The sequence below is a fragment of the Glycomyces halotolerans genome (assembly GCF_054779575.1).
On record NZ_BAAGXZ010000009.1, the window covers coordinates 1 to 57671 of the forward strand.

The window sequence follows — 57671 nt, forward strand, 5'->3', positions numbered from 1 at the left end:
CGCCGCCCGCTCGCGCCAGCGCCGCCAAGGCGACCAGCCGCCGCCACCGGACCGCCGCGACCCCCCGAAGCAGCGGCGCACAGCCCCGGCACGCGACTCCCGCAGGACCGAGCCGGTCACCGCCCCGGCCGCATCCCCTCGGAGGCGGCCCGCACGGCCGGTGACCGTCCGAGCCGTCCGCGACCTGCCGCGCGTCGGCAACTCCGGTCGCAGGCTGCGCGCCGCGGCGGCCGTGGCGATCGCCATGCTGCTCGTCTCCGGAGGCCGCCTGGTCCAGCTCCAGGTCACGGACTCGGCCGCATACGCCGCCGACGCGCTCGAGCAGCGCCTGGTCACCGAGCCGATCACCGCCGAGCGCGGCGCGATCCTCGACCGCGACGGCAATCGACTGGCCTATTCGATCGAGGCGAACTTCATCGCCGTCGACCCCACGCGCATCGAGGCCGACGCGGCCGAGCTGGCCGCGCAGCTCGGTCCGCTGCTCGGCCGCCGACCCTCGGACCTCGAACCGATCATCGCCACCGAGAGCACCCCGCAGGGCGACCCGATCCAGTTCGCCTACCTCCAGCGCGGCGTCGACCTCGCCACGGGCGACAAGATCGCCGCGATCGGCGACGCCGGAATCATCGTCGGCGACGACGAGCGCCGCGTCGTGCCCGGACACGACCTGGCGGCCAACGTCATCGGCTTCACCGGCGGTGACAGCGGCGAGGGGCTGGCCGGCGTCGAGGCCGTCTACGACGACTGGCTCCGCGGCACCGACGGCGAGGTCTCCTACGAGCGCGGCCGCTCCGGCCAGCCGATCCCCGGCGCCTTCTACCGCGAGGAGGCGGCGGTCCCCGGCAAGGACATCCAGCTCACCATCGAGGCCGACCTCCAGTACCAGGTGCAGAAGATCCTCGAGGAGACGGTGACCGAGCACGACGCCCAGTTCGGATCGGCGATGGTCATGGAGGTCGGCACCGGCGAGATGCTCGCGATGGCCTCCACCCCCACCTACGACGCGGCCAATCCCTTCGACGTCGACGACGAGGAGGCCTACCGCGACTACGGCACGCAGGCCACAGTGGACCCCGGTTCGGTCCACAAGGCCATCGTCTTCGCCGCGGCCCTCGAGGAGGGCTGCATCACCGCCGACGGCACCATGTCGGTGGCGCAGTCGATCAACAAAGGCGGCCAGAACTACACCGACACCTACCAGCACGGCGGCGCGGTACTGAGCCTGGCCGGCATCGTCGCCCAGTCGTCCAACGTGGGCACCATCCAGCTCGCCGACTGCCTCGGACCGGAGAAGCTGTACGAGTACCAGCGGGCCTTCGGGCTCGGCGAGCCGACCGGCGTCGGCGTCGCCGGCGAGGCCTCGGGCCTGCTCAACCCGCCCGAGAACTGGTGGGGCACCTCGCACGGGTCGATCCCGATCGGCCACGAGATCACCACCAGCATCATCCAGATGGCCGCCGTCTACGGCGCCATCGCCAACGACGGCGTCTACGTGCAGCCGAACCTCGTCCAGCACAAGATCGACGAGGACGGCGGCATCGTCGAGAACGGCACCGACCCCGAGACGAGCAGGGTCGTCTCGGAGCAGACCGCCGCCGACCTCCACTACCTGCTGCAGGCGCCGATCGTCGACGACACCGGCACCGGCAAGAACGCCGCCCTGGAGAACTACCACCTGGCCGGCAAGACCGGCACCGGCAAACTGGTGGTCGACGGCGAGTACGCCGACGGCACCGTGGCGTCCTTCGTGGGCTTCGCGCCCGCCGAGGATCCGCAGTACGTCGTGGCCGTCAGCGTGTACGTCCCCGACGGCGGGGGAGGAGGCGGCACCACCGGCGACGCGTTCAAGCAGATCAACGAGTTCACGTTGAGCTACTTCGGGGTTCGGCCCGCGACCGAGCCCGCCCCCCGGTTCGACGTGTGGGGGTGAGCTGAGCCCGGCACATATGGTTACGGGAATTGCGGACCGGTGTCTGGCGTTAGCATCGAAGGCGTCTAGAGAAGGAGCCGATTGCTTTGAACGTTGACCCTTGGGCACTGTGCGACGTCCTCGCGGACCCTCCCGAGGCGCGAGGTGCGGTCCTGCTGCACTTCCTCGACGGGTTCATGGACGCGGGCTCTGCCGGGCGCGGCGTCGTCGACTACCTCTTCGACGAATTCGAGCACACGCCCGTGGCGTCGTTCGACGTCGACCAGCTCATCGACTACCGTTCGCGGCGGCCGAACCTGACCTTCGCCCTCGACCGCTGGTCGGACTTCGAGGCGCCGCAACTGGTCGTGTACCTCATGCGCGACCGCTCGGAGCGGCCGTTCCTGCTCCTGACCGGTCCGGAACCGGACTTCGCCTGGGAGCGTTTCGTCGACGCGGTCGAAGACCTCATCGACCACTGGAGCGTTCCGCTGACCGTCGGCTTCCAGGGCATCCCGATGGGGGTGCCGCACACCCGCGACCTCGGCATGACCGTCCACGCGACCCGCCCCGAGCTGGTGTTCGACAACCGGCCGGTGTTCAACGAGGTCACGGTGCCCGGCAATGCCGCGGGCCTGCTGGAGTACCGCCTCGGCGAGTCGGGACGGGACGCGCTCGGGCTGTCGGTGCACGTGCCGCACTACGTGATGCAGATGAGCTACCCGGCGGCGACGATCCGCCTGCTCGAGGGCCTTCGCGAGGCCACCGGCCTGGATCTGCCCTCGGACCCGGCCCTGGAGGACGACCGCGTGCGCGTCGACGCCGACATCGCCGACCAGGTGGCCGAATCGCAGGAGGTGGCCGAAGTCGTGAAATCGCTGGAGGACCAGTACGACTCGTTCACCGAGGCGGCCGAGGCCGACGAGATGCTCCAGGACGGCCGGATGCCGACCGCCGACGAACTCGGCGCCGCGTTCGAGCACTTCCTGGCGGAGCGCCAGCGACGCGATGACGAATGAGTCCGGGCTCGCGGAGCGCCGGAGGCTCGATGACGAGTGAACCGATGCGACGCTCGGCGCCGTGAACGAAAGGAACGGGCCCGACCTCATAGCAGGTCGGGCCCGTTCTCGTCGCCTTCGGTCAGCCGGCGTGCTTGGCCTTCGACGCCGCGCGGCCGCGCTCCTTCTGGTCCAGGACGACCTTGCGGATCCGGACCGCCTCGGGCGTGACCTCGACGCACTCGCCGTCGCGGCAGAACTCCAGCGACTGCTCGAGCGACAGCGCGCGCGGCGGCACCACGTTCTCGGTGGTGTCGGCGGCCGCGGCGCGCATGTTGGTGAGCTTCTTCTCCTTGGTGATGTTCACGTCCATGTCGTCGGCCCGGGAGTTCTCGCCGACGATCATGCCCTCGTAGACCTCGGTGCCGGGGCCGACGAACAGGACGCCGCGCTCCTGGAGGTTGATCATCGCGAAGGCGGTGACCTGCCCGGCCCGGTCGGCCACCAGCGAGCCGTTGTTGCGGGTCCGCAGCTCGCCGAACCACGTCTCATGGGTCTCGAAGATCGAGTGGGCGATGCCGGTGCCGCGCGTCTGGGTCAGGAACTCGGTGCGGAAGCCGATGAGGCCGCGGGAGGGCACCAGCCACTCCATGCGCACCCAGCCGGAGCCGTGGTTCGTCATCGTCTCCATGCGGCCCTTGCGGGCGGCCATGAGCTGCGTGATCGCGCCGAGGTGCTCCTCGGGGGAGTCGATGGTCATCCGCTCGACCGGCTCGTAGGTCTTGCCGTCGACGATCTTGGTGACCACCTCGGGCTTGCCCACGGTCAGTTCGAATCCCTCGCGGCGCATCTGCTCGACCAGGATCGCCAGCGCGAGCTCGCCGCGGCCCTGGACCTCCCAGGTGTCGGGCCGCTCGGTCGGCAGCACCCGCAGCGAGACGTTGCCGACCAGTTCGCGGTCGAGCCGGTCCTTGACCAGGCGGGCGGTGACCTTGTGGCCCTTGCCGCCCCTGCCGACCAGCGGGGAGTTGTTGGTGCCGATCGTCATCGAGATCGCCGGCTCGTCGACGGTGATCAACGGCAGCGCCTCGGGGCGCTCGGGATCGGCGAGGGTCTCGCCGATCATGATGTCGGGGATGCCGGCGATGGCGCAGATGTCGCCGGGACCGGCCTTCTCGGCGGGCTTGCGGGTGAGCGCCTCGGTCATCATCAGCTCGGTGATGCGGACCCTCTGGATCGAACCGTCGCGGCGCATCCACGCCACGGTCTGGCCCTTGCGCAGCTCGCCTTCGGCGATGCGGCACAGCGCGATGCGGCCCAGGAAGTTGTCGGCGTCGAGGTTGGTCACGTGCGCCTGGAGCGGCGCGCCGGGCTCGTACTCGGGGGCGGGCACGTGGTCGAGGATGGTGTCGAAGAACGGCTTGAGGTTCTCCGAGTCGGCCGGGACGGTGCCGTCGGCGGGCTGGTTCAGCGAGGCGACGCCGTCGCGGGCGCAGGCGTAGACGATCGGGAACTCGATCTGCTCCTCGTCGGCGTCGAGGTCGAGGAAGAGGTCGTAGGTCTCGTTGACCACCTCGTCGATGCGGGCGTCGGGCCGGTCGGTCTTGTTGATGCACAGGATGACCGGGAGGCGGGCTTCGAGGGCCTTGCGCAGCACGAACCTGGTCTGCGGGAGGGGGCCCTCCGAGGCGTCGACGAGGAGGACGACGGCGTCGACCATCGACAGCCCGCGCTCGACCTCGCCGCCGAAGTCGGCGTGGCCGGGCGTGTCGATGATGTTGATGACCATCGGGGAGCCGTCGGCCGGATCGGTGTAGTGGACGGCGGTGTTCTTCGCGAGGATCGTGATGCCCTTCTCGCGCTCGAGGTCCATCGAGTCCATGACGCGGTCGTCCACGTCGGCGCCTTCCCGGAACGCCCCGGCCTGCTTGAGCATGGCGTCGACGAGGGTGGTCTTCCCGTGGTCGACGTGGGCGACGATGGCGATGTTTCGCAGATCAGAGCGTAGAGACACGGCGACAATTGTCTCCTATGCGGCGGACGGAATCGCGCCCAGGAGACGTGACAGCCAACACCGTTGAGTAAACCTCATGTTCAGCGATTTCAAGACAGCAAACGGGATGATTCGTACGATTCGACGGTATGAGCGCGACACGACTTCGAATCAGGCTCACCATGGCCATGGCGCTCGCCGCCGGACTCATGCTCACCGGCGTCCCGCCCGCACAGGCCATGCTCACCAACGCCACCGTCCACACCTCCGGAGGACCGCTCAACGTCCGCTCCGGACCGGCCACCGACCAGGACAAGGTCGACACCCTCGAGAACGGCTCCGCCCCCGCCGTCCACTGCAAGGTCCGCGGCCAGCACATCGAAGGACACGTGCGCGCCTCCACCACCTGGCTGCGCATCGGCAGAGACCGCTGGATCAGCAACGCCTACATCCGCTGGGCCGGCGGCGAAGTCGACCTCCCCTGGTGCGCCGCCGCCGGCGCGCGCCCCACCGCCGCCCAGGTCGCCACCTCCGGCGGCGACCTCAACGTCCGCGCCGGGGCCACCACCGCGTCCCAGCGGATCGAAACCCTGGACAACGGCGCGCCCGTCAGCGTCAAATGCCAGATCTGGGGCCAGCGCATCGACGGCCGGATCGCCGAGACCAGCGTCTGGTACCGCCTCGACACCCGCCGCCACGTCACCGCCGCCTACATCGAATGGACCGACGGCGAGCCCTGGCTGCCCTGGTGCGGCCAAGACGCGCCCGGCGTCCCCAGCGGCGACAACCGCGCCTTCATCGACGCCCACGCCCCCGCCGCCGAAGCCGGCCGCGACGCCACCGGCGTGCCCGCATCGGTCACCCTCGCCCAGGCGATCCTCGAGAGCGGCTGGGGCAAGAGCGCGCTGGCGCGCGAAGACCACAACCTCTTCGGCATGAAGTGCTTCGGCTCACCCGGCGACCTGGCCATCGGCTGCCGCGACTACAGCACCTTCGAATGCAGCCCCATCGGCGGATGCTTCGACATGAACGCCACCTTCCGCGCCTACGACAACGTCGGCGACTCCTTCCGGGACCACGGCGAACTGCTCTCGGGCTGGTCGCGCTACGCCAAGGCCATGACCCACCGCGACGACCCCGACCGGTTCGCCCGCGAGATCCACCGGGCCGGGTACGCCACCGACCCGAAGTACTCCGACAAGCTCATCGGCATCATGCAGCAGTACGACCTCTACCGATATGACGCGTGACAACTGAGGCACGCCTCACAGCCGCCACTCGGTTCGCAGGTCCGGAGCGGGTACTGTCGTTGGGAGGCCCGAGCCGCACGCCGGGCTCCCCAGACCTGTCGGACCCGAAGGTTAGATTCCCACGGTGGCCAACGAGCAGCTTCAATCCGAGACCCAGCGAACCCGCGCGGCCCTGTCTTCAGGCAACATCGTCGTGCGCGGCGCCCGCGAGCACAACCTCAAAGACGTCGACCTCGACCTGCCGCGGGACTCCCTCATCGTCTTCACCGGCCTGTCCGGCTCCGGCAAGTCCTCGCTGGCGTTCGACACCGTCTTCGCCGAAGGCCAGCGCCGCTACGTCGAATCGCTCTCGGCATACGCCCGCCAGTTCCTCGGCCAGATGGACAAACCCGACGTCGACTTCATCGAAGGCCTCTCGCCCGCGGTCTCGATCGACCAGAAGTCCACCTCCCGCAACCCGCGCTCCACCGTCGGCACCATCACCGAGATCTACGACTACCTGCGCCTGCTGTACGCCCGCATCGGCGTGCCCCACTGCCCCCAGTGCGGCGAGCCGATCGTCAGCCAGTCGCCCCAGCAGATCACCGACCAGATCATGGCCCTGCCCGAAGGCACCCGGTTCCAGGTCCTCGCCCCCGTCGTGCGCCGCCGCAAAGGCGAGTTCGTCGACCTCTTCAGCGACCTCCAGCAGCAGGGCTACGCCCGCGCCCGAGTCGACGGCACCGTCTACCCCCTCGCCGACGTCCCCGCGCTCAAGAAGCAGGAGAAGCACGACATCGAGGTCGTCGTCGACCGCCTCGTCGTCAAGCCCTCGGCGATCCAGCGCGTCACCGACTCGGTCGAGTCGGCCCTGGCGCTGGCCGACGGGGTCGTCGAACTCGACTTCGTCGACCTGCCCGAGGACGACCCCGGCCGCAAGCGCCGCTTCTCCGAGAAGCTGGCCTGCCCCAACGACCACCCGCTGACGCTCGACGAGCTGGAACCGCGCACCTTCTCCTTCAACGCCCCCTTCGGCGCCTGCCCGGTCTGCCACGGCCTCGGCATGCGCAAGGAGGTCGACCCGGAGCTGGCCATCCGGGACCAGGAGGCCACCATCCGCGAAGGCGCGCTCGCGCCCTGGTCGTCGGTCGGCATGGGCGACTACTTCCTGTACCAGATCGTCGCGCTCGGCGAGGCGGTCGGCTTCGACGTCGACACGCCGTGGGCCGACCTGCCCGCGCGGGCCCAGAAGGCCGTCCTGTTCGGCTACGGCGAGACCCTCCAGGTCTCCTACCGCAACAAGCGCGGGCAGCGGCGCTCCTACGAGACCCGCTTCGAAGGCGTGGTGCCGTGGGTCGAGCGCCGCCACCACGAGACCGACTCGGAGTGGACGCGCGAGAAGTACGAGCAGTTCATGCGCGAGATCCCGTGCTCGGCGTGCGACGGCGCCCGCCTGAAGCCGGAGGTCCTGGCCGTCACCGTCGAGGGCAAGTCGATCTTCGACGTCTGCAGCCTCTCGATCGTCGAATGCTCGGCGTTCTTCGCGAAGCTGGCGCCGTCTGCCCGCGACTCGATGATCGCCGCTCCGATCGTCAAGGAGGTCACCGCCAGGCTCCAGTTCCTGCTCGACGTGGGCCTGGACTACCTGACGCTGGCGCGCTCGGCCGGGAGCCTCTCGGGCGGCGAGGCCCAGCGGATCCGCCTGGCGACCCAGATCGGCGCCGGCCTCGTCGGCGTCCTCTACGTGCTCGACGAGCCCTCCATCGGGCTGCACCAGCGCGACAACAACCGGCTCATCGGCACCCTCGAGCGCCTGCGCGACCTCGGCAACACGCTCATCGTCGTCGAGCACGACGAGGACACCATCCGCGTGGCCGACCACGTCGTCGACATCGGGCCGGGCGCCGGCGAGCACGGCGGCTCGGTCATCTACTCCGGGCCGGTCAAAGGACTGGCCGACGCTCCCGGTTCCATCACCGGCGACTACGTGTCCGGCCGCCGCCGGATCGAGGTGCCCGCGCGGCGCCGCGCTCCCTCGCCGGACCGTGAACTGGTCGTCAAGGGCGCCAGGGAGAACAACCTCAAGAACGTCGACGTGGCCTTCCCGATGGGCTGCATGGTGGCCGTCACGGGCGTGTCCGGCTCCGGCAAGTCCACACTGGTCAACGAGATCCTCTACAACACGCTCGCCGCCGAGATCAACGGCGCCAAGATCGTCGCCGGCCGGCACCGCACCATCAGCGGCGTCGACGGGGTCGACAAGGTCGTCGGCGTGGACCAGTCGCCGATCGGGCGCACCCCGCGCTCGAACCCGGCCACCTACACCGGCGTGTTCGACAAGGTCCGCAAGCTCTTCGCCGGCACGCCGGAGGCGAAGGTCCGCGGCTGGGGCCCGGGCCGGTTCTCCTTCAACGTCAAGGGCGGCCGCTGCGAGGCCTGCAGCGGCGACGGCACCCTCAAGATCGAGATGAACTTCCTGCCGGACGTGTACGTGCCCTGCGAGGAGTGCGGGGGAGCGCGGTACAACCGCGACACGCTCAAGGTCCACTACAAGGGCAAGACCATCTCCGACGTGCTCGACATGCCGATCGAGGAGGCCGCGGACTTCTTCGAGCCGATCCAGTCGATCCACCGGCACCTCAAGACCCTCGTCGACGTGGGTCTGGGCTATGTGCGCCTCGGCCAGCCGGCCCCGACCCTGTCGGGCGGCGAGGCCCAGCGCGTCAAGCTCGCCTCGGAGCTGCAGAAGCGCTCGACCGGCAGGACCGTCTACATCCTCGACGAGCCGACCACCGGCCTGCACTTCGAGGACGTCCGCAAGCTCCTCGGCGTGCTCGACGGCCTGGTCGACAAGGGCAACACCGTCATCACCATCGAGCACAACCTCGAGGTGATCAAGTGCTCGGACTGGGTCATCGACCTCGGTCCCGAGGGCGGCGACAAAGGCGGCACGCTGGTCGCGGCCGGATCGCCCGAGCAGGTCGCCGAGATCGAGGCCAGCCACACCGGCCGGTACCTGCGGCCGCTGCTCGGCCTCAGCGGCAACGGCACCGCCGAGTTCACCGCCCCCAAGACCGGAGGCGCTCCGGCGGCCCGCCGCGCCAAGACCGGCGGCGCCCGCAAGGCCCGACGCTAGCGCACTCCCTATAGGATATATCCTATAGGATATAGGGGATCGCTGTGGCGGCCCGGACGTGTCGTTGTCGGCGGGGCGGGCGCGGGCGTGCGAGCATCTGGCGCATGCTCATCACCGGCGCCGCCGCCGCGGCGTTCCTGGCCAGTCCCGGACTCGGCTGGTGCATCGCCCTGGCCGCCTCGCGTCGCCCCGATCCCCGCGCGGTCGCCGCCGTCAGCCTCGCCGTCGCGATGCTGATCCTCTGGCGCGCCGCCGACCCCCTCCACGCGTTCGCGCTCTCGGCGGTCGCGGCCGCCGGCATCGTCGCGGCCTGGGTCGACGCCTACCGGCGGCGCCTGCCGGACGCGGTGGTGCTGCCGGCGTACCCCGTCGTCGCCGCCCTCCTGCTCGCCACCGCCGAGCCCGACTCCGTCCTGCGCGCCGGGCTCTGCGCCGGCGCCGCCGTCGCCGTGTTCCTCGCCGCGCACCTGGCCGGCCAGCTCGGCTTCGGCGACGTCAAACTCGCCGGCCTCCTCGGGCTCGTCCTCGGCTGGAGCTCCTGGCAGACCGCCGTGCTGGCCCTCCTCGCCGCCGTCGTCATCGGCGGCGTCCAAGGCGCGGCCGTCCTCGCCTTGCGCGGCAAAGACCTCCCGTTCGGACCGGCCATGCTGCTCGGCGCCGCCGCGGCGCTCGCCGCCGCCCCAGAAATATGGGCATTATTCGCTAATGACGATATAAAGAATTAAGGCCGTGAATCGGCTCAAAATCCTTGAATCTAGGTAAAGATCGCATATAGTCCTGAGTGGTCCTGTTATCCGGACCGACCAACCACATCAATTCAAGGGAGCCTTCATGCTTCGTAAAGCTCTTGGTGGCGCCGCTCTGGCCGGCGCCGCAGGGATGCTCGCTGCGGGTATCGCCTCGCCCGCCGCGGCTGAGGACATCAGCCCGGAGGCCGGCGGCGTCAACGTGCTGTCGAACATCTGCCTCGGCAACTGGAACGGCAGCCTGGTCGACGTGCTCGGTGCGGGCAACACCGACATCCACAACATCTGCAACGGGTGGGACCAGAACGCCGACGGCGTCAACCTCGCCTCGAACATCTGCGCCGTGAACTGGGACTGGCAGGGCGGCCTGCTGTCGGCCGGTCACGTCGGCAACCTCGACGACTACACGCTCTGCGACTGGACGGCCGAGGAACTGATCGCCAAGTAGAGCGCACGGCAACCGCCGAGCCGCCGGGAGGCCAGACCGGCGGCGGGCAAGCGAGCGGGGGCGGCCACAATCATTGGGGCCGCCCCCTTGAACGGGTGCTCCGGCGATGCCGAGACGCCGCGACGCCGGAGCACCCTCCGCCTGGTCTACCGCTGGCCGAGGTCAGCTATCCGGCCGTGCAGGAGACCGAAGCCGGCTCTAGTGCGGCGCGGACCTCGTCCTTGGCGCCGAGGAAGCCGAACGTGTACTCCTTCCCCGGCTGCAGCGGGTAGCCGCCGCCGAGCTCGGTCGCGGTCACCACGTGGCCCTCCTGGACCACGTCGGCGCTCCACGACCGGTCGATCGTCTGCCCGCTCGGCATCGCCCAGCGGACGGTCAGATTCTTCAGCGGCTCGTCACCGGTGTTCTTGACGATCACCTCGACGTTGAACCCGTCCTCCCACGCCCCGTGCGTCAGGTACTGCACCTGGCACGACGGCGCCGCGACCGCGTCGCCCTGGTCGGCCACGAAGCTCGCCATGTAGGCCAGCGGGGCGTTCCAGTTGATCGTCAGCTCGTTGGTCGCCCAGGAGCCGATGTCGTCGATGTAGCACCACTGCGGCGCGCAGTCCTCGAGCCACCGCTGCGCCACCGGGTCCCAGGTGCCGACGATGGTGTTCGGCCCGCCCGCGAGGGTGCCCTTCGGCGGGTTCGGCAGGTTCGGGTCCAGCTGGTTGGCGTACCACCGGCTGTGCTGGTTCTGCGAGTAGTGCGTGCCGTAGCCGGTCACGTAGGAGTTGTTCAGCGCGTTGCGTCCGAGGACGTAGTCCATCCCGGCCAGCACGCCGTCGCGGAAGCGGTCCTCGCCGGTGAGGTCGTAGGCCGCGCCGATGACGGCGAGCGCGTTGAGCACCGAGCTGTTGGAGCCCCAGTCGAAGTGCCCGTCGCCGCCGTAGGCGAGGTCCCACGGGTTCGAAGCCTGCTTGTCCAGGTAGGACTCGGCTCCGGCGACGACCTGGTCGACGATCGCCTCGCGACCCGGCAGGGCGTTCGGCACGGTCGCCAGGTCGATCTTGCCGAGCGCGGCCACCTCGGGCCATGCGAACGGCGAGGCGAACACGTCGGCCTCGTGCAGCTCCGAGGAGGCCAGGTAGTCGGCGTAGACCTGCTCACCGGTGGTGATGTAGAGCTCGGCCGCGGCCCAGTAGAACTCGTCGCTGACCTTGGTGTCATCGTACGGACCGCCGCCGCCGGGGCTCGCCCCGGCGAACAGGTCCGGGTGCTCCAGCGCGGCCGCCCAAGCGGTCTCGGCGGCGTCCAGGCACTGCTCGGCGAACGCCGCGTCGTAGGGCGCGAAGAGTCGGGCGCACTGCGCCCCGGTGGCCGAGAGGTTCAGCGTCGCCGCCGTCGACGGCGGGTACAGGTAGCGCGGCTGCGGGTCGTCGGCCGGCATCAGCGGCAGTCCCGTCCACGCCTCGTCGTGGATCTTGTGGTGCGCCATGCCCCCGAGCTCCTCGCCGGCGGGCACCTGCATGCTCAGCAGGAACTCCATCTCCCAGCGGGCCTCGTCGAGCACGTCCGGAACGCCGTCGCCGTGCTCGGGGATCCTGAGGCTGCCGTCCCCGAAGCGGTCCGGGTCGCCGGTCGGGGCGTGCAGCGCGCGCTCGTAGACGCTCATGACCTGCGCGACCGAGATGCCGCCGTTGACCACGTACTTGCCGTGGTCGCCCGCGTCGTACCAGCCGCCGGTGACGTCCAGGGTGTAGTCGCAGGCGTCCTGGTAGCACGGGACGGCTCCGTCGCCCTGGTTCGGCGCCACGTCCACGTGACCGGCCTCCCGGCCGTACCCGGGGGCGATCGCATCGTCGATGGCGATGCCGCTGCGCTGCGGGTAGTAGAACGAGAGCGCGTCGACCGTCATGTCGCGATAGGCCTCGACCCCGATGTCGAACGGGTACGAGGTCTCGCCGTCGGCGGTGAGCGTGTAGCCAGAGCCGGCAGCGGTCAGCTGCGAGAAGTCGATGAGGTGCACCGACTGGCCCGAACCGACGTCGTCGCCGTGCACGGCGGAGTCGCCGGTGGTGACCACGTCGCCCTCGGCGTCGCGCACCTCCCAGGCCACCGGCTCGGTCGCCTCGGTCACCAGGGTGGCCCGCTTGGGGCCGTCGGGCAGGTAGCCGACCTGGTTGACCCGCACTCGCGGGCCGGTATCGGGATCATATGAGGGCGGCTCGGCGCCGGTGAGCAATGCGACCTCCGAAATGCAGAATTGCCACGGCTCGGCGTGCCGGCCGATCTGGAAGGCCAGCTGGGCGTCGGTCCAGTCGGCGTTCGAAGTGAAGGTGTAGCTGTAGGTCTGGGCCTCGGTGCCGAGTGCCGGGAACTCCTCCAACTGGGTCGGCCACGGGTCGACGTCGCGCTGGACGAGTGCTCGCACGCTCACTTCGGCAGAGGCGCGGGCGGTGAAGCGCAGCTCGTAGGACTCGCCTTCGGCCAGCGGCAGGTCGTTCTGGCCGACGATGGCGTCCCAGGGGTTGGAGGTCTCGCCCGGCACGTCGAGGCACCATTCGCCGTCGGCGACGGCGCCGGTGAGGTTGGCGGTCGCCCACCACGGGTCCGAGCCGGAGGAGAAGTCGCCGTTGACGATGATGTTCGTCGGCTCTGGTTCCTCCTCCTGCGCCCAGGCGCCGGCGACGGCGGCGGTGGAGGCCGCTACGGCGCCGGCGGTCGCCACGGCCAGCAGCGCGCGGCGCGTTCTTCGTGAGGGATGATGGAGCTGAAGGGGCATGGTACTTCCTTCGCACTTGTCTTGGGAGCGATACCACGCACATCCTGTCATCTAAATTGATGCGTGTCAATAGTTAGCTTCCCTTCTGAAACGATCAAAATTCATTGGGACACAGGCGGTCCGCTAGTGCCCCGAATGAGCAGTTTCGGTTCCAACTTCATATATGCCCCCGGATCCCGGGCGCCGCGCAGCTGCTCGTCGGCCGCCTGGACCGCCAAGTGCGCCAGGCGCGGCACGTCCTGGCGGACCGTCGTCAGGTCGATGTGGCTGAGGCCGGCGATGTGGCTGTCGTCGAAGCCCACAATGGATATCTGCTCCGGAACCCGCACTCCGGCCCTGGTGAAGACGTCCAAGAGCCCGATGGCGCACTGGTCGTTCGAGGCGAACACCGCGGTCGGCAGCGATCGGTCCTCGGCGAGCATCGCCCGCGCCGCGTCGCCGCCGGCCTCCTCGGAGTGGTTGCCGGGGATCACCCGAATGTGCTCGGTCAACCCGTGGGAGCGCATGGCATCGCGGTAGGCGCGACGGCGTTCGGGCGCGCCGGGACGCCCGCCGCCGTCGACGTGCACGATGTCCCGGTGGCCGAGCTCCACCAGGTACCCGATCAGCGCCCGCACACCGGGCCGGTCCGACGTGGTCACCGTGTCGGCCGCGGCCGTCGGCACGCGCCGCCCCACCGTCACCGTCGGGATGCGGCGGGCGATGTCCACGATGTCCTCGTCGGGGATCACCGGTCCGCACAGCAGCAGCGCCTCGCTCCGGTGCCCGATGAGCGCCTCGATCGCCTTGCCCTCGTCGCGCGTGGGCACGGCGGCCGAGAGCACGATGTCGTATCCGAGCTCCTCGGCGGCCGGATAGATCGCCTCCACCAAGTCGACGTGGTACGGGTTGCGCGCGGTGAACAGGATGCCGAGGACCTTGCTGCGGCCCCGGGCCAGCAGCCGCGCGGCCATGTCGGGCCGGTAGCCGAGCTCGGCCGCGGCCTCGAAGACCCGCTCGCGCGTCTCGGCGCTCGCGCCGGGCAGGCCGCGGAACACCAGGGAGACGAGCGCTCGCGAGACCCCCACCTTCGCGGCGACGTCGGCCATCGTGGGTTTTCGCGACCGTGCGGGAGCACGCGAGGTCTTGTCGCTCATGAGCACCGTTGCCTTTCACATGCCGGGGAAAAGGTGCGACCGCGGTCCCCGGTCCTCGATGGAGCCGGACGCGGCCGGTGTCATTCTAGCGGTGCTAGAGCGCGCTACTAGAGCGCTCTAATGAACACAGGGTTAACACAAGACCCCGCAGGCACACCAAGCCGACGCGCACCTGTGTCACTGATCGCTTCCGGGCTGTGGGACACCCGTCCCACCAGATGCCGGTTCAGCCGGAGCCGAGTGGCAGACTTAAGGCGTGTTGCGATGGATGACAGCTGGAGAATCACACGGACCCGAACTCGTGGTCACCCTCGACGGCCTGCCCGCGGGCATCGAGCTGACCACCGGTGAGGTGGCCGCCGAACTGGCCCGCCGCCGCCTCGGCTACGGCCGCGGGGCCCGCATGAAGTTCGAGGCCGACGAGGTCGGCTTCATCGGCGGCGTCCGCCACGGCCGCACCCTCGGCTCGCCCGTCGCCATCAGAGTCGGCAACACCGAATGGCCCAAGTGGGAACAGGTCATGGCCGCCGACCCGGTCGACCAGACCGTCCTCGACGGCCTCGCCCGCAACGCCCCGCTCACCCGTCCCAGGCCCGGCCACGCCGACCTCGCGGGCATGCAGAAGTACGACCACACCGACGCCCGCCCCATCCTCGAGCGCGCCTCCGCCCGCGAGACCGCCGCCCGCGTCGCCGGCGGCACCGCCGCCAAGGCATTCCTCAAGCAGACCTTCGGCATCGACATCCTCTCCCACGTCAAGGCCCTCGGCCCCGTCCGCGTCAAGGACGGCACCGTGCCGACCCCCGCCGACTTCGAGGCCGTCGACGCCGACCCCATGCGCTGCCTCGACCCCGACGCCTCCGCCCGGATGGTCGCCGAAGTCGACGCCGCCAAGAAGGACGCCGACACCCTCGGCGGCGTCGTCGAGGTCCTCGCCTACAACGTCCCTCCCGGCCTCGGCTCCCACGTCCAATGGGACCGCAAACTCGACTCCCGCCTGGCCGCGGCCCTCATGTCCATCCAGTCGGTCAAGGCCGTCGAGATCGGCGACGGCCTCACCCAGGCCGCCGTCCGCGGCTCCGCCGCCCACGACGAGATCGTGCCCGGCGCCGACCGCGTCGAGCGCCTCACCGACCGCGCCGGCGGCCTCGAAGGAGGCATCACCACCGGCCAGCCGCTGCGGGTCTCGGCCATGCTCAAGCCCATCTCCTCGCTGACCCGGCCGCTGCGCACCATCGACACCGAGACCGGCGAGGCCGCCGAAGCGATCAACCAGCGCTCCGACGTCTGCGCCGTGCCCGCCGGCGGCGTCGTCGGCGAATCGATGGTCGCCTACGTCCTGGCCGAAGCCGCCCTGGAGAAGTTCGGCGGCGACTCGGTCGGCGAAGCCCGCCGCAACCTCGAGACCTACCTCCAGAACCTGCGGGTGCGGTAGCCATGCGGCCCGTCGTCATCGTCGGCCCCCCGGGCTCGGGCAAGACCACCGTCGGCACCGCGCTGGCCGAACGCCTCGGCACGACCTTCCGTGACACCGACGCCGACATCGCCGAAGCCGCCGGCAAGCCGATCCCCGACATATTCGTCGACGACGGCGAGGAGCACTTCCGCGGCCTCGAACGCGAGGCCGTGCGCCGCGCCGTCGCCGAACACGACGGCGTCCTCGCCCTGGGCGGGGGAGCGGTCATGGCCGAGGACACGCGCCGCCTCCTCGACGACGTGCCGGTCGTCCACCTGCGGGTCGACCTCGGCGAGGCCGTCAAACGCACCGAGATCGACCGCGGCCGCCCGCTCCTGGCGGTCAACCCGCGCGCGACCCTCCGCCGGCTCATGGACGAGCGGCTCCCGCTGTACCGGGAAGTCGCCGACATCGAAGTCGACACCACCGGCAGGGACGTCGCCGAACTGGCAGAGGAGATCGCCGTGAAGCTCGAGACCCGCACGGTCGAGGTGCGCGACGACAAGTCCCCGTACCCGGTCCTCATCGGCCGCGGCGTCGTCTCGCGCCTCCCCGAGCACCTCGGCGCGGCCGCGCGCGTCGCGGTCCTCCACACCGCCAGCACCGCCGCCCTCGCCGAGCGGGCCGGATCGCTGATGCCCGACGGCGTCGAGGCCACCCTCATGGAGGTCCCCGACGCCGAGGACGGCAAGTCGATCGCCGTCGCCGAGCAGTGCTGGGAAGCGCTCGGCGCCGAAGGCTTCACCCGGACCGACCTGGTGATCGGCGTCGGCGGGGGAGCGGTGACCGACCTGGCCGGCTTCGTCGCGGCCTGCTGGCTGCGCGGCGTGGGCGTCGTCCACGTCCCGACCTCGCTGCTCGGCGCGGTCGACGCCGCCGTGGGCGGCAAGACCGGCGTGAACACCGCCGCCGGCAAGAACCTGGTGGGCGCCTTCCACCCGCCGCGCGCGGTCCTGATCGACCTGGACCACTTCGCCACGCTCCCGCGCCGGGACCTGGCCGCCGGACTGGCCGAGGTCGTCAAGGCCGGATTCATCGCCGACCCGGTCATCCTCGACCTCGTCGAGGCCGACCCCGAGGCCGCCCTGGACGCCTCCAGCCCGGTCCTCGCCGAACTGGTCGAGCGTGCCGTCGCCATGAAGGCCGAGGTGGTCGCCGCCGACCTCAAAGAGGGCGGCCTGCGCGCGATCCTCAACTACGGCCACACCTTCGCCCACGCCCTCGAGAAGCTCGAGCGCTACCGCTGGCGGCACGGCGACGCCGTCGCCGTCGGCATGGTCTACGCCGCCCACCTCGGAGCCATCACCGGCCGCATCGACCTGGTCGACCGCACCAAGGCCGTCCTGGAGTCCCTCGGCCTGCCGACCTCATACGAGCCCGGTCGATGGGAGGAGATCCACTCCACCATGATGGTCGACAAGAAGAACATCGGCAGGACCCAGCGGTTCATCCTCCTGGAGGACCTCGGCAAGGCCGCCGTGGTCGACGACGTGACCGCCGAGCAGCAGCGCGAGGCCTATGAGAGGCTGACCTCGTGAAGACGTACGTGCTGAACGGTCCCAACCTGAACCGGCTCGGCCGCCGCGAACCGGGGATCTACGGCTCCGAGAGCCACGACGACCTGGTCGCGCTGTGCGCCTCCACCGGAGAGCACCTGGGCCTCGAGGTGGCGGTCCGCCAGACCAACCACGAAGGCGAGCTCATCGAGTGGCTGCACGAGGCCGCCGACGAGGCGATCCCCGTGGTCCTCAACGCCGCGGCCTGGACCCACACCTCGGTGGCGATCGGCGACGCCTGCGCGCAGCTGACCGCACCGCTCATCGAGGTCCATATCTCCAATGTGCACAAACGCGAGTCGTTCCGCCACCATTCGTTCGTCTCGGCGCACGCCACCGGCGTCATCGCGGGCCTGGGCCTGCGCGGCTATGTGGCGGCCCTGCACTACATCGCCTCCGAGACCTAGGCCGGCCCCTGCCGCCGGATTCCGCCGTCGGCGTAACGCACTGAAACCGACGGGGCGGCCGGTCTAGCATGAAGCATGACCGAGACCGCCCCATCGCCGAAGACCGCCGCCGAGCCGCGGCCACCGACCACTCGCGAGCCGCTCTGGCGCGACGCGCTCGGCGAACGCCTACGGCGCCTCCGCAGCGAGCGCGGCGAGACGCTCGCCGAGACCGCCGACCGCGCCGGGATCTCCCCGCAGTACCTCTCCGAGATCGAGCGCGGCCTCAAAGAGCCCTCCAGCGAGATGATCGCCGCGGTCGCCGGGGCGCTCGACACCACGCTCGCCGACCTGACGCACGCGGTCGCCGAGCGGCTGCGCTCGACAACGCAGGTCAGCGTCGGCGCGGACCGCCGCGCCGCCTACGCGCTGGCCGCCTGACACCTCCGCCGGCTCACCGCTCCTCGATGACGTGGTCGATGAGCCCGTACTCCTTGGCCGCGGTCGCGGCGAAGACCCGATCGCGGTCGGTGTCGGCCCGCAGCCGCTCCGGCGGCTGCCCGGTGTGCCGGGAGAGGATCTGCTCGATGCTCGCGCGGACGCGGACGATCTCGTCGGCCTGGAGGATGAGGTCCGGGATGGCCCCGCGGCCTTGCGCCGCCGGCTGGTCGAGGATGATGCGCGCATGGGGGAGCGCCGACCGCTTCCCGGGCGCGCCGGCGGCCAGGAGCACCGCGCCGACCGCGACGGCCTGCCCGACGCACGTGGTCGCGACCCGCGGCCGGATGTAGCGCAGGGTGTCGTACACGCCCAGCATCGCGCTGGGGTCGCCGCCCTCGCAGTTGACGTAGAGCTGGATGTCGCGGTCGGGGTCGGTCGCCTCCAGATGCAGCAGCTGCGCGACCAGGGCGTTCGCCACTCCCGCGTCGATGGCGGTCCCGAGGTAGACGACCCGCTCGCTGAGCAGGTGCGAGTAGACGTCCATGATCCGCTCGCCGCGCGGGTGCTCGGTGATGACGTTGGGGATCGCGTAGGTGCTCATCGCACGCCCCCTTCCGAGGGGAAGCCGAGCCCGACGCTCCTGCGGCTTCGCGGTGCGACGTCGTCGAAGGACTCGACGACCGCGTCGATGAACCCGTATTCGAGCGCCTCGGTCGCGGTGTACCAGCGGTCGCGCAGCGAGTCCTCGAAGACCCGCTCGGCGCTCTGCCCGGTGTCCTCGGCGATGAGCCGGAGCACCGTGTCCCGCGTATCGCGCAGATCGTTCGCCTGCAACTCGATGTCGACCGCGGCGCCGGCGATCCCGGCGGAGCCCTGGTGCATCAGGACCCGGGAGTGCGGCAGGGCCCGCCGCTTTCCGCGCGTCCCCGCCGACAGGAGGAACTGGCCCGCGCTGCAGGCGATGCCGAGCGCCAGTGTGGACACGTCGCAGGGGACGAGCCTGATGACGTCGCGGATGGCGAGCATCGAGGGCACCGAGCCGCCGGGAGAGTGGATCCACAGCGCGATGTCGTCGGACGGGTCCTCCGCCGCCAGGGCCATCAGCTGTGTCGCCAGCAGCGTGCCGTTGTCGTCGTCGAGGGCGCCGTCGAGCACGAGGACGCGCTGGTGGTAGAGCTCGCGCCGGGCTCGCTCGTCGAACAGCGGGGGTCGTTGGTCGTCGTTCATGACCCCACCGTGCGCCCCCGTCCGAACCGTCCGCCACCGAATCCGCCGTGAGCGGATCCGCCCACAGCGGAGGGAGGGGCGCCGACGCGTTTAGGGGTCGGGCCGCCGGGAACCCGCCGCCGACGTCACGACGAGGAGGCGAATGCGGTGAAGGCAGTGGTGTGGCACGGGACCGGTGACATACGTCTGGACGAGGTGCCCGACCCGAAGATCCAGGATCCGGGCGACGCGATCGTGCGGATCACGCGCAGCGCGATCTGCGGCACGGACCTGCACATGGTGCGCGGCACCATGCCGGGCATGGTCGAGGGCACGATCCTCGGGCACGAGGCCGTCGGCGTGGTCGAGGAGGCCGGGCCGGACGTGCGCGGATTCAGCCCGGGCGACCGCGTGGTGGTGACCTCCACGATCGGGTGCGGCACGTGCTCGTACTGCCGCGCCGGCTACTACGCGCAGTGCGACACCGCCAACCCGAACGGGCCCTCGGCCGGCACGTGCTTCTTCGGCGGACCCGAGTCCACCGGCCCGGTCGACGGCCTGCAGGCCGAGTACGCGCGCGTGCCGTACGCGATGACGAGCATGGTGCGCATCCCGGACGCGGTGTCCGACGACCAGGCGATCCTGCTGTCGGACATCTTCCCCACCGCCTGGTTCGGCGCGAAGCTCGCCGAAGTCGGCCGCGGCGACAGCGTGCTGGTGCTGGGAGCGGGCGTGGTCGGGCAGTTCGCCATCGCCTCGGCCAAGCGGCAGGGCGCCGGCCGGGTGATCGTCGTCGACGGCATCGCCTCCCGCTTGGACAAGGCCCGCGAGCAGAACGCCGAGACGGTCGACTTCAATCAGGAGGACCCGGTCGCCGTCGTCAAGGAGCTCACCGGCGGCATCGGCGTCGACCGCGTCATCGAGGCCGTGGGCGTGGACGCCGAGCGCCCCAAGTCCGGCCCCGCCGCCGAGCAGACCGCGAAGCTGGCCGAGCGGTTCGAACAGGAACGGCGGCAGGCCGCCCCCGAGGCGAGTCCCAGCGGGGAGCAGTGGGTGCCCGGCGATGCGCCCAGCCTCGCGTTCGAGTGGGCCGTGCAGGCCGTGGCCAAGGCCGGCAGCATCGGCGTGATCGGGGTCTACCCGCCCGGCTTCAACAGCTTCCCGATCGGCGCGGCGATGAACAAGAACCTCACCCTGAAGATGGGCAACTGCAACCACCGCCGCTACCTGCCCGCGCTCATGGACCTCGTGGTCGCCGGCACGGTCGACCCGACCGCGTTCATCACCCGGCACGAGCGGCCCATGGCCGCCGTCGAGGCCTACGAGACGTTCGACCGGCGCCAGGAGGGCTGGCTCAAGACCGTCCTGGACGTCGCATGAGCGCCGCGAACTGAGGAGGAGGCGACATGACCGCCAAAGCCGGAGAGAAGGCGCAGCGGACCGGGACGTTCCACTGCGCCGAGTGCAGCGAGAAGGTCGACGTCAAGGAGGGCCAGGAGATCCCCAAGTGCCCCAACGGGCACAGCGAGTTCGACCGCCGGACGGACGAACCCGGCAACAAGTGACCGCGGACGAGTCCTCCGCGAGAGGTCCCGCTCCGGGCACCGACTCGACCGAGCGCCGCCGCTCCGCGCGGCCGCTCGGTCGCGGTGCGCGTCGCTGCAGCGGTGGCCACAGCCGGTGCTCCTGACCGGAGGCGTGCGCCGAGCGGCCGCTACCATTGACTGCCGGTCCGCCCGTACACCTCCTACTGAAAGAGACGAACGCCCGTGGCAACCACGAACGACCTCAAGAACGGCCTGGTGCTCAACCTGGAGGGCCAGCTTTGGCAGGTCCAGGAGTTCCTGCACGTCAAGCCCGGCAAGGGTCCGGCGTTCGTCCGTACGACCCTGAAGCAGATCCCCTCGGGCAAGATCGTCGACAAGACCTTCAACGCCGGGACGAAGGTCGAGACGGCCACCGTCGACCGCCGCACCATGCAGTACCTCTACAAGGAGGGCGAGGACTTCGTGTTCATGGACATGGAGACCTACGACCAGTTCCCGCTGCCGCCGACCATCGTCGGCGACGCCGGCAGGTTCCTGCTGGAGAACTCCGACGCGATCGTGGCCATGCACGAGGGCAAGGCCCTCTACGTGGAGCTCCCGGCCGCCGTCGAGCTCACCGTGACCTACACCGAGCCGGGCCTCCAGGGCGACCGCTCCTCGGGCGGCACCAAGCCCGCGACCGTCGAGACCGGCGCCCAGGTCAACGTCCCGCTGTTCATCGAGAACGGTGAGAAGATCAAGGTGGACACCCGCGACGGCAAATACCTCTCCCGGGCCTGAGGCCGTGGGGAAGCAGAAGCACGCCGGGCAGCAGCTCACCGCCCGCACCAAGTGGCGGATGCGAGCCGTGGAGATCCTCTACGAAGCCGAGAGCCGCGACGAACCCGTCGAGGTCGTGCTCGCCGAGCGCCGCACGCGCGCCGACCAGGACCCCGAGGCCCCGCGCCTGCCGGCCTACGCCGAGCGGCTCGCCGGCGGCGTCGCCGACCGCCTCGACGAGCTGGACGACGCGCTCCGCGAGGCGGCCTCGGGCTGGTCGGTCGAGCGGATGCCCGCGGTCGACCGCAATGTGATGCGCACGGCCCTGTACGAGATCCGCCACGTCGACGACGTCGACGCCCCGGTGGCCATCAAGGAAGCCCTGCGGGTGGCCGAGCAGATCGGCTCCTCGGACGACACGGGGTTCATCAACGCCGTGCTCGACGCCGCCGCGCGCGCTCAGCAGCGCCCGGAAGGCTGAGGCGGGGAACACGACGGCCGGGACGCCTGCGGAGGGCGGCCCGGCCGTGTCGTGTCGTCGCCGCCCACGATAGGGGCGGCCGGCCTTGCCGCAGGGGATCGGGTGGTGCGGCTCGGCCGTGCGCTCGGGAGCGGCGGTCCTACTCGTCCGCCGCGAAGAACGCCGCCAGGTCGTGGACCAGGACGCCGTAGTCTTCGAGTTTCTCGATCAGGCCCGAGGGCGTGGTCGAATAGATCACCGCGAGGGTGTACAGGTCGTCGGCGCGGATCGAGAGGATCCGGCCGTTGTAGTCGCCGCGCCGCTGCTGGATAGAGCGCGCGAGCTTGGCGACGTGCTCGAGTTCCGGGTCGGGGTGGTCGTAGAGCGCCTCGAGGTTGAGGACGATCTTCTCGGGCTGCTCGACGGGGAGCGGCACGCCCTCCGGCAGCAGCTCGGAGACGGGGATCCTGTAGAAGTCGGCCAGCTCCGCGAGGCGGCTGACGGTGATGGACCGGTCGCCGCGCTCATAGGAACCGATGACGACGGCCTTCCATTTGCCGCCTGACTTGTCTTCGACGCCTTGCAGTGACAGGCCCTGCTGCATGCGAATGTCACGCAGGCGGTTGCCTAGTGCCTTGGCGTATTCGGAAGTCGCCATGTTGGGATCAACTCCAAGTTTTCGGTACGAGAGGAATCCTATTGTTGACTACAGTCGGTGACCATCGGCCATTGGGGTCCCCAAAACTAGTGTTTTTGGTCGCGTCAGCCCGCCGCGACCGCTCGCCAAACGTTACTAAACCCGGCAAACATGCCGGTTTCGGCGCCGCCCGCGGGCGATCCGACTTCACGCTCCGTTACCGGCGACGTAGGATGGCTCGCGACGAAACCGTTCTTTAACAGACCGTCCAGTGAGGCGGAGAAGGAGGTTCGCGTGGCTTCGCATGCCCGCCGTTCAGGTCCGGAAAATCCGGACCGCCCGCCCGATGGCAAGCAGATCCTCTCGTCCGACGACATCGGCCGGATCCTCGACCGCATCGCCCACCAGGTCCTCGAGAAGACCAAGGGCGCGCCCGACACGATGCTCCTGGGCATCCCCACCCGCGGCGTCGCGCTCGCCGGACGCCTGGCCGAGCGCATCCGCCGCTTCGCCGGCGTCGACATCCCCGCCGGCACCCTCGACATCACCCTCTACCGAGACGACCTGCGCCGAGGCGCGCTCCGCCCGCTCGGCCCGACCGACCTCCCGCCGTCCGGAGTGGATGAACAGCGGGTGATCCTGGTCGACGACGTCCTCTTCTCCGGACGCACCGTGCGCGCCGCGCTCAACGCCCTCTACGACCTCGGCCGACCCGCCCAGGTCCAGCTCGCGATCCTGGTCGACCGCGGCCACCGCGAGCTGCCCATCCGCGCCGACTACGTCGGCAAGAACATCCCCACCGCCCGCGACGAGAACGTCGCGGTGCACCTCACCGAGTACGACGGCGCCGACGCCGTGATCCTCACCGGAGGTCAGCGGCGATGAAGCACCTGCTCACGACAAAGCAGCTCACCCGCGACGAGGCCGAGCTCATCCTCGACCTCACCGGCCAGATGGCCAAGGCCGTCTCCGGCCGCGAGGTCCCCAAGCTCCCCACCCTCCGCGGACGCACCGTGGTCAACCTCTTCTACGAGGACTCCACTCGCACCCGCACCTCCTTCGAGACCGCCGCCAAGCGCCTCAGCGCCGACGTGGTCAACTTCGCCGCCAAGACCTCGAGCGTCAACAAGGGCGAGAGCCTCAAGGACACCGCCCTGACGCTCCAGTCCATGGGCGCCGAAGCGGTCGTGATCCGCCACCCCGCCGCCGGGGCCCCGCAGAACCTCACCCAGTGGGTGGACGGCGCGGTCCTCAACGCCGGCGACGGCACCCACGCCCATCCCACCCAGGCCCTCCTCGACGCCTACACCATGAGCGAGCGCCTCGGCGGCATCGAGGGACGCACCGTCGTCATCGTCGGCGACATCCTCCACAGCCGCGTCGCCCGCTCCAACATCTGGCTGCTGTCCAAACTCGGCGCCCGCGTCCGCCTCGTCGGCCCCCCGACCCTGCTGCCGCGCGCGATCGACCAATGGCCCGTGGAGATCTCCTACGACCTCGACGCGAGCCTGCGCGACGCCGACGCCGCCATGATGCTCCGCGTCCAGCGCGAACGCATGAACGACGCCTTCTTCCCCACCCCGGCCGAGTACGCCCGCCTCTACGGCCTCGACGAGCGCCGCCTGCGCCGCATGCCCGACCACGCCATCGTCATGCACCCCGGGCCGATGAACCGCGGCATGGAGATCGCCGCGAACGTCGCCGACTCGCCGCGCGCCACCATCACCGAGCAGGTCACCAACGGCGTCTGGGTCCGCATGGCCGTGTTGTACCTCCTCCTGACCAACGGAGTCGAATCATGAGCACCATCCTCGTCAAAGGCGCCGACCTCGTCGGCCGCGGCCGAGCCGACCTCCTCGTCCGCGACGGCCGCGTGGCCGAAGTCGGCGACCTGAGCCCCGCCGGAGCCGACGTCGTCGACGCCGACGGCCTGCTCCTGCTGCCCGGCCTGGTCGACCTCCACACGCACCTGCGCGAACCCGGGCGAGAAGACGCCGAGACCGTCCTGACCGGCACCCGGGCCGCCGCCAAGGGCGGCTACACCGCCGTGTGCGCCATGGCCAACTCCAACCCCGTCGCCGACACCGCCGGCGTCGTCGAACAGGTCGCCGCGCTCGGCCGCGCCGCCGGCTACGCCGACGTCCAGCCCATCGGCGCGGTCTCGGTGAGCCTGGCCGGTCAGCGCCTCGCCGAGATGGGCGCCATGGCCGACTCCGCCGCGAAGGTCCGCATCTTCTCCGACGACGGCCACTGCGTCGCCGACCCGCGACTGATGCGCCGGGCCCTCGAATACGTCAAGACCTTCGACGGCCTCATCGCCCAGCACGCCGAGGAGCCGCGCCTGACCGAAGGCGCGCAGATGAACGAAGGCGCCGTCTCGGCCGAACTCGGCCTGCCCGGCTGGCCCGCGGTCGCCGAAGAGGCCATCATCGCCCGCGACGTGCTCCTGGCCGAATACGTCGGCGCGCGCGTCCACTTCTGCCACGTCTCCACGGCCCGCTCGGTCGAGATCATCCGCGAGGCCAAGGCCCGGGGCGTCAAGGTCACCGCCGAAGTCTGCCCCCACCACCTGCTGCTGACCGACGAGCGGGTCCACACCTACGACCCCGTATTCAAGGTCAATCCGCCGCTGCGAGGCGACGCCGACGTCGCCGCGCTGCGCGCCGCGCTCGCCGAGGGGACCATCGACGCCGTCGCCACCGACCACGCCCCGCACGCCCCGCAGGACAAGGACTGCGAGTGGTCCGCCGCCAGGCCCGGCATGCTCGGACTCGAGACGGCCCTGTCGATCGCCGTGGCCGCCCTCGGCGGCCCCGACGACTGCGACTGGGACCTGGTCGCCGAGCGCACCTCCCGCGCGCCCGCCCGCATCGCCGGGCTCGCCGCACACGGCCGCGACCCCGAACCCGGCGCCGAAGCCAACTTCACGCTCGTCGACCCCTCGGAGTCCTGGACGGTCGTCCCGGCCGAACTGGCCTCCCTGTCCCACAACACCCCCTACGCCGGGCTCGAGCTCCCGGTGACCGTCCAGGCGACGTTCCTGCGGGGACGCGCCACCGTACTCGAAGGCAAGCTCGTCGAGCAGACCGCGGAGGAGACCCAATGAGCAGCAGAGCAGCAGCGATCCTCGTACTCGAGGACGGCCGCGTGTTCCGCGGCGAGGCCTACGGATCGGTCGGAGAGACCTTCGGCGAAGCCGTGTTCAACACCGGCATGACCGCCTACCAGGAGACCCTCACCGACCCGTCGTACTACGGCCAGGTGGTCGCCCAGACCGCCCCGCAGATCGGCAACACCGGCTGGAACGACGAGGACGACGAGTCCCGCCGCATCTGGGTCGCCGGCTACGTCGTCCGCGACCCCTCCCGCATCACCTCCAGCTGGCGCGCCGAACGCAACCTCGAAGACGAGCTCGCCGCCCAGGGCATCGTCGGGATCTGCGGCGTCGACACCCGCGCGCTCACCCGCCACCTCCGCGAAGCCGGCGCGATGCGCGTGGGCGTCTCCTCCCAGACGACCGACGCCCAGGCGCTGCTCGAACGCGTGCGGACCGCCCCGCAGATGGCCGGAGCCAACCTCGTCGACGCCGTCACCACGCCCGAGCCCTACACCTACCGCGCCGAAGGCGAGACCAAGTACACCGTCGCCGCCATCGACCTCGGCATCAAGCGCAACACCCCCAGGCGCCTGGCCGCCCGCGGCATCACCACCACCGTCCACCCCGCCGGCGCCGGTGTAGAAGCGCTCCTGTCGGGCAACCCGGACGCCGTGTTCCTCTCCAACGGACCGGGCGACCCGGCCACCGCCGACCACCAGGTCGAAGTCACCCGCGAGCTCCTGCGCCGCCGCGTCCCGGTCTTCGGCATCTGCTTCGGCAACCAGATCCTCGGCCGGGCCCTCGGCCTGGGCACCTACAAGCTCAAATACGGCCACCGCGGCATCAACCAGCCGGTCCTCGACCGGCACACCGACAAGGTCGAGATCACCGCCCACAACCACGGGTTCGCCCTGGCCCCGCCCGAGTCCGGCGAATACTTCGAGACCGAGTTCGGGCGCGTCCGCGTCAGCCACATCTGCCTCAACGACAACGTCGTCGAAGGCCTCACCTGCATGGACGTCCCCGCCTACTCCGTCCAATACCACCCCGAGGCCGCCGGCGGTCCCCACGACGCCGACTACCTGTTCGACCGTCTGACCCAGCTCATCGACCACAGCGAAGGAGCCGGCGCCAATGCCTAAGCGCGACGACATCAACCACGTCCTGGTCATCGGATCCGGCCCCATCCAGATCGGCCAGGCCTGCGAATTCGACTACTCCGGCACTCAGGCCTGCCGGGTCCTGCGCGAGGAGGGCATCCGCGTCACCCTCGTCAACTCCAACCCGGCCACGATCATGACCGACCCCGAGTTCGCCGACGCCACCTACGTCGAGCCGATCACCACCGAGATCATCGAACAGGTCATCGCCCGCGAGAAGCCCGACGCGCTGCTGCCGACCCTCGGCGGCCAGACCGCGCTCAACGCCGCCGTCGCCCTCGACCGGGCCGGCATCCTCGAAAAGCACGGCGTCGAACTCATCGGCGCCGACATGGACGCCATCCAGCGCGGCGAAGACCGCCAGCAGTTCAAGGACGTCGTCATCAAAGCCGGGGGAGAGGTCCCGCGCTCGGCGGTCTGCCACACCATGGACGAAGTCCGCGACACCATCGACGAACTCGGCCTGCCGGTGGTCATCCGCCCCTCCTTCACCATGGGCGGCCTCGGCTCCGGCATGGCCCACACCTGGGACGACGTCGAACGCATCGCCGGAGGCGGCCTCGCCGAATCGCCCACCACCGAGGTCCTCATCGAAGAGAGCGTCCTCGGCTGGAAGGAGTACGAGCTCGAACTCATGCGCGACCACGACGACAACGTCGTGGTGGTCTGCTCCATCGAGAACATCGACCCCATGGGCGTCCACACCGGCGACTCGGTCACCGTCGCCCCCGCCATGACCCTCACCGACCGCGAATACCAGCACATGCGCGACGTCGGCATCGCCGTGCTGCGCGAAGTCGGCGTCGACACCGGCGGCTGCAACATCCAGTTCGCGATCGACCCGGCCGACGGGCGCATCATCGTCATCGAGATGAACCCGCGCGTCTCGCGGTCCTCCGCGCTGGCCTCCAAGGCCACCGGCTTCCCGATCGCCAAGATCGCCGCCAAACTCGCCATCGGCTACACGCTCGACGAGATCCCCAACGACATCACCAAGGCCACCCCGGCGGCGTTCGAGCCCAGCCTCGACTACGTGGTCGTCAAGGTCCCGCGATTCACCTTCGAGAAGTTCCCCGGTGCCGACCCGGCGCTGACGACCACCATGAAGTCCGTCGGCGAGGCCATGAGCCTCGGCCGCACCTTCCAGCAGGCCCTCCAGAAGGCCCTGCGCTCGACCGAGACGAAGGCCGCCGGCTTCTGGACGCGCCCCGACCCCGCCGGCGCGACCCTCGAGAACACGCTCGAGGCGCTCCGGACCGCGCACGACGGGACCCTCTACACCGCCGAACGCGCACTGCGCCTGGGCGCCACCGTCGACCAGGTCCACGAGGCCTGCAAGATCGACCCGTGGTTCCTCGACCAGATCGCCCAGCTGGTCGACCTGCGCGCCGAGATCGAATCCGCGAGCGTCATCGACCACGGCCTGCTGTGGAAGGCCAAGCGCGCCGGCTGCTCCGACGCCCAGATCGCCGCCCTGCGCCCCGAACTGGCCGGCGAGGAGGGCGTGCGCCGCCTGCGGCTGCGCCTGGGTCTGCGCCCGGTCTACAAGACCGTCGACACCTGCGCCGCCGAGTTCGCCGCCCACACCCCGTACCACTACTCGACCTACGAGGACGAGTCCGAGGTCGAGCCGTCGAACCGGCCCAAGGTCATGATCCTGGGCTCGGGCCCCAACCGGATCGGCCAGGGCATCGAGTTCGACTACTCCTGCGTCCACGCCGTCCAGGCGCTGCGCGAGGTCGGCTACGAGACGATCATGGTCAACTGCAACCCCGAGACCGTCTCCACCGACTACGACACCGCCGACCGCCTCTACTTCGAGCCGCTCACCTTCGAGGACGTCGCCGAGGTCTACCAAGCCGAGGACGCCTCCGGGAAGGCCGCGGGCGGACCGGGCGTCGTCGGCGTCATCGTCCAGCTCGGCGGCCAGACCCCGCTGGGGCTGGCCGACCGCCTCGCCGAGGCCGGACTGCCGATCGTCGGCACCTCCCCGTCGGCCATCGACGCCGCCGAGGACCGCGGCGAGTTCGGGCGCCTGCTCGACGAGCTCGGCCTCGTCGCCCCCGCCGGCGGCGCCGGCACCTCCTTCGAGGAGGCCCGCGCCGTCGCCGCCGACATCGGCTACCCGGTCCTGGTCCGGCCCTCCTACGTCCTCGGCGGCCGCGGCATGGAGATCGTCTACGACGAGGACTCCCTGGCCGGCTACATCTCCCGCGCCACCGAGGCCAGCCCCGAGCACCCGGTCCTGGTCGACCGCTTCCTCGACGACGCGATCGAGATCGACGTCGACTGCCTGTGCGACGGCGAGGACTTCTACCTCGGCGGCATCATGGAGCACATCGAGGAGGCCGGCGTCCACTCCGGCGACTCCTCCTGCGCCCTCCCGCCGATCACCCTCGGCCGCGCGGTCATCGAGCAGATCCGCGACTACACCGCCAAGCTCGCCTTCGGCCTCGGCGTGCGCGGCCTCATGAACGTCCAGTACGCCCTCAAGGACGACCAGCTCTACGTCCTCGAGGCGAACCCGCGCGCCTCCCGCACCGTCCCGTTCGTCTCCAAGGCCACGGCCGTGCCGCTGGCCAAGGCGGCCGCCCGCATCGCCATGGGCGCCCGCATCGCCGAGCTGCGCGACGAAGGCATGCTGCTGCCCGAAGGCGACGGCTCCGAACCCGGCCCCGACGCGCCCATCAGCGTCAAAGAGGTCGTCCTGCCGTTCAAGCGCTTCCGCACCACCGAAGGGGCCGGCATCGACGCCCTCCTCGGCCCCGAGATGAAGTCCACCGGCGAGGTCATGGGCATCAACGGCTCCTTCGGACTCGCCTTCGCCAAGGCCACGCTCGCCGTCTACGGCAAGCTCCCGACCGCCGGGAAGGTCTTCGTCTCGGTCGCCGACCGCGACAAGCGCTCGATCGTCTTCCCGGTCCGGCGCCTGGTCGACCTCGGCTTCACCGTCTACGCCACCAAGGGCACCGGACTGGTCCTCAAACGCCACGGCATCGACTTCACGCCCGTGGCGCGCCACTCCGGGGCCCGCGACGGCGAGGCGACCGACGCGGTCAGCCTCATCGCCGCCGGCGAGGTCGACCTGGTCATCACCACCCCCTCGGCGTCGCCGGGGCCGCGCACCGACGGCTGGGAGATCCGCTCGGCCGCCGTCGTCGCCGACGTCTCGTGCGTCACCACGATCCAGGGGGCCGCGGCGGCCACCATGGGCATCGAGGCCGCCGCCCGGGGCGAGCTCACCGTCACACCCCTGCAGGAGCTCCACGAGCGCCTGCGGGGGGACGAGCGGGCCTGACAAGTCAGTCACGCCCCGAATTGACGTATACAGGTAGATGATGCTTTATCAGAAACTGGCTCGGCCGGCCCTGTTCAGGGTCGGGCGCGGCGACGCGGAGACAGCGCATGAGACCACCATGCGCTGGCTCACGCGCCTGTCCGGGCAGCGGCAGGTCCGCGACGCGCTCATCAAGGTCAACCAGGTGAGCGCCCCGGTCACCGTCTGCGGCATCCCGTTCCCCAACCCGATCGGCCTGGCCGCCGGGATGGACAAGCACGGCGCCGCCATCGGCGCCTGGCCCGCCCTCGGTTTCGGGTTCGCCGAGATCGGCACCGTCACCGCCCACGCCCAGCCGGGCAACCCCCGGCCGCGGCTGTACCGGATGCCCCAGAGCGAGGCGCTCGTCAACCGCATGGGCTTCAACAACGACGGCGCGCAGGCGCTGGCGGCCCGCCTCGCCGCCGCGCCGCCGGTCAACTGCCCGCTGGGGATCAGCATCGGCAAGTCCAAGGCCGCGCCACTGGAGGAGGCCGTCGAGGACTACCTGCACTCGATGCGCACCCTCTACCCGTTCGCCGACTACTTCGCGGTCAACGTCTCGTCGCCGAACACGCCGGGGCTGCGCAGTCTGCAGGACGCCGAGACCCTTCGGGGACTGCTGAGCGCGTTGACGGCCGAGGGCGAGCGCATCGCCGCCGGGCGAGTACCGCACCCGGTGTTCGTCAAGATCGCGCCCGACCTGACCGAATCGGCGATCGGCGAGCTGCTGGAGGTCTGCTTCGAGACCGGAGTCTCGGGCGTCATCGCCACCAACACGACGCTCGGCCGCGACGGGGTCGTGCCCAGCGAGGACGCCGTGGCCGCCCAGCCCGGCGGCATGTCCGGCAGGCCCCTGGGGCCGATCTCGCGGGAGATCGTCCGCTTCGTCCACCGCGAGACGCAGGGGAAGCTGCCGATCATCGGCTCGGGCGGCGTCATGGCCCCCGACGACGCCGCCGCCATGTTCGACGCCGGCGCCAGCCTGGTCCAGGTCTACAGCGGCCTGGTCTACAACGGTCCGGCGCTGGTGCGGCGGAGCGCCCGCCGCTACAAGCAGCGGACCACCGGCCGGCGCCGCGCCCCGCAGCCCGACCGCTCATGGCGCAGGCCCCGAGCCATGGATTAGGCCGTTGTTCCAGGAAACCGCTCCCGAGAGGAAACCACCGTGTCCGCAAAGAAGGATTTCGGCTCACGCGCCCACCACCTGTTCGCCACGCGCGGACCGCTCTGCGCCGGAATCGACCCCCACGGCGCCGTGCTGCAGTACTGGGGCCTCGACGACGACCTGCCAGGGGCCGAGCGCTTCGCCCTGACCATGGTCGAGGCGTGCGCCGACCGGGTCGGCTTCGTCAAACCCCAGTCGGCGTTCTTCGAGCGCTTCGGGTCCGGCGGGATCGCGCTGCTCGAGCGGGTCATCGCCGACTGCCGCAAGGCCGGGGCCCTGGTGATCCTCGACGTCAAGCGCGGCGACATCGGCTCGACCATGGCCGCCTACGCCCAGGCCTACCTCGACCCGGCCTCGCCGTTGGCCGTCGACGCCGTCACCGCCAGCCCGTATCTCGGCACCGGCTCGCTGCAGCCGGCGTTCGACCTGGCCGCCGCCCACGGCAAGGGCGTGTTCGTGCTCGCCCGCACCTCCAACCCCGAGGGCAAGCAGATCCAGCTCGCCCGCCGCCGGGACGGCAGGACGGTCGCGCAGGGCGTCATCGACGAGGTGGCCGCCCTCAACGGCGACGCCGAGCCGATGGGCTCCCTGGGCGTGGTCATGGGCGCCACCGTCGGCGCCTGCGCCTCCGAGGGCGAGGCCCGGTTGCGTGAGTCGACTTACGGAATCACCCACACGACGGTCCAGCAACGTGACACCGCTCACGATCTCAGCGAGCTCAACGGGCCCATCCTGGTGCCGGGGATGGGCGCCCAAGGCGGCAGGCTGAGTGACCTGCAGCGCGTCCTGGGGCCGGCTGCAAACTTCGCGATCCCGAGCTATTCACGACAAATCGCACAGCCGGGACCGGCTGCGGCGAGCATTCGCGTCGCGATCGACGCCTTGCAAGAGGAGTGTCGCGCCGCGACCGGCGAGTGACCGTCCGCCCCGCTCGGGCCCCGAATGCCCTACCCCCGGTCGCAGACGTGTCGGGAGGTGGGGTTACCTTTCCCGAGCTGGGTATGCTTTGGCGATACCCGCACGTGAAGGTCCAGAGGGACGTAACCATCGACTGCAAGGAGACCCCGTGCCGCTCCCTAAACTCACACCGGAACAGCGCGCCGCAGCCCTCGAAAAGGCCGCCGCCGCCCGCAAGGCTCGCGCCGAGCTCAAGGAAAAGCTCAAGTCGGGCGAGATCACCCTCGAAGAGGTCCTCAAGTCGGCCGCGACCGACGACATCTCCGGGAAGATGAAGGTCTCGGCCGTCCTCAAGGCGCTCCCGGGCATCGGCGACAAGCGCGCGCTGCAGATCATGGAGAAGCTCAAGATCGCCGACTCCCGCCGTCTGCGCGGTCTGGGCGAGCACCAGCGCGCCGCGCTCCTGGATGAATTCAAGGGCGACCAGGCCTGACATCGGGTAGTAGTAGTCGAGTGAGCATCGATAGGCTGCACGCCGCACCGGCCCAGCGCCTGACCGTCCTCTCCGGTCCGTCCGGAGTGGGCAAGGGCAGCGTGAAGGCCCTCATCCAGGAGTACTACCCGTGGGTCTGGCTGTCCGTGAGCTGCACGACCCGCAAGCCGCGTCCTGGTGAGGTCGACGGCGCCGACTACCACTTCGTGTCGACCGACCAGTTCGAGTCGATGATCGCCGCGGGGGAGTTCCTCGAATGGGCCTCCTACGCGGGGAACCTCTACGGAACCCCCCGCGGACCCGTCGAGCACCAACTGCGGGCCGGCCTCCCGGCACTGCTGGAGATCGAACTGCAGGGCGCCCGCCAGGTGCGCCGCTCCATGCCGGACGCGCAACTGGTGTTCCTGGCCCCCCCGACCTGGGACGAACTGGTCCGCCGCCTCACCGGTCGCGGCACCGAAGACCAGTCCACCATCGACCGGCGCCTCACCGCGGCCCGCGAAGAACTCGCGGCGGAGACCGAGTTCGATCACACGATCACGAACGTGTCGATCGAGCAGGCCGCCGCCGAACTGGTAGCATTGCTCGGTTCTCCGGCTTTCGCGAAATCCGGAGCCCGCTGACCACCACGTCGCACACGAAGGAATCAACGTGCCAGGGACTGTAGCCGAACCCGTCGGTATCACCAACCCGCCGATCGACGACCTGCTCGAGAAGAGCCAGTCGAAGTATCAGCTGGTGATCTACGCGGCCAAGCGCGCCCGTCAGATCAACGCCTACTACTCCCAGCTCGGCGAAGGCCTGCTGGAGTACGTCGGCCCGCTGGTGGAGACCACGCCCGAGGAGAAGCCCCTGTCGATCGCCCTGCGCGAACTCGACAAGGGACTGCTCGAGACGAAGGCCTTCGACGACCCCGAGGCTTAGCGCCGGGGTCGGACCGCCTGCAATGAACATCGTCCTCGGCGTCTCCGGCGGCATCGCCGCCTACAAGGCGGCGACGCTGCTCAGACTCTTGAAAGAGGCCGGTCACGACGTGACCGTCGTCCCCACCGAGGCGGCGCTCGAGTTCGTCGGAGAAGCCACCTGGGAGGCCCTGTCGGGCCGCCCGGTGGCTTCCGGCGTCTTCTCGGAGGTCTCCGAGGTCAGGCACGTCCGCCTGGGCCGCGAGGCCGACCTGGTCGCCGTCGTGCCCGCCACCGCCGACCTGCTCGCCCGGGCCGCCGCCGGCCGCGCCGACGACCTGCTGACCTCGACGCTGCTGACGGCGACGTGCCCGACGGTCTTCGCGCCGGCTATGCACACCGAGATGTGGCAGCATCCGGCCACCCGCGCCAACGTCGCCACTCTCCGCGAACGCGGCGTCCACGTCGTCGAACCCGACTCCGGGCGCCTCACCGGCGCCGACTCGGGCCCCGGGCGCCTGCCCGAACCCGAATCCCTGTTCGCCCTGCTCAAGGGCTTCCTCACTTCTCCGGCCCGCGACCTGGCCGGCCGCCGCGTGCTCGTGACCGCCGGCGGCACCCGCGAACCGATCGACCCGGTGCGCTTCATCGGGAACCACTCCTCGGGCCGCCAGGGGATCGCGCTCGCCGCCGCCGCGGCGTCCCGGGGAGCGGCGGTCACGCTCGTCGCCGCGCACGTCGACACGGCCCTGCCGGCCGGAGTCGACATCCGGCGAGTCGACACCACCGCCGACCTGTTCGAGGCCACCGTCGAGGCCGCCGCCGAGGCAGACGCCGCGGTGCTGGCCGCCGCGCCGGCCGACTTCCGCCCGAAGCACGCCGCCACCGGCAAGCTCAAACGCAAAGGCGATCTCGACCTGGCGCTGACCTCGACCCAGGACATCGCCGCCGAAGTCGGCCGCGGCAAGCGCTCGGGACAGGTCCTGGTGGTCTTCGCGGCCGAGACCGACGACGGACCCGAACACGCGCAGGCCAAGCGAAAGGCCAAGGGCGCCGATCTGGTGGTGCTCAACGACGTCTCCGGCGGCGCCGTGTTCGGCTCGGCTGAGAATTCAGTCACCCTGTTCGACGAGAGCGGCGAGGTCGACGCGCTCGTGAACGCCGGCAAGGAGTCCGTCGCCCACGCCATCTGGGACGCGGTCGCCGCGCGGCTCCCGGCTGGTGGACGCGCCTGAGGCCGCCCGGGCGCAGCGCGCCGACTTGGTGGGATGATCGTCAGCGAATAGACTTGTGAGCTGCGAAGTCAAATGAAGCGCGCCGCCCAGCGGCGTAGACGTGTGTTGAGGAGTGCCGTGGCACGACGCCTGTTCACCTCCGAGTCGGTCACCGAGGGCCACCCGGACAAGATCGCCGACCAGATCTCCGACGGGATCCTGGACGCCCTGCTGGCGGAGGACCCTCGGAGCCGGGTGGCGGTCGAGACGCTCATCACGACCGGCCAGGTGCACGTGGCGGGCGAGGTGACCACCGCGGCGTACGCCGACATCCCGCGCATCGTGCGCGACACGATCCTCGGCATCGGCTACGACTCGTCCAAAAAGGGCTTCGACGGCGCCTCGTGCGGCGTGAACGTCTCGATCGGCGGGCAGAGCCCCGATATCGCCCAGGGCGTCGACAAGGCATGGGAGTCTCGTGTGGACGGCACCGAGCTCGACGAGCTCGACATCCAGGGCGCCGGCGACCAGGGCCTCATGTTCGGCTTCGCCTGCCGTGATACCCCCGAGCTGATGCCGCTGCCGATCGCCTTGGCGCACCGGCTGTCGCAGCGGCTGACCGAGGTCCGCAAGGACGGCACCGTTCCCTACCTGCGCCCCGACGGCAAGACCCAGGTGACGATCGAGTACGAGGGCCAGAAGCCGGTCCGCCTCGGCACCGTGGTCGTCTCCAGCCAGCACGCACCCGACATCTCGCTCGACTCGCTGCTGGCCCCCGACATCGCCGAGCACGTGATCCAGCCGGTCGTGTCCGGACTGGACCTCGACATCAGCGACTACGACCTCCTGGTCAACCCCACCGGCCGCTTCGAGATCGGCGGTCCGATGGGTGACGCGGGCCTGACCGGCCGCAAGATCATCGTGGACACCTACGGCGGCTACGCCCGCCACGGCGGCGGCGCCTTCAGCGGCAAGGACCCCTCGAAGGTCGACCGCTCGGCGACCTACGCGGCCCGCTGGGTCGCCAAGAACGTCGTGGCCGCCGGCCTGGCCGAGCGCTGCGAAGTCCAGGTGGCGTACGCGATCGGCAAGGCCAAGCCCGTGAGCGTCGCGGTCGACGCGCAGGGCACCGAGACCGTCGAACCGGCGCGCATCGAGCGGGCCGTCAGAGAGGTCTTCGACCTGCGCCCGGCGGCGATCATCCGCGACCTGAACCTGATCCGCCCGATCTACTCCAAGACCGCCGCCTACGGCCACTTCGGACGCGAACTGCCGGAGTTCACCTGGGAGTCCACCGGCCGCGCCGCCGCACTCAAGGAAGCGGTGGACTGACCGGCGCTCGGGCGCGCCCGGAAACATCACCGACACCTGGTAGAACTGGTCCATGACCGAGTCCGGAGCGATCGCGGCGGTCTGCGTCGACCAGCCGCTGCCGCAGCTGGACCGGCTGTTCGACTACCGCGTCCCCGACGACATGGTCGGCCTCGTCCGGCCCGGCTGCCGCGTGCGCGTCCGCTTCGGACGGCGCAAGCTCGGCGGCTACGTCATCGAGCTCAAGGACTCGAGCGACTTCCAAGGCAAGCTGCTGTGGATCTCCGACCTGGTGTCCCCCGAACCGGTCCTCACCGGCGAGGTCGCCCGCCTGGCCAGGGCCGTGGCCGACCGCTACGCCGGAACCCTCGCCGACGTCCTGCGGCTGGCGGTGCCCGAGCGGCGCAAACGCGTCGAAGACGAGCCGGCGGGGGAGTCGCTCCCGATCGAGCCGCCCTCGGACACTCACTGGAATAGATATATCGCAGGCGAGGCATTCCTTCGCGCGCTGCGCGCCGCCAAAGCACCGAAGGCGGTATGGAACGCCCTGCCCGGCGAAGACTGGCCCACCCGCCTCGCCGAAGCCGCCGCGGCCACCGCCGCCGACGGCAGAGGCGCGGTCCTGGTCGTGCCCGACCAGGCCGACCTCGACCGCCTCGACACCGCCCTGCGCGCCGTCCTCGGCCCCGACCGGCACGTCACCCTGTCGGCCCAGCTCGGCCCCACCAAGCGCTACCGCGGCTTCCTCCAAGCGGCCCGAGGAACGGTCCGCGTGGTCGCCGGCACCCGCGCGGCCGCCTTCGCCCCCGTGCCCGATCTCGGCCTCGTCGCCATCTGGGACGACGGCGACGCCTCCCACGTGGACCGGCACGCGCCCTACCCCCACGCCCGGGAGACCCTGCTGACCCGCGCCGAACTCGCCGACGCCGCCTGCCTCGTCGCCGGCCACGCCCGCACACCGCAGGCCCAACTCCTGGTCGACACCGCGTGGGCCGTCTCGATCACCGCCGCCCGCGACACGATCCGGGCCTCGGCCCCGCGCATCGTCCCCGTCGGCGACGAAACCGACATGGCCAAAGACCCCTCGGGCGGCACCGCCCGGCTCCCGACGGTCGCCTGGCGGGCCGCCAAAGCCTCCCTCGACCGCGACCGGCCGGTCCTGGTCCAAGTCCCCAGACGCGGCTACGTGCCCGCCGTCTCCTGCCAGCGCTGCCGCACCCGCGCGGTCTGCCCCCACTGCTCGGGCCCGTTGCGGCTGACCGGCGCCAGGAGCGCCCCGGTGTGCGGCTGGTGCGGCAGGACCATCGGCGACCACCGCTGCCGCGAATGCGGCTCGGCGCGGTTCCGCGCCCGCGTCATCGGCGCCGAGCGGACCGCCGAAGAACTCGCCCAGGCCTTCCCCGACGCCGACGTCGTCGAGTCGACCGGGCCGAACCGGCTCGAGACCGCCCCCGACGGCGCCGCGGTCGTGGTCGCGACCCCCGGCGTCGAACCGCCCGCTCCCGACGGCTACGGAGCGGTGCTGCTGCTCGACACCTGGGCGATGCTCACCCGCGCCGACCTGACCGCCTCCGAAGAGGCGCTGCGCCGGTGGATGAACGCGGTCGCCCTCGCCCGGTCCGACGGCACCGCCGTGGTCGTCGCCGACGGGGGACTGGCCGTGGTCCAGGCGCTCCTGCGATGGGACCCCGCCTGGTTCGCCGGACGCGAGCTCGAAGAACGGTCCGAACTCGGGTTCCCGCCGGCGATGAAGATGGCCGCGCTCACCGGACCGAACGGCGAGCCCGAGAAACTGGCGGCCGACCTCCCGGCCGGACTCGGCACCGAGGCGATCGGGCCGATCCCGGTCGACCAGGACACCGAGCGGCTCCTGCTGCGGGTGCGCCGCCGGAACGGCGCGGCACTCGCCGCCGCGCTGGCGAGCGCGGGCGCCGCCAGGGCCGGCAACAAGGCCGAACCGGTGCGCGTCCAGATCGACCCGCGCGAGATAGCCTGAACCGCCCCGGCACGGCGCGAATGGAACCGGTCCGGACCGGATACCCCGTCACGATGCCGATTCTGGTCGGGACCTCGGGCTGGCAGTACCGGGACTGGCGGGGCGTTCTCTACCCCGAGCGGCTCGCCCAGCGCCGCTGGCTGGAGCACTACGCCGAGCATTTCGCCACCGTGGAGAACAACGGCACCTTCTACCGGCTCGCCGGCCGCGAGACCTTCGAGTCCTGGCGGTCGCAGCTGCCGGACCGGTTCACCATGGCCGTCAAGGCCAGCCGCTTCCTCACCCACTTCAAGCGCCTCCGCGACCCCGCCGAACCGGTCGAGCGGCTCATGAACGCCGTCGGCGGGCTCGCCGACCGGCTCGGGCCGGTACTGCTGCAGCTGCCCTCGCATCTGCGCGCCGACCCGGAACTGCTGGCCGCCTGCCTCGACCGTTTCCCCGCCGGCGTCCGCACCGCCGTCGAGCCGCGACACGAGTCCTGGTGGACCGACGAGACCCGCACCGTGCTGGAGGAGCGCGACGCGGCCCTGTGCTGGGCCGACTCGCGCAGCCGCTCCCTCACGCCGCCGTGGCGCACCGCCTCCTGGGGCTACCTCCGGCTCCACGAAGGCACCGCGAGCCCGCCTCCCGAATACGGCGACCGGGCCCTGAGCACCTGGTGCGACCGCCTCGCCGACACCTGGGGGCCGCACGACGACGTCCACGTCTACTTCAACAACGACCCCGGCGGCGCCGCCGTCCGCAACGCCTTCCGCTTCGCCGACCTGATGCGCCGCCGCGACCGCGAAGTCCCGGGCGCGGACCGATGATTTCGGCCGCGCCGCCTCGTCTCAACTGATGCAATCGGAGTATCCGGTCCGCGCAGAGAGGCGAGGCAATGCAGAAGATCGTCACGAACATCTGGTACGACACCGAGGCCGAACAGGCGGCCGAGTTCTACTGCTCCCTGTTCAAAGATGCCAAGATCACCGCCACCCAGCCGTATTCGGAGGCCGGACCCGGCGAGCCCGGTTCCACGATGGTCGTCGAGTTCGAACTCGCCGGCCAGCGCTTCACCGGCATCAACGGCGGCGGCGAGTTCCAGCACACCCACGCGATGTCGCTCCTGGTCAACTGCGAGGACCAGGCGGAGGTCGACCGCCTGTGGCAGGGCATCCTCGACGGCGGCGGCAGCGAGATCCAGTGCGGTTGGATCGCCGACAAGTGGGGCGTCAACTGGCAGATCTGGCCGGTCGAGGCCGAAGAGCTCCTCAAAGGCGAGCCCGAGGCGGTCGCTCGCGCGACCGAGGCCATGTACGGCATGAAGAAGATCGACGTCCAGGCCATGCGCGAGGCCTACGAGCGCCGATGATCCCCCGCGCGGGGGAGACCGGACGCCCTCCGGAGGGAGGGCGGCGGGCGCCGCTGCGGTGAGACTGGCCGCATGGTCACGAACAGGTCGCCGCGGTGGCGGGAGCGCGGGCGCTGGCACAATGGCGCCATGCGCCTGCTCGCCCCCCTCCGGTCCCGGGCCACCTACCGAGGCTGGATCTGGCTGATCCTCGGCGGGGCGCTCATGATGCCGTACATGATGGTCGGCGCCCTGTTCTACGACTGGCTCGAGCCTGACTCGGTGCTCGTCGGGGTGACGCATCCGCTGGTGTTCCTGTCGGTGCTGCCGCTGGTGGCGGCCTCGTCGCTGCTGCTGCCGGACCGCGAGGTCGAGCGGACGGCCGCCAGGCGGCTGCTCGGTGCGCATTTCGCGTCGCCGGAAGACGACGGTTCGTGGAACTCGCGCTGGCGCACCGGCTGCTGGTTCACGCTGCACGCCGCGGTCGGGGCCGTGATGTCGGGTCTGACGCTCGCGATGGTGCCGTACGCGCTCTACCTGGTCTATGCGGGCCTGGCCGCCGACGGGCCCGTCGAGCTGCTGCCGGCGGCGCTGCCGTCCCGGCTGGGGCTGCTGCTGGGGCCGTTGACGCTGGTGTTGCTCGTTTGGGCGGTCGCCGGTTCGGTCGGGGGGATGCGGCGGCTGGCGCCGCGCCTGCTGGGGCCCGGCGCCGCCGACCGGTTGGCGGGTGCACGGGCCGAGACGGCCCGCCTCGCCGCCCGCAACCGGATCGCGCGCGAGCTGCACGACTCGGTGGGCCATGCGCTGTCGGTGGTGGTGGTGCAGGCGGACGCGGCGGCTCGGCTCGTGGCCTCCGATCCGGACTTCGCGGCGAAGGCGATGGCGGCGGTGGGGGCGACCGCCCGGGGCGCGCTGGCCGAGCTCGACACCGTCATCGGGGCGTTGCGGGAGGACCGCGACGGGCCGAGGGCTCCGCAGCCGGACTTGACCGATCTGGAGGATCTCGCCGCCGACTGCGGGGTCGAGGTGGGCTTGCGGGTCTCGGGCGACCGCGGCGCCGTCGGCGGTCTGGCCTCGCGCGAGGCCTACCGGATCGTGCAGGAGGCGTTGACCAATGTGCTGCGCCACGCCGATGCGCCGATCGCGTCGGTCGAAGTGGACGTCGGCGCGGACGAGGTCCGCATCGTCGTCGACAGCCCTTCGGCGCGGCCGGCGAAGGCTCGGGGCGGCCGTGGTCTGATCGGCATGGCCGAGCGTGCCGCGGTGCTCGGCGGCGTTCTCGAGACCCGCTGCGAGGCCGGGCGTTGGATCGTGCGAGCCTCCATCCCGATCGAGGATCCGACTGGAAAGGCCGCCGATGACAGCGCCGCTGCGCATAGCGTTGATCGATGACGAGGAGTTGATCCGCTCGGGCTTCGCCGCGGTCATCGGCGCCGAACCCGATCTGGAGGTCGTCGCCCAGGGCGCCGACGGGGTCGACGCGGTGAACATCGCCCGCTCCGGCAGGGCCGATGTGCTGCTGATGGACGTGCGCATGCCGGGAGTGGACGGCATCGAGGCCACTGAGCGGATCGCGTCCGCCATGGAGCGTCCGCCGAAGATCCTGGTGGTGACGACCTTCGACAACGACGACTACGTGTGGCAGGCCCTGCGCGCCGGGGCCGACGGGTTCCTGTTGAAGCGGACTCGCGTGGAAGACCTGCTGGCCGCGGTCCGCCTGGTGGCTCGCACGGACGCGCTGCTGTTCCCCGAGGCGATCCGGCGGCTCGCCGCCTCCGGTCGCACCGGCAGGCCGCCGAGAGGCGTCGAGGATTTGAGCGGCCGCGAGCGTGAGGTGCTGGTCCTGGCCGCCGGAGGGCTGTCGAACACGGAGATCGCCGAGCGGCTCTATCTGGGCCGCGAGACGGTGAAGTCGCACCTGAGCAGCGTTTACACCAAACTGGGCGTGCGGGATCGCACGCAGGCGGTCATAGCGGCCTATGAGGCCGGCCTGGTCTGAGGGTTCCTGGGTTGACGCCGCCGGCGCCCATCGTGCTATGGTTCATTAGTCAAGTAATGGACCTCTGAACCAATGAACCGACTCACGGCGACGCTCACGGGACCGTGAACGAAAAGGAGGCGAGATGTTCGATGACGGATCACCGATCTATCGGCAGATCGCCGACCAGATCAAGGCCGAGATCCTCAACGGATCACTCGAACCGGGAGGGAAGGTCATGTCGACGAACCAGTACGCGGCGTTCTACCAGATCAACCCCGCCACCGCGCAGAAGGCGTTCCGAGAGCTGGTCGACGAAGGCGTCCTCTACAAGCAGCGCGGCGTCGGCATGTTCGTCGCCGAGGACGCCCGGGAGAAGCTGGTCGCCGAGTTCCGCGCCCGCTTCTTCGACGACGTGCTGAAACCCCTCGTGCGTGAGGCCAGACAGGCCGGCATCCCGCTGTCCGACATCATCGACTACCTCAAGACCCAGGAAGGCGCCCTCAAATGAGCTTCTCCGTCAGCCTGCGGGACGTGACGCTGAAATACGGCGACACCGAAGCCCTCTCCGACATCAGCCTCGAACTCGAGGCCGGCAAGATCTACGGCCTTCTCGGCCGCAACGGCGCCGGCAAGACCAGCCTGCTCAGCCTCCTCGCGGCCTTCCGCAAGCCCACCGGCGGCAGCGTCCGCGTCGACGGCCGCCCCGTCTGGGAGAACATCGAGGTCGTCTCCCGCGTCTCGCTCATCCGCGAAGGCGGCGACTTCGACGACGCCGACACGGTCAAGTCCTCCATCGAGACCGGCGAGATCCGGCCGGACTTCGACGCCGAGTACGCCTTCAAGCTCGCCGAGCGGTTCGAACTGCCGCTCGAACCGAAGGTCCGCGAGCTCTCCCGAGGCAAGCGCTCGGTCCTGGCCGCCATCTGCGGCCTCGCCTCGCGCGCCGAGCTGGCCATCTACGACGAGGTCCACCTCGGCATGGACGCGCCCACGCGCGACGCCTTCTACAAGGAGCTCCTCGCCGAGTACATGGACCGCCCGCACACCGTCATCCTCTCGACCCACCTGATCGACGAGGTCGCCAACTACCTCGAAGAGGTCGTCATCGTCGACAGAGGACGCATCCTGCGCCACGACGACATCGAGGCCTTCCAAGGCATGGGCGCCACGCTCACCGGCCCGGCCGCGGCGGTCGACGAGGTCACCGCCGGGCTGGAGGTCCTGGCGGAGCAGCGGCTCGGCGGCACCAAGTCCGCCACCGTCGCCGGCGCCCTGGACGCCCGGTCCCGCGAGCGCGCCGCGGCCGCCGGCGTCGAAGTCGGGCCCGTCGGCCTGCAGGACCTCTTCATCCATCTCACGGACCCGAACCGCAAGGGAGCCTGACATGCCCCCTACCAAGAAGCTGTCGCTGTCGAACCGCCGCTACCACCTGGGCGGGGCGATCTGGGCCGAGTCGCTCAAGTACTTCGCCGGCTGGATCATCGCCGCCGTCGTGCTCGCCCTGCTGGCCCCGATCGTCATCTCGCAGTTCCGCTCGATCGAGATATCGGCGTGGTACATCGTGGCCAACGTCGGGAAGGTCTTCACCGCCATCATCGCCGGCGGCTTCCTGTTCACGCTGCTGCCGATCACGGTCGCCAACGGCCTGACCCGCCGCGAGTTCGCCACCTCGATGGGGTTGTTCGGCCTGCTGTGGTCGGCTTCGCTCGGCGTGATCGCGACGGGCTTCCTCCTCGCCGAGCACGCCGTCTACGGCCTGTTCGCATGGCCGCAGGCCCTCCAAGGCGACCAGAGCGACGTGGTGCTCGCCTCGGTCGGCGACGTCCTGAACTTCAGCGCGACCTACCCGCTGTCGTACGCCGTCTACTTCACCGGAGGCGCCCTGGTCGGCGCCGCCATCTACCGCTCCGACGCCGGCTGGCTCACCCTGGCCCCGGCCATCCCGATCGCCCTGGCCGTCGACGACGCCCTGTCCAGCACCGACGCCGCCGGGCCCGCCTGGCTGCTGCGGGTGGTCACCAGGCTCACCGACGGCATCGCGACCTGGCCGGCCGTGGCGATCGCGGTGGCGGTCATCGCCGTCGGCGCCTGGATCGCCCGCGGCATCCTGCTCGGCACCCCGATCCGCGGAAAGGAGGCCTGACATGGAGTCCGCTCTCACGCGGCGGCGCCACCGGCTCGGCGTGCGCCTGTTCTTCGCACTGGTGTCGCGGCTGCGGTACTGGGCGATCGGCATCATCGTCGCCTCGTTCGTCTCCGACGCGGTCCTCGCCCGGGTCCGGCCCGAGGTCGACTTCGGCCTCTGGGGCGTCACCGTGTCGATCATCCAGTGGTTCCCGGCGGTCATCGCGGGACTGCTGCTGTTCACGCAGCTGCCGGTCCACATCGCCCGCGGTCTGACCCGACGCGAGTACATCGCGGCCCTGGCGGTCTTCGGCGCCCTGACGAGCGCGGCCACGGCCGCGGTCGCGATCCTCGGCTTCCTCGCCGAGCACGCGATGCTCGAGCTGCTGGCCGAACCGTTCCGCACCTGGCAGGCCACGCTCGGCTCGGCGGCGCGCTATCTGCTGGTCGCCCCGATCTACATCTTCGGAGGCCTGGCCATCGGGGCCCTGTCGGTGCGCATCGGCCAGAGCGGGATGCTCGCCATGGTCCTGCTGGTGGTCGCGGGCGCCATCTACACCGGGGCGCTCAGCGTGGAGTTCTTCCGGTTCAGCCTCAGCGTCACGGAGTGGGCCTTCGCCACCTGGGCCGCCGGAGCGATCGCCCTCATCGGCGTCCTCGTCGCCACCTACATGCTCTCGCTGCGGTCGGTGCCCATCCGCCCGAAGGGGGCCTGAACGGTGGTGCTGCTGGGAGCCGAGGTGCCGGTCGTCGTGACCGTGCTGATCGCCTGCGCGGCGGCCAGCGCGGTCGCGGCCCTCCTTCTGGCGACCGGCCCGGGGCCGCGCGCCACATCCTGCACCGACCCCTCTCGCGTTCGGGCCGGGGAGTGGGACACTGGAGAACGGCCAGTTCAAGCTTCGAGAGGTCAGCACATTGACGATCCAGCCCATCCGCATCTACGGCGACCCCGTCCTGCGCACGGCCGCCGAGGAAGTCGACACCTTTGACAAGGAACTGCGGAAGCTCGTGTCCGATCTGCTGGACACCATGCGCGACCAGGGCGGCGCCGGGCTCGCCGCTCCGCAGCTGGGAGTGAGCAGGCGCGTGTTCGCCTTCGACGTCGACGACGTGGTCGGGCACATCGTCAACCCGGTCCTGGAGTTCCCCGACGAGGAGGAGCAGGACGGGCCCGAGGGCTGCCTGTCGTTGCCGGGCCTCTACTTCGACACCGTGCGGCGCCAGAACGTGATCGCCAAGGGCTTCAACGAGTACGGCGATCCCCTCCAGATCGTCGGCACCGGCCTGATGGCCCGCTGCCTCCAGCACGAGACCGACCATCTGGACGGGATCGTGTTCATCGACCGGCTCGACCCCGAGCGCCGCAAGGCCGCGATGGCCGAGATCCAGGCGCAGGACTGGTATAACGACGACGTCAGGGTGAAAGTCTCGCCCCACGACAACAAGGGCGTCTTCTTCAAGTCCTGAACCGGGAAGTGAGCCAGAGCTTGTCCATCCAGCCAGTGCGCCTGTACGGCGACCCGGTGCTGCGCACCGCCGCCGCCGAGATCACCGAGTTCGACGACGACCTGCGCCGCCTCGTGGACGACCTCCACGACACCCTCGACGACCAGCGGGGCGCCGGACTGGCGGCCCCGCAGATCGGGGTGGGCCTGCGCGTGTTCGTCTACGACGTCGACGGCCGCCGCGGCCATGTGGTCAACCCGGTGCTCGGCCTGCCCGACGACCGGACCCAGGACGACGAGCTCGAAGGCTGCCTGTCGCTGCCGGGCGGCATGCACTACGTGACCGTGCGGCGGCAGCGGGCCGTCTGCCGCGGCGTCGATGTGCGCGGCGAGCCGGTCGAGGTCCACGGCGAGGGTTTCATGGCCCGGTGCCTGCAGCATGAGACCGACCACTTGGACGGGCGGCTGTTCATCGACCGGCTCGACCCCGACCGGCGCGCCGAGATGCTCGCCGACCTCGAACGGCAGGACTGGTACACCGCCGAGCGGACCAGCGTCAAGAGCAAGGGTGTGTTCTTCAAGCAATGAGGATTGTGTTCGCCGGAACCCCCGAGGTCGCGCTGCCGACCTTGGAGGCCCTGCACGACTCCGACCACGAGCTGGTCGCCGTCCTGACCCGTCCGGACGCCCGCGTCGGCCGCGGCCGCAAGGTCTCGCGCTCCCCGGTGGCCGCCTGGGCCGACGAGCGCGGCCTCGAGGTCCTCACTCCGCAGCGGCCGCGCGAACCGGAGTTCCTGGAGCGCCTGCGGGCGCTGGAGGTCGACCTGGTGCCCGTGGTCGCCTACGGCGCCCTGGTGCCGCCGGAGGCACTGGAGATCCCGCGCCTGGGCTGGATCAACCTGCACTTCTCCCTGCTGCCGGCCTGGCGGGGCGCCGCGCCGGTGCAGCACGCGATCCTCGCGGGCGACCAGATGACCGGCGCGTGCGTCTTCCAGCTCGAAGCGGGCCTGGACACCGGACCGATCTATGGGCGCCTGACCGAACCGATCGGGGAGGACGACACCGCCGGCGACCTCCTGGATCGCCTCGCCGGAGCCGGGGCGCGGCTGATGGCCGACGTCGTCGACGGTCTGGACGGCGGCGTGCTCCAGGCCGAGCCGCAGCTCGAAGACGGGGTCTCCTTCGCCCCCAAGATCACCGTCGAGGACGCGCGCGTCCGCTGGAGCGATCCGGCCTTCGCGGTCGACCGGCGCATCCGCGCCGTCACCCCCGCCCCCGGGGCCTGGACCGAGTTCGAAGGAGCCCGGCTGCGCCTGGGGCCGGTGAGCGTCGACCCCGACGGCCCCGATCTGGCGCCGGGCGAGGCGGCGGTCGGCAAACGCAGCGTCCACGTCGGCACCGCCACCGACCCGGTCCGGCTCGGCGAGGTCCAGCCACCTGGAAAGCGGCGCATGGACGCCGCCGCCTGGGGCCGGGGCCTGCAGAGCGCGAAACCGCGATTCGCATGAGCCCTCACCGGTCGCCCCGCCCACCGGCATCGCCGACGATGCCCTCCTCCGAACCGGAAGGGCCCGGCCCCGCATGACCCGTTCGAACCCGCGCCATGTCGCCTTCGAGGCCATTCGAGCCGTCAGCGCCGAGGACGCCTACGCCAACCTGGTCCTGCCGCGGCTGATCTCGGGCACCGGCCTGGACGGCCGCGACGCCGCTCTGGCCACGGAACTGACCTACGGGACCCTGCGGACGCTCGGCACCCTGGAGCGGATCGTGGAGGCCGCCGCCGGCCGCGGCCTCGACACGCTCCAGACCGACCTGATCGACGCCCTCTGCCTGGGCGCCTACCAGCTGCTGTACACCCGCATCCCGACGCACGCGGCCGTCTCGACCACCGTGATCCTCGTCAAGGCCGCCGTCGGCCCGCGCGTGTCGGGGCTGGCCAACGCCGTCATGCGCAAGGTCGCCGCCCGCGACCTCGACGGCTGGCTCCAGGTGCTGGCCACCGGCGACCGGATCGACGACCTCGCGCTCCGGTACGCCCATCCGAGGTGGATCGTCGAGGAGCTCGACGCGATCCTCGGGTCGCAGGAGCTGCAGCGGGCTCTGGAGGCCGACAACCTCGCCCCGCCGGTCCACCTGTGCGCCCGCCCCGGCCGCATCGACCGCGACGACCTGGTCGCCAAGACCGGCGGTGAGCCCGGCCGCTGGTCGCCGTACTCGGTGTACCTCTCCGGCGGCGAGCCCGGCCGGTTCAAGGCCGTGGCCACCGGCCGCGCCGGTGTCCAGGACGAGGGCAGCCAGCTCGTGGCCACCGCGCTTGCAAACGCTCCCATCGATGGCCGTGACACCGCCTGGGTCGACCTGTGCGCCGGCCCCGGCGGCAAGACCGCTCTGCTCGGGTCGCTCGCCGCACAGCGCGGCGCCTCGGTCGACGCGGTGGAGATCGCCCCGCATCGCGCCGAACTGGTGGTCAAGGCCACCAAGGGCCTGCCAGTGACCGTCCACACCGGAGACGGTCGCGACTTCGGCGAGCCCGCCTCCGCCGACCGCGTCCTGGTGGACGCCCCCTGCTCAGGGCTCGGCGCGCTGCGCCGCCGCCCGGAGGCGCGCTGGCGCAAGCGGCCGTCCGATGTCGACGATCTTGCGCTCCTGCAGCGCCGGCTGCTGGAGTCCGCGGTCCGGCTCCTCCGGCCCGGCGGCGTGGTCGCCTACGTGACCTGCTCGCCGGTCACGGCCGAGACCGTCGACGTCGCCCGCTCGGTGCGCGGCGTCGATGTCGTTGCGCGACAAGTGGTCCCGGATTCGGGCCGGGACGAGTTCACGCAGCTGTGGCCGCACCGGCACGGGACCGACGCGATGTTCCTGGCGCTGCTGCGGCGCCGGGACTGAGCGCCGAATCGAATGAATTCGACACCCCCTCTCGACAGCTCCAAGTGGTAGCGCTACCATCGAAACATCGATAGTCATGAATTTCACCGTTCGCCGGTGGAGTCGACCACGAAGGAGCAGTCCATGAACCGAAGAAGGAGACTCACCGCGCTCGCCGCGGCGGCGGGGGCGGCCACAGTCGCCGCCGCCACCGCGCTCCTACTGGCCCCGACCGCCTCGGCGCAGGGCGAATCCCTGTGGACCAACCCCAACACCCAGGCCGCCGACTGGGTCGCCGACAACCCGAACGACTGGCGGGCCGACCTGATCGACGAGCGGATCGCGCAGACGCCCGCCGGCACCTGGTTCGCCCAGCACAACCCGAGCACGATCCAGAACCAGGTCGCCTCCGTCGTCAACCAGTCCGGCGGGCAGGCGCCCGTCATGGTCGTCTACAACATCCCCGACCGCGACTGCGGCGGCCACTCCAGCGGCGGCGCCCCCAGCCACAGCGCCTACCGCGACTGGATCGACCAGTTCGCAGCCGGCCTGTCCGGCCCGGCCTACATCATCCTCGAACCGGACACGCTCCCGCACCCGTGCGCGGGCAGTGAACGCGACCAGTCGCTGATCTACGCGGTTCAGAGGCTCAAGGCCGCCTCGTCGCAGGCCCGCGTCTACCTCGACATCGGCAACTCCGACTGGCTGAGCCCGTCCGAGGCGGCCAGCCGCCTGCAAGGAGCGGGGATCCAGTACGCGGACGGCTTCGCGCTGAACACGTCGAACTACCGGACCACTGAAGAGTCCACCTCCTACGCCCACCAGATCCAGAACATCGTCGGCTCCGACAAGGGCGCGGTGATCGACACCAGCCGCAACGGCAACGGCCCCACCGCCGACGCCGAATGGTGCGACCCGCCCGGACGCGCGATCGGCCAATACCCGACCACCAGCCCCGGTCTGAGCGGCATCGACGCACTGCTGTGGGTCAAGCTCCCCGGCGAGGCCGACGGCTGCGCCGGCAGCGCCGGCCAGTTCATCCCCGACCTGGCCTACCAGCTGGCCGAGGCCGCCGGACCGAACTGGGGCGACGACCAGCCCGACGACCCGACCACCGAACCCGACGACCCGACGACCGAGCCGGACGACCCCACCACCGAACCCGACGACCCGACCCAGCCGCCCTCGGGCGACTGCAGCGCCGAGATCGTCATCGTCAACGACTGGGGCTCGGGCTGGCAGGCCGACGTGCACGTCACCGCCGGATCGCAGTCGCTCAACGGCTGGACGCTCAACTGGTCCTGGCCGGGCAACCAGTCGATCAGCAGCTCCTGGAACGTCGACATCTCGCAGAGCGGGCAGTCCGTGACCGCCTCGGACGTCGGCTGGAACGGCTCGATCAACTCCGGACAGACCCGAAACGCCTTCGGCTTCATCGGAAGCGGCTCGAGCGACATTCCGGCCGTCGAGTGCAGCGCATAACCATGGAATAACTGCACTGGCGCTCCTGCCTTGTGCTGGCAAAGTCACCGGGCTCTCGATCCCGAGAAGCGCGATCGAGAGCCCGGCGGCTGCGGCACGTGAAAGTGTCGTACCTCGTGCCTACGGTTATGCGGTGCATCTGCGGTACCGATTCCGGATCTACCCGACGAGGCCGCAGCGTCAAGCGCTGGCTAGGGCGTTCGGGTGCGCTCGGGTGGTCTTCAACGACGCTGTCGCCGTGAGGAAGCACGCGCATGCCATGGGTCTGCCGTATCCAACTGCGGCAGCCTTGTCGAAACAGCTCATCACCGAGGCAAAGAAGACTGCTGAGCGAGCTTGGCTCGGTGAGGTATCGGCGGTGGTACTCCAGCAGGCTTTGGCCGATGCAGACCGCGCTTACCGAAACTTCTTCGCCTCCCTCAAAGGGCAGCGGTCCGGTCCCAGGGTGGGCCCGCCGAAGTTCAAACGCCGGGCTGGTGCACAGTCGATCCGCTTCACCCGCAACGCCGGATTCGCAGTGTCGGTCAACGGCCGGTTGCGGTTGCCTAAGGTCGGCGGGTTGAGGTCGCTTGGAGCCGTGAATTGCCCTCGGATCCGAGCTCGGTCACGATCATCAAAGCGCCGACCGGAAAGTATTATGCGAGCTTCGTGGTGGCTGTCGACGATGGATCAGATCTTCTCGAGCCGTTGGCCGACGCCGAAGCGGAGACCGGAATCGATCTCGGTCTCAAGGCCTTCGCGGTATTGCGCGGAGGAAAGGTGATCGAGAATCCGAAATTCTTCCGTCGCCTGGAGCGGAAGCTGAAGAAGGCACAGCGGGCGCTTTCACGCAAGCGGCCAGGGAGCGCGAACCGGGAGAAAGCCCGGCTCAACGTGGCTCGAATCCATGAGAAGGTCAAGCACGCCCGTGCTGACTGGCTGGACAAGCAGGTACACCGCATCGTCGCCGAAAACCAAGGTATCTATGTGGAGGACTTGCATCTCGCGGGGCTCGGTCGGGGCCGAGCGGGGAAGTCAATGCGCGATGCCGCGTTCGGGATGTTCCTGGCTCGGCTCGAGTCAAAGGCGGCGCGGGCCGGTGGGGCCTTCGCGAAGGTCGACCGGTTCTTCCCGTCCACGCGGTTGTGTTCGGCATGCGGGGCGTTGACCGGCCCGCGGGGCCTGGCAGACCTGAAATTCCGGGCCTGGTCGTGCGAGTGTGGAGCGCACCACGACCGTAATGCTAACGCCGAGATCAATATCCGCCGTGAGGGTCAGCGCCTTGCGACGCTCGCCGCAGGGCATGCGGAGAGCTGAAACGCCTGTGGAGGGCTGGTAAGCCCGGGGAGACCCGGCACGGCCCGCTGAAGCAGGAACCCGCCCGTAGTCGGTGCGTGCGAGTGCGCCGCGAGCCGGGGATCCTCTCACTTCGGTGAGTGGAGGATGTCAAACTGTCCGTGTGGCACAGATCGAAGCGGCACAGGCCGACACCGTAATCGCTCCGAGCTTGCTGGCGGCCGACTTCGCCCGCCTCGCCGAGGCCGCCGCCTCGGTCGCCGGCGACGTCGACTGGCTCCACGTCGACGTCATGGACAACCACTTCGTTCCCAACCTCACCATCGGCCCGCCGGTGGTCAAATCGATCAAGGCCGCCACCGACGTCCCCCTCGACTGCCATCTGATGATCGAGGACCCCGAACGGTGGGCCGTCGGCTACGCCGAACTGGGCGCCCACAACGTCACCTTCCACGCCGAAGCCAGCCCCGACCCGGTCACCCTCGCCAAACGCCTGCGCACCGCCGGCGCCAAGGCCGGCCTGGCCATCGACCGCGACACGCCCGTCGAGGACTACCTCGACCTCCTGCCCGAGTTCGACACGCTCCTGATCATGACCATCAAGGCCGGCTTCGGCGGTCAGGAGTTCATCCCCGAACTGCTCGACAAGGTCCGCACCGCCCGCGCCCACGCCCGCACCGGCCACCTCGAACTGCGCATCGAAGTCGACGGCGGCATCGGCGAGGACACCATCGAGGCCGCCGCCGAAGCAGGCGCCGACGCCTTCGTCGCCGGAACCGCCGTCTTCGGCGCCGACGACCCGGCCGAGGCCTGCCGCCGGCTACGATCCCGCGCCGACAAGGCACGATGATGCCGCCATGCCCGCCCACCCTTCGCCCCCCGCCGCCCCGACCGGAGCCAGTGCCGGTGCCCGCAGCCCCAAAGACCTCGTCCTCATAGCCGACTCCGACCCCGAGGTCGCCGAATTCCTCGCCGCGCGGCTGCGCGCCGACGGCTTCGACACCGCGCTGGCCCGCGACGGCTACCAGGCCCTGGCGGGGATCGCGCTGCGGCGCCCGGGGATCGTGCTGCTCGAGGCCGGCCTGCCGTTCATCGACGGCCTGGCCCTGACCCGGCAGCTGCGGGCCGACCCGGCCACGGCGAGCCTGCCGATCATCCTCGTGTGCGCGCAGCCGACCTCGGCCGACAAGATCGCCGGGCTCAAGGCCGGGGCCGACGACTACATCGCCAAGCCCTTCGACCCGGCCGAGGTGTGCGCCCGCATCGGCGCGGCCATCCGCCGCCACCGGGAGATCCGCGAGTCCTCGCCGCTGACCGGCATGCCCGGCAACGACCGGATCCTGCGCGAACTGTCCTCATGGATCAAACGCGGCGACCCGTTCGCCCTGTGCTACATCGACATCGACCACTTCAAAGCCGTCAACGACGTCTACGGCTTCGTGCGCGGCGACGAGTTCATCAAAGGACTCGCCGAATGCGTCTACCAGGCCGCCGGCGACGCCGGCGCCGCACCGGTCTTCCTCGGCCACGTCGGCGGCGACGACTTCACCATCCTGTGCACGCCCGAACACGCCGGGCCGGTCACCGAGTTCGTCAACGAGCACTTCGCCCTGCGGGTGCGGCAGCTGTGCGACCCGCTCGACGTCGACCGCGGCTACATCGAGCACCGCGACCGCAACGGCCGCTTCGGCCGCTCCCACCTGCCGACACTCTCCATAGGCGTCGCCCTCTCGACCCGCAGGCGCTTCAACAACGCCTACGAGGCCGTCGCCGAGGCCACCGCCCTCAAAAGCGTCGCCAAATCCCACACCGGCCCCTTCGTCGCCTTCCCCGACGGCAAAGCCCCCAGCGCCAACCGGCGCCCCGTCTTCTGGACCGACGACCGCTGACTGAGAGAACTCTCACGGAATAGAGACGGCTCTCTCCGGTCGTGGCAGAATTCGACACAGCAAACGCGCGTCAGCGGGGTCGGTGAAATTCCGAACCGGCGGTGAGCGGCCAAGGCCGCAAGTCCGCGACCCGTCCGCAGCCAGCGGACGGTTGACCCGGTGAGAATCCGGGACCGACGGTCAAAGTCCGGATGGGAGCAGACGCGTCGTGGGAGGGCCGCACCGGCCCCTCTGCGTTCGATCCTCGACCCCGCCTGCGTGCGCCAGATCAGCAGGTAAGGGGTCATTTCCGTGTTCACCGGAATCGTCGAAGAACTCGGCGAAGTCACAGGGACGGGTGAAGCGAGCCTGTCCATCCGCGGTCCTCGAGTCACCGCCGACGCCCGATTCGGCGACTCGATCAGCGTCAACGGCGTGTGCCTGACCGTCACCGTCCTCGACGGCGACGTCTTCACCGTCGACGTCATGGCCGAGACCTACCGCCGCACCGCCATCGGCGACCTCGCGATCGGCGACAAGGTCAACCTCGAACGCGCCGCCACCCTCACCACCCGCCTCGGCGGCCACCTCGTCCAGGGACACGTCGACGGCGTCGGCGAACTCGTCAAACGCGAACCGGCCGCCGAATGGGAGGAAGTGACCTTCCGCCTGCCCCCCGGACTGGCCAAATACGTCGCCGAGAAGGGCTCGATCACCGTCGACGGCGTCTCGCTGACGGTGGCGGCCGTCGACGGCGACGAGTTCACCGTCGGCCTCATCCCCACCACCCTCCAGGAGACCGTGCTCGGCACCAAGCAGGTCGGCGACCCGGTCCACATCGAGACCGACGTGATCGCCAAGCACGTCGAGAAGCTCCTGCAGAGCGAAGGAGTCCGCCGATGAGCGACATCCGACTGGACCGCGTCGAAGCGGCCATCGCCGACATCGCGGCCGGCAGGCCCGTCGTCGTCGCCGACGACGTCGACCGCGAGAACGAAGGCGACCTCGTCTTCGCCGCCGAAGACGCCACACCGGAACTGCTGGCGTTCACCATCCGCCACACCGGCGGCTACATCTGCGTGGCCCTCCCCGAGGCGACCGCCGACCGGCTCGACCTGCCCCCGGCCCACCACACCAACCAGGACTCCAAAGGCACCGCCTTCGCCGTCTCGGTCGACGCCCGCCACGGCATCACCACCGGCATCTCCGCGGCCGACCGCGCCCGCACCATCACGCTCCTGGCCGACCCGGACACCGGACCGCAAGAACTCACCCGGCCCGGGCACGTCGTGCCGCTGCGCGCCCGCGACGGCGGCGTCCTGGTCCGCCGCGGCCACACCGAGGCCGCCGTCGACCTCGCCTACCTCGCCGGCAAAGCCCAGGCCGGAGCCATCAGCGAGCTGATGAACGACGACGGCACCATGATGCGGCTGCCCGAACTGCGGGCCTTCGCCGACGAACACGACCTCAAACTCATCACCGTCGCCGACCTCGCCTCCTGGCGCCAGCGCAACGAAGTCCACGTCAAGCGCCTCGCCGAAGCCCGGCTCCCGCTCGACGCCGGCGAGTTCACCGCCGTCGGCTACCGCGCCGTCTACGACGGCCACGAACACGTCGCCCTCGTCAAAGGCGACATCGGCGACGGACTGGACGTGCTGGTGCGCGTCCACTCCGAATGCCTCACCGGCGACGCGTTCGGGTCGCGGCGCTGCGACTGCGGCCCCCAGCTCCAGGCCGCGCTGCGCGCGGTCGAAGCCGAAGGCCGCGGCGTGGTGCTCTACATGCGCGGCCACGAAGGCCGCGGCATCGGCCTGGTCCACAAGCTCCAGGCATACCAGCTCCAGGACGCCGGACGCGACACCGTCGACGCCAACCTCGAACTCGGCCTGCCCTCCGACGCCCGAGACTGGGCCATCGGCGCGCAGATCCTGTCCGACCTCGGCATCAAGTCGATGCGGCTGCTGACCAACAACCCCGACAAGCGCGTCGGCATCGAAGGCCACGGACTCGAGGTCATCGACCGGGTCGCCCTGCCGGCCCACGTGACGCCCGACAACCTCGCCTACCTGACGACCAAGCGCGACCGCATGGGGCACCTGCTCGACGGACTGCCGGTGCCCTCGAGCCCGGTAGGCCCCCTGACCGCGACCGAGGCGGCCTGACATGGCCGGACACGGAGCCCCGGCGAGCCACGCCCCCGACGCCGCCGGCCTGGCCCTCGGCATCGTCGCGACCGACTGGAACGCCGAACTGGTCGACCAGATGCTGTCGCGGGCCCGCGACGCTGCCGCCGACGCCGAATGCGCCGAACCGGTCGTGCTGCGCGTGGCCGGAGCCGTCGAGCTGCCGGTCGCCGCGCAGGCCCTCGCCAGGCGCTGTGACGCCGTGGCAGCCCTCGGCGTGGTCATCCGCGGCGGCACCGCGCACTTCGATTACGTCTGCAAATCGGTCACCGAAGGGCTCACCCGCGTGGCGCTCGACGAGTCCACGCCCGTGGCCCAAGGGGTCCTGACCGTCGACGATCTCGAGCAGGCAGTGGCCCGCGCCGGCTACCCCGACTCGACCGAGGACAAGGGCTACGAGGCGGTCGTCGCCGCCCTCGGGGCCGCGCTGGCGATCCGCTCGCTGCACTGAGACCGACCGCAGCGGTTCGCCGCGGCGCGGCGAGGGGCCCCGCTCACCCCGTTTCCGGCCGACCGGGGCCCGGCCCGGCGGCGACGTAGAATCACCAGCTGTGAAGACCTTCGAGCAGCTCTACGCCGAACTCGCCGAGAAAGCCCTCACCCGCCCCGAGGGCTCGGGCACCGTCGCCGCCCTCGACGCCGGCGTCCATGCCATCGGCAAGAAGATCGTAGAGGAGGCCGCGGAGGTCTGGATGGCCGCCGAGTACGAGTCGGACGACGCCGCCGCGGAGGAGATCTCCCAGCTCCTCTACCACCTGCAGGTCATGATGATCGCCCGCGGCATCAGCCTCGACGACGTCTACAAGCACCTCTAGTCCGCTCGCTGAAAGGCCCGTTCCCATGCTTCGCATCGCCGTGCCCAATAAGGGCTCGCTCTCCCAGGGCGCCATCGACATGCTGTCCGAGGCCGGCTACCGGCAACGCCGCTCGAGCCGCGACCTGCAGGCCGTCGACGCCGACAACGACGTCGAATTCTTCTACCTGCGTCCCGGCGACATCGCCACCTACGTCGCCTCCGGCGACCTCGACCTCGGCATCACCGGCCGCGACCTGGCCGTCAACTCCGGCGCCGACGTCGAAGAGGTCCTCGCGCTCGGCTTCGGGCGCTCCACGTTCCGCTACGCGGCCCGCGCCGGCGACGTCGACGCCGTCGCCGGACTCGAGGGGCGGCGCATCGCCACCTCCTACCCCGGCGTGGTCCGTCGCGACCTCGACGTCCACGGCGTCACCGCCGAGATCATCAAGCTCGCCGGCGCGGTCGAGAACGCCATCGCCCTCGGCGTCGCCGACGCGATCGCCGACGTCGTCGAGACCGGCACCACCCTCAAGCAGGCCGGCCTGGCCGTGTTCGGGGAGCCGATCATGCGCTCCGAGGCGATCCTGGTCCGCAAGTCCGGCAACGGCGAGGCCACCGCGTTCGACCAGCTCCTGCGCCGCCTGCGCGGGGTCCTGGTGGCCCGCTCCTACGTCATGCTCGCCTACGACGTGCGGGCCGAACTGCTGGAGCAGGCCGTCGAGCTGACCCCCGGCATCGAATCGCCGACGGTCTCCCCGCTGCATCGGGAAGGCTGGGTGGCCGTGCAGTCCATGACCGAGCGCGCCGACCTGCACCGGGTCATGGACGCCCTCTACCAGCTGGGCGCGCGCGGCATCCTGGCCTCCAACATCGACGCCTGCCGGCTGTAGGGGCCCTCAGCTGAGCCGCGGCCGCTCCGCGGCGGCGGCCCGGTCGGCCCGCACGCGCAGTTCGGCGGCCAACGTCACGGCCTCGGCCGCGTCGCGGTGTACCGCGACCGCGTCGTGCGAGGCGCTCCCGGCGATCCTGGCGCGCACCGTCGCCAGCCGCTGCAGCCGCTGCAGCGGTCCCTGAGTCACCTCGACCTGCTGGATGCGGGCGTAGGGGACCGCGATGGTGCTGGTCTTGACCAGGCCGTAGCGGACGGTGAAGACCTCGTCGCCGAGTCCGGCCCCGCGCAGCCGCCACGTCGGCAGCGTCCGCCACCGCGCCCGCCTCGGGGGCCGCCGCAGCAGCGCCTCGACCTCGTCCCAGGAGATCTTCGGCAGCGCCGTGCCCGCGACGCGGTCGGCGTCCTCGACGGTGCCGACCGGGAGCAGGTCGCTGCCGCGGAGCATCCCTTCGACGCCCTGCTGGGCGATCGAGGCGGTCGAGACCCGGACGCGCCGCCAGCGCTTGAGCCGCCACATCAGCGGCAGCTCCACGGCCACGCCGGTGACCCGCTGCAGCGGCACGACGTTGCTGTGCTTCTCGGTCACGCCGCGCTCCACGCGCAGGCGCCCGTCGGCCCTGGCGAGGGTGAAGTCCCAGTTGCGCAGGATCGCGGTGACCATCTGGACGACCGAGCCGGCCAGCGCGAACAGGATCGGGACGGCGCCGAACCGCCACAGGCTCGCGTCGGCGTCCTCGGAGTCGAGCAGCCAGCTCAGCAGCGCCAGCGCCGCGATCATCGCCGCGAAGACCAGCAGCGCCGGCGGCAGCGTCTCCAGGACCGTCCCGGCGATCAGGCGCTTGCCGCCGACTCGCGCGATCGGGGTGCTGGGTTCGGGCTCGTCGTCCTCGTGTTCGTCGTCGGCGGCCCGCGGCCGCTCGCCGGACAGCTCCAGCAGTTGCTCGCGCAGCTCTTGGGCCTCGGCGAGCTTGAGGTACGACAAGGGCGCTTCGGTCTCGTCGGCCCCGGCGACCTCGATGCGCAGTTGCGCGAGGCCGAAGAGGCGGGCCCGCATCGGCTGGGCGAC

At 70.6% G+C, this 57671-nt stretch carries 55 protein-coding genes, 1 pseudogene and 1 riboswitch (1 of these 57 running past the window's edge); of the genes and pseudogenes, 49 read left to right on the plus strand and 7 right to left on the minus strand.

From position 1 onward, the window contains the following. Positions 1-1930 (plus strand): peptidoglycan D,D-transpeptidase FtsI family protein (locus ACYVL2_RS09625; RefSeq protein WP_460542620.1); only part of this gene is annotated, 1930 nt, incomplete at its 5' end. Positions 1931-2016: 86 nt separating this feature from the next. Further along, entirely contained in the window at positions 2017-2928 is a 912-nt protein-coding gene (locus tag ACYVL2_RS09630) for a proteasome assembly chaperone family protein (protein WP_460542622.1), read from the plus strand. Positions 2929-3049: 121 nt separating this feature from the next. Here ACYVL2_RS09630 and typA read toward each other — a convergent pair whose 3' ends face one another. Then, positions 3050-4921: a GTP-binding protein TypA/BipA gene (typA, locus tag ACYVL2_RS09635; RefSeq protein WP_460542624.1), complete on the minus strand. Its 1872-nt coding sequence runs from the start codon at positions 4919-4921 to the stop codon at positions 3050-3052. 128 nt (positions 4922-5049) lie between these two features. Between typA and gsmA the strand changes: the two genes are divergently transcribed. The 4 genes from gsmA (at position 5050) to ACYVL2_RS09655 (ending at position 10459) form a co-directional block, all read left to right on the plus strand. Then, positions 5050-6150 (plus strand): sporangiospore maturation cell wall hydrolase GsmA, encoded by a 1101-nt coding sequence (gsmA, locus tag ACYVL2_RS09640; RefSeq protein ID WP_460542626.1) that lies wholly within the window; start codon positions 5050-5052, stop codon positions 6148-6150. A 187-nt stretch (positions 6151-6337) separates the two neighbouring features. Then, entirely contained in the window at positions 6338-9265 is a 2928-nt protein-coding gene (gene uvrA / locus ACYVL2_RS09645) for an excinuclease ABC subunit UvrA (RefSeq protein ID WP_460542902.1), read from the plus strand. A 104-nt stretch (positions 9266-9369) separates the two neighbouring features. Then, on the plus strand, positions 9370-9990 hold the full coding sequence (locus ACYVL2_RS09650) for a prepilin peptidase (RefSeq protein WP_460542628.1): 621 nt from the start codon (positions 9370-9372) through the stop codon (positions 9988-9990). 106 nt (positions 9991-10096) lie between these two features. Next, the gene (locus tag ACYVL2_RS09655) at positions 10097-10459 is read left to right on the plus strand and encodes a hypothetical protein (RefSeq protein ID WP_460542630.1); all 363 of its coding nucleotides are present in this window, start codon (positions 10097-10099) and stop codon (positions 10457-10459) included. Between the two features lie 166 nt (positions 10460-10625). Here ACYVL2_RS09655 and ACYVL2_RS09660 read toward each other — a convergent pair whose 3' ends face one another. Together ACYVL2_RS09660 and ACYVL2_RS09665 are read right to left on the minus strand one after the other, a co-directional pair. Continuing rightward, positions 10626-13226 (minus strand): glycoside hydrolase family 9 protein, encoded by a 2601-nt coding sequence (locus tag ACYVL2_RS09660; protein WP_460542632.1) that lies wholly within the window; start codon positions 13224-13226, stop codon positions 10626-10628. A 101-nt stretch (positions 13227-13327) separates the two neighbouring features. After that, the gene (locus ACYVL2_RS09665; RefSeq protein WP_460542635.1) at positions 13328-14362 is read right to left on the minus strand and encodes a LacI family DNA-binding transcriptional regulator; all 1035 of its coding nucleotides are present in this window, start codon (positions 14360-14362) and stop codon (positions 13328-13330) included. A 256-nt stretch (positions 14363-14618) separates the two neighbouring features. Here ACYVL2_RS09665 and aroC point away from each other — a divergent pair, with 256 nt between their 5' ends. The 4 genes from aroC (at position 14619) to ACYVL2_RS09685 (ending at position 18201) form a co-directional block, all read left to right on the plus strand. After that, positions 14619-15797, plus strand: a complete 1179-nt coding sequence (gene aroC, locus ACYVL2_RS09670; RefSeq protein ID WP_460542637.1) for a chorismate synthase — start codon at positions 14619-14621, stop codon at positions 15795-15797. A gap of 2 nt (positions 15798-15799) precedes the next feature. Beyond that, entirely contained in the window at positions 15800-17356 is a 1557-nt protein-coding gene (gene aroB, locus ACYVL2_RS09675; RefSeq protein ID WP_460542639.1) for a 3-dehydroquinate synthase, read from the plus strand. Next, positions 17353-17781, plus strand: coding sequence for a type II 3-dehydroquinate dehydratase (gene aroQ, locus ACYVL2_RS09680; RefSeq protein ID WP_460542641.1), 429 nt, complete (start codon positions 17353-17355; stop codon positions 17779-17781). The genes aroB and aroQ overlap by 4 nt, the downstream gene beginning before the upstream one ends. Before the next feature lie 75 nt (positions 17782-17856). Next, positions 17857-18201 (plus strand): helix-turn-helix domain-containing protein, encoded by a 345-nt coding sequence (locus ACYVL2_RS09685; RefSeq protein WP_460542643.1) that lies wholly within the window; start codon positions 17857-17859, stop codon positions 18199-18201. A gap of 13 nt (positions 18202-18214) precedes the next feature. On the opposite strand, the gene ACYVL2_RS09690 is transcribed toward ACYVL2_RS09685, so the two are convergent. Both ACYVL2_RS09690 and ACYVL2_RS09695 read right to left on the minus strand, forming a co-directional pair. Next, positions 18215-18802: a ClpP family protease gene (locus tag ACYVL2_RS09690; RefSeq protein ID WP_460542645.1), complete on the minus strand. Its 588-nt coding sequence runs from the start codon at positions 18800-18802 to the stop codon at positions 18215-18217. Next, on the minus strand, positions 18799-19428 hold the full coding sequence (locus tag ACYVL2_RS09695; protein WP_460542647.1) for a ClpP family protease: 630 nt from the start codon (positions 19426-19428) through the stop codon (positions 18799-18801). The genes ACYVL2_RS09690 and ACYVL2_RS09695 overlap by 4 nt, the downstream gene beginning before the upstream one ends. Positions 19429-19575: 147 nt before the next feature. Here ACYVL2_RS09695 and ACYVL2_RS09700 point away from each other — a divergent pair, with 147 nt between their 5' ends. The 4 genes from ACYVL2_RS09700 (at position 19576) to nusB (ending at position 22194) form a co-directional block, all read left to right on the plus strand. Further along, on the plus strand, positions 19576-20787 hold the full coding sequence (locus ACYVL2_RS09700; protein WP_460542649.1) for a zinc-dependent alcohol dehydrogenase: 1212 nt from the start codon (positions 19576-19578) through the stop codon (positions 20785-20787). Between the two features lie 26 nt (positions 20788-20813). Next, entirely contained in the window at positions 20814-20972 is a 159-nt protein-coding gene (locus ACYVL2_RS09705) for a zinc ribbon-containing protein (RefSeq protein WP_460542651.1), read from the plus strand. Between the two features lie 204 nt (positions 20973-21176). Then, positions 21177-21734, plus strand: a complete 558-nt coding sequence (gene efp / locus ACYVL2_RS09710; protein ID WP_460542653.1) for an elongation factor P — start codon at positions 21177-21179, stop codon at positions 21732-21734. A 4-nt stretch (positions 21735-21738) separates the two neighbouring features. Then, positions 21739-22194, plus strand: a complete 456-nt coding sequence (nusB, locus tag ACYVL2_RS09715; RefSeq protein WP_460542655.1) for a transcription antitermination protein NusB — start codon at positions 21739-21741, stop codon at positions 22192-22194. Between the two features lie 139 nt (positions 22195-22333). On the opposite strand, the gene ACYVL2_RS09720 is transcribed toward nusB, so the two are convergent. Continuing rightward, positions 22334-22831, minus strand: a complete 498-nt coding sequence (locus ACYVL2_RS09720; RefSeq protein WP_460542657.1) for a transcriptional regulator — start codon at positions 22829-22831, stop codon at positions 22334-22336. Positions 22832-23104: 273 nt separating this feature from the next. On the opposite strand from ACYVL2_RS09720, the gene pyrR reads away from it, so the two are divergent. The 35 genes and pseudogenes from pyrR to hisG all read left to right on the plus strand — a co-directional run bounded on the left by pyrR (position 23105) and on the right by hisG (position 56603). Beyond that, a complete protein-coding gene (gene pyrR / locus ACYVL2_RS09725) occupies positions 23105-23695 on the plus strand; it encodes a bifunctional pyr operon transcriptional regulator/uracil phosphoribosyltransferase PyrR (protein WP_460542659.1) in 591 nt (196 codons plus the stop codon). Further along, on the plus strand, positions 23692-24612 hold the full coding sequence (locus ACYVL2_RS09730; protein WP_460542660.1) for an aspartate/ornithine carbamoyltransferase family protein: 921 nt from the start codon (positions 23692-23694) through the stop codon (positions 24610-24612). Before pyrR ends, ACYVL2_RS09730 begins: the two co-directional genes overlap by 4 nt. Then, positions 24609-25916 carry a dihydroorotase gene (locus ACYVL2_RS09735; protein ID WP_460542662.1) on the plus strand — a complete coding sequence of 436 codons (1308 nt, stop codon included), beginning with the start codon at positions 24609-24611 and terminating at the stop codon, positions 25914-25916. Before ACYVL2_RS09730 ends, ACYVL2_RS09735 begins: the two co-directional genes overlap by 4 nt. After that, complete coding sequence (gene carA, locus ACYVL2_RS09740) at positions 25913-27049, plus strand: carbamoyl-phosphate synthase small subunit (protein ID WP_460542664.1); 1137 nt, start codon at positions 25913-25915, stop codon at positions 27047-27049. Before ACYVL2_RS09735 ends, carA begins: the two co-directional genes overlap by 4 nt. Next, complete coding sequence (gene carB, locus ACYVL2_RS09745) at positions 27042-30365, plus strand: carbamoyl phosphate synthase large subunit (RefSeq protein WP_460542666.1); 3324 nt, start codon at positions 27042-27044, stop codon at positions 30363-30365. The genes carA and carB overlap by 8 nt, the downstream gene beginning before the upstream one ends. 40 nt (positions 30366-30405) lie before the next feature. Beyond that, positions 30406-31512 (plus strand): quinone-dependent dihydroorotate dehydrogenase, encoded by a 1107-nt coding sequence (locus ACYVL2_RS09750; RefSeq protein ID WP_460542668.1) that lies wholly within the window; start codon positions 30406-30408, stop codon positions 31510-31512. A gap of 39 nt (positions 31513-31551) precedes the next feature. Continuing rightward, a complete protein-coding gene (pyrF, locus tag ACYVL2_RS09755; protein ID WP_460542670.1) occupies positions 31552-32469 on the plus strand; it encodes a beta/alpha barrel domain-containing protein in 918 nt (305 codons plus the stop codon). 148 nt (positions 32470-32617) lie between these two features. Next, complete coding sequence (mihF, locus tag ACYVL2_RS09760) at positions 32618-32941, plus strand: integration host factor, actinobacterial type (RefSeq protein WP_460498040.1); 324 nt, start codon at positions 32618-32620, stop codon at positions 32939-32941. Between the two features lie 20 nt (positions 32942-32961). Beyond that, on the plus strand, positions 32962-33564 hold the full coding sequence (gene gmk / locus ACYVL2_RS09765; RefSeq protein WP_460542672.1) for a guanylate kinase: 603 nt from the start codon (positions 32962-32964) through the stop codon (positions 33562-33564). A gap of 28 nt (positions 33565-33592) precedes the next feature. Next, a complete protein-coding gene (gene rpoZ / locus ACYVL2_RS09770) occupies positions 33593-33865 on the plus strand; it encodes a DNA-directed RNA polymerase subunit omega (protein ID WP_460542674.1) in 273 nt (90 codons plus the stop codon). Between the two features lie 22 nt (positions 33866-33887). Further along, complete coding sequence (gene coaBC / locus ACYVL2_RS09775) at positions 33888-35078, plus strand: bifunctional phosphopantothenoylcysteine decarboxylase/phosphopantothenate synthase (protein ID WP_460542676.1); 1191 nt, start codon at positions 33888-33890, stop codon at positions 35076-35078. A 117-nt stretch (positions 35079-35195) separates the two neighbouring features. Then, entirely contained in the window at positions 35196-36389 is a 1194-nt protein-coding gene (metK, locus tag ACYVL2_RS09780; RefSeq protein WP_460542677.1) for a methionine adenosyltransferase, read from the plus strand. A gap of 52 nt (positions 36390-36441) precedes the next feature. Continuing rightward, positions 36442-38364 carry a primosomal protein N' gene (locus ACYVL2_RS09785; protein WP_460542679.1) on the plus strand — a complete coding sequence of 641 codons (1923 nt, stop codon included), beginning with the start codon at positions 36442-36444 and terminating at the stop codon, positions 38362-38364. 53 nt (positions 38365-38417) lie between these two features. After that, on the plus strand, positions 38418-39173 hold the full coding sequence (locus ACYVL2_RS09790) for a DUF72 domain-containing protein (protein WP_460542681.1): 756 nt from the start codon (positions 38418-38420) through the stop codon (positions 39171-39173). Between the two features lie 68 nt (positions 39174-39241). Beyond that, on the plus strand, positions 39242-39715 hold the full coding sequence (locus ACYVL2_RS09795) for a VOC family protein (protein WP_460542682.1): 474 nt from the start codon (positions 39242-39244) through the stop codon (positions 39713-39715). 129 nt (positions 39716-39844) lie between these two features. Beyond that, a complete protein-coding gene (locus ACYVL2_RS09800) occupies positions 39845-41086 on the plus strand; it encodes a sensor histidine kinase (protein WP_460542684.1) in 1242 nt (413 codons plus the stop codon). Continuing rightward, entirely contained in the window at positions 41052-41693 is a 642-nt protein-coding gene (locus tag ACYVL2_RS09805; protein WP_460542686.1) for a transcriptional regulator, read from the plus strand. The genes ACYVL2_RS09800 and ACYVL2_RS09805 overlap by 35 nt, the downstream gene beginning before the upstream one ends. Before the next feature lie 124 nt (positions 41694-41817). Beyond that, positions 41818-42183: a GntR family transcriptional regulator gene (locus tag ACYVL2_RS09810; protein ID WP_460542688.1), complete on the plus strand. Its 366-nt coding sequence runs from the start codon at positions 41818-41820 to the stop codon at positions 42181-42183. Beyond that, a complete protein-coding gene (locus tag ACYVL2_RS09815) occupies positions 42180-43058 on the plus strand; it encodes an ATP-binding cassette domain-containing protein (protein WP_460542690.1) in 879 nt (292 codons plus the stop codon). Before ACYVL2_RS09810 ends, ACYVL2_RS09815 begins: the two co-directional genes overlap by 4 nt. A gap of 1 nt (position 43059) precedes the next feature. Beyond that, positions 43060-43818, plus strand: a complete 759-nt coding sequence (locus ACYVL2_RS09820; RefSeq protein WP_460542692.1) for a hypothetical protein — start codon at positions 43060-43062, stop codon at positions 43816-43818. 1 nt (position 43819) lies between these two features. Beyond that, positions 43820-44515 carry a hypothetical protein gene (locus ACYVL2_RS09825; protein ID WP_460542694.1) on the plus strand — a complete coding sequence of 232 codons (696 nt, stop codon included), beginning with the start codon at positions 43820-43822 and terminating at the stop codon, positions 44513-44515. Between the two features lie 199 nt (positions 44516-44714). Continuing rightward, the gene (gene def / locus ACYVL2_RS09830) at positions 44715-45266 is read left to right on the plus strand and encodes a peptide deformylase (protein WP_460542696.1); all 552 of its coding nucleotides are present in this window, start codon (positions 44715-44717) and stop codon (positions 45264-45266) included. 20 nt (positions 45267-45286) lie between these two features. Continuing rightward, the gene (gene def, locus ACYVL2_RS09835) at positions 45287-45832 is read left to right on the plus strand and encodes a peptide deformylase (protein WP_460542698.1); all 546 of its coding nucleotides are present in this window, start codon (positions 45287-45289) and stop codon (positions 45830-45832) included. Next, entirely contained in the window at positions 45829-46752 is a 924-nt protein-coding gene (gene fmt / locus ACYVL2_RS09840) for a methionyl-tRNA formyltransferase (RefSeq protein WP_460542700.1), read from the plus strand. The genes def (ACYVL2_RS09835) and fmt overlap by 4 nt, the downstream gene beginning before the upstream one ends. A gap of 73 nt (positions 46753-46825) precedes the next feature. Next, positions 46826-48130, plus strand: coding sequence for an RsmB/NOP family class I SAM-dependent RNA methyltransferase (locus tag ACYVL2_RS09845; protein ID WP_460542702.1), 1305 nt, complete (start codon positions 46826-46828; stop codon positions 48128-48130). Between the two features lie 123 nt (positions 48131-48253). Then, on the plus strand, positions 48254-49591 hold the full coding sequence (locus ACYVL2_RS09850) for a glycoside hydrolase family 6 protein (protein WP_460542704.1): 1338 nt from the start codon (positions 48254-48256) through the stop codon (positions 49589-49591). A 133-nt stretch (positions 49592-49724) separates the two neighbouring features. Continuing rightward, positions 49725-49793: pseudogene (locus tag ACYVL2_RS09855) on the plus strand (helix-turn-helix domain-containing protein); the annotation flags it as partial. 380 nt (positions 49794-50173) lie between these two features. Then, positions 50174-50887, plus strand: a complete 714-nt coding sequence (locus ACYVL2_RS09860; RefSeq protein WP_460542706.1) for an RNA-guided endonuclease InsQ/TnpB family protein — start codon at positions 50174-50176, stop codon at positions 50885-50887. Between the two features lie 151 nt (positions 50888-51038). Next, positions 51039-51716: a ribulose-phosphate 3-epimerase gene (gene rpe, locus ACYVL2_RS09865; protein ID WP_460542904.1), complete on the plus strand. Its 678-nt coding sequence runs from the start codon at positions 51039-51041 to the stop codon at positions 51714-51716. A gap of 7 nt (positions 51717-51723) precedes the next feature. Then, on the plus strand, positions 51724-52755 hold the full coding sequence (locus ACYVL2_RS09870; RefSeq protein WP_460542708.1) for a GGDEF domain-containing response regulator: 1032 nt from the start codon (positions 51724-51726) through the stop codon (positions 52753-52755). A 65-nt stretch (positions 52756-52820) separates the two neighbouring features. Beyond that, a riboswitch (FMN riboswitch) is annotated at positions 52821-52962 on the plus strand. 84 nt (positions 52963-53046) lie between these two features. Next, the gene (locus ACYVL2_RS09875) at positions 53047-53637 is read left to right on the plus strand and encodes a riboflavin synthase (protein WP_460542710.1); all 591 of its coding nucleotides are present in this window, start codon (positions 53047-53049) and stop codon (positions 53635-53637) included. Continuing rightward, positions 53634-54896 carry a bifunctional 3,4-dihydroxy-2-butanone-4-phosphate synthase/GTP cyclohydrolase II gene (locus ACYVL2_RS09880; protein ID WP_460542712.1) on the plus strand — a complete coding sequence of 421 codons (1263 nt, stop codon included), beginning with the start codon at positions 53634-53636 and terminating at the stop codon, positions 54894-54896. Before ACYVL2_RS09875 ends, ACYVL2_RS09880 begins: the two co-directional genes overlap by 4 nt. A gap of 1 nt (position 54897) precedes the next feature. Continuing rightward, entirely contained in the window at positions 54898-55368 is a 471-nt protein-coding gene (gene ribH, locus ACYVL2_RS09885) for a 6,7-dimethyl-8-ribityllumazine synthase (protein ID WP_460542714.1), read from the plus strand. 100 nt (positions 55369-55468) lie between these two features. Then, positions 55469-55732, plus strand: coding sequence for a phosphoribosyl-ATP diphosphatase (locus ACYVL2_RS09890; protein WP_460542716.1), 264 nt, complete (start codon positions 55469-55471; stop codon positions 55730-55732). Between the two features lie 25 nt (positions 55733-55757). Further along, a complete protein-coding gene (gene hisG / locus ACYVL2_RS09895) occupies positions 55758-56603 on the plus strand; it encodes an ATP phosphoribosyltransferase (RefSeq protein WP_460542718.1) in 846 nt (281 codons plus the stop codon). Between the two features lie 6 nt (positions 56604-56609). Here the strand turns inward: hisG and ACYVL2_RS09900 are convergent, their stop codons facing one another. Further along, positions 56610-57671, minus strand: partial view of a PH domain-containing protein gene (locus tag ACYVL2_RS09900; RefSeq protein ID WP_460542720.1) — the 3' portion only. 402 nt of this gene lie beyond the right edge of the window; the window shows 1062 of its 1464 coding nt (coding positions 403-1464); its start codon lies beyond the right edge, outside the window; it ends in the stop codon at positions 56610-56612.

Excerpts from the sequence above, each read along its gene's own strand:
- ACYVL2_RS09705 (WP_460542651.1), top strand. The coding sequence starts at position 20,814 with ATGACCGCCAAAGCCGGAGAGAAGGCGCAGCGGACCGGGACGTTCCAC.
- ACYVL2_RS09685 (WP_460542643.1), top strand. The coding sequence starts at position 17,857 with ATGACCGAGACCGCCCCATCGCCGAAGACCGCCGCCGAGCCGCGGCCA.
- ACYVL2_RS09750 (WP_460542668.1), top strand. The coding sequence starts at position 30,406 with ATGCTTTATCAGAAACTGGCTCGGCCGGCCCTGTTCAGGGTCGGGCGC.
- ACYVL2_RS09655 (WP_460542630.1), top strand. The coding sequence starts at position 10,097 with ATGCTTCGTAAAGCTCTTGGTGGCGCCGCTCTGGCCGGCGCCGCAGGG.
- ACYVL2_RS09805 (WP_460542686.1), top strand. The coding sequence starts at position 41,052 with ATGACAGCGCCGCTGCGCATAGCGTTGATCGATGACGAGGAGTTGATC.
- ACYVL2_RS09665 (WP_460542635.1), bottom strand. The coding sequence starts at position 14,362 with ATGAGCGACAAGACCTCGCGTGCTCCCGCACGGTCGCGAAAACCCACG.
- ribH (WP_460542714.1), top strand. The coding sequence starts at position 54,898 with ATGGCCGGACACGGAGCCCCGGCGAGCCACGCCCCCGACGCCGCCGGC.
- ACYVL2_RS09820 (WP_460542692.1), top strand. The coding sequence starts at position 43,060 with ATGCCCCCTACCAAGAAGCTGTCGCTGTCGAACCGCCGCTACCACCTG.
- aroB (WP_460542639.1), top strand. The coding sequence starts at position 15,800 with ATGCGGCCCGTCGTCATCGTCGGCCCCCCGGGCTCGGGCAAGACCACC.
- ACYVL2_RS09880 (WP_460542712.1), top strand. The coding sequence starts at position 53,634 with ATGAGCGACATCCGACTGGACCGCGTCGAAGCGGCCATCGCCGACATC.
- ACYVL2_RS09720 (WP_460542657.1), bottom strand. The coding sequence starts at position 22,831 with ATGGCGACTTCCGAATACGCCAAGGCACTAGGCAACCGCCTGCGTGAC.
- fmt (WP_460542700.1), top strand. The coding sequence starts at position 45,829 with ATGAGGATTGTGTTCGCCGGAACCCCCGAGGTCGCGCTGCCGACCTTG.
- ACYVL2_RS09845 (WP_460542702.1), top strand. The coding sequence starts at position 46,826 with ATGACCCGTTCGAACCCGCGCCATGTCGCCTTCGAGGCCATTCGAGCC.
- ACYVL2_RS09695 (WP_460542647.1), bottom strand. The coding sequence starts at position 19,428 with ATGAACGACGACCAACGACCCCCGCTGTTCGACGAGCGAGCCCGGCGC.
- carA (WP_460542664.1), top strand. The coding sequence starts at position 25,913 with ATGAGCAGCAGAGCAGCAGCGATCCTCGTACTCGAGGACGGCCGCGTG.
- ACYVL2_RS09825 (WP_460542694.1), top strand. The coding sequence starts at position 43,820 with ATGGAGTCCGCTCTCACGCGGCGGCGCCACCGGCTCGGCGTGCGCCTG.
- carB (WP_460542666.1), top strand. The coding sequence starts at position 27,042 with ATGCCTAAGCGCGACGACATCAACCACGTCCTGGTCATCGGATCCGGC.
- ACYVL2_RS09850 (WP_460542704.1), top strand. The coding sequence starts at position 48,254 with ATGAACCGAAGAAGGAGACTCACCGCGCTCGCCGCGGCGGCGGGGGCG.
- ACYVL2_RS09650 (WP_460542628.1), top strand. The coding sequence starts at position 9,370 with ATGCTCATCACCGGCGCCGCCGCCGCGGCGTTCCTGGCCAGTCCCGGA.
- ACYVL2_RS09790 (WP_460542681.1), top strand. The coding sequence starts at position 38,418 with ATGCCGATTCTGGTCGGGACCTCGGGCTGGCAGTACCGGGACTGGCGG.
- ACYVL2_RS09870 (WP_460542708.1), top strand. The coding sequence starts at position 51,724 with ATGCCCGCCCACCCTTCGCCCCCCGCCGCCCCGACCGGAGCCAGTGCC.
- gsmA (WP_460542626.1), top strand. The coding sequence starts at position 5,050 with ATGAGCGCGACACGACTTCGAATCAGGCTCACCATGGCCATGGCGCTC.
- ACYVL2_RS09730 (WP_460542660.1), top strand. The coding sequence starts at position 23,692 with ATGAAGCACCTGCTCACGACAAAGCAGCTCACCCGCGACGAGGCCGAG.
- ACYVL2_RS09690 (WP_460542645.1), bottom strand. The coding sequence starts at position 18,802 with ATGAGCACCTACGCGATCCCCAACGTCATCACCGAGCACCCGCGCGGC.
- ACYVL2_RS09735 (WP_460542662.1), top strand. The coding sequence starts at position 24,609 with ATGAGCACCATCCTCGTCAAAGGCGCCGACCTCGTCGGCCGCGGCCGA.
- ACYVL2_RS09785 (WP_460542679.1), top strand. The coding sequence starts at position 36,442 with ATGACCGAGTCCGGAGCGATCGCGGCGGTCTGCGTCGACCAGCCGCTG.
- ACYVL2_RS09660 (WP_460542632.1), bottom strand. The coding sequence starts at position 13,226 with ATGCCCCTTCAGCTCCATCATCCCTCACGAAGAACGCGCCGCGCGCTG.
- ACYVL2_RS09800 (WP_460542684.1), top strand. The coding sequence starts at position 39,845 with ATGCGCCTGCTCGCCCCCCTCCGGTCCCGGGCCACCTACCGAGGCTGG.
- ACYVL2_RS09815 (WP_460542690.1), top strand. The coding sequence starts at position 42,180 with ATGAGCTTCTCCGTCAGCCTGCGGGACGTGACGCTGAAATACGGCGAC.
- ACYVL2_RS09810 (WP_460542688.1), top strand. The coding sequence starts at position 41,818 with ATGTTCGATGACGGATCACCGATCTATCGGCAGATCGCCGACCAGATC.
- ACYVL2_RS09795 (WP_460542682.1), top strand. The coding sequence starts at position 39,242 with ATGCAGAAGATCGTCACGAACATCTGGTACGACACCGAGGCCGAACAG.
- coaBC (WP_460542676.1), top strand. The coding sequence starts at position 33,888 with ATGAACATCGTCCTCGGCGTCTCCGGCGGCATCGCCGCCTACAAGGCG.
- hisG (WP_460542718.1), top strand. The coding sequence starts at position 55,758 with ATGCTTCGCATCGCCGTGCCCAATAAGGGCTCGCTCTCCCAGGGCGCC.